Origin of the sequence: Collinsella sp. CLA-ER-H2 (assembly GCF_040092405.1) — a bacterium.
Classification (GTDB): Bacteria; Actinomycetota; Coriobacteriia; order Coriobacteriales; family Coriobacteriaceae; genus Collinsella.
In genome coordinates, this window is record NZ_JBBNLO010000019.1 from 1 (window position 1) to 50,469 (window position 50,469).

Below are 50,469 nucleotides of genomic sequence, written 5' to 3' on the forward strand. Positions count from 1 at the left end.
TCCAGCCCGAGGGGATGTAGGAATGCGATAGGAAAGTCATAGATGCGGGCGTGTTGGCTAAAATGGGTCGGCCGGGATTGGTCAATCTCGGCCGACTATATTTTGCTAAAATAATCCGACGCTAACAACGAGCTCCTGCGAACTCACTGGTTTACTCAGGTGCGCGTTCATGCCCGCCTCACGCGAAAGCCTGCGATCGTCGGCAAAGGCGTTGGCGCTCACGGCGATAATCGGCGTGGTCGCGGCATCCTCGCGATCGAGCGCTCGAATCCGACGCGTGGCCTCAAGGCCATCGATACCGGGCATCATGATATCCATCAACACCACGTCGTACTCGTGCGGCGCACTCGCGGCAAATATCTCGACGGCAGACTCACCATCCTTAGCATGCGTCACGACGGCACCGGCGCGGGCGAGCGTAAACTGCGCGATCTCGGCATTCAGATCGTTATCCTCTACGAGCAAAACGCGCAAGCCCTGGAGCGCATCGTCATCGCCCGCATCCGCGCGAACTGCCTGAGGAATCTCGGAGCGTTTGCATTTCTCGAACGGCAGACGGATGGTAAACGTCGTCCCCTGCCCCAAGACGCTCGTAAAGCTCATGGTTCCGCCCATAAGCTCGACCAACTGTTTTGCGATAGGCGCGCCCAGGCCAGTCCCCGATGAGGCGCCTTCCACCTGTTGCTCCTCGCGGCAAAACGGCTCGTAGAGGTGCTGTTGGAACTCCTCGCTCATGCCAATACCGTTATCGGCGATCGTGTATTCATAGACGGGGACGCCATTCGCTGGCTCCACCTCGCGGCACACCAGGCGAACATAGCCGCCCTGGCGGTTGTACTTGACGGCATTGCCGGCAATATTGAGCAACAAGCGCTTGAGGTGCGTCACGCTCACCCGTGCATAGGGATGATCAAGCGTCTGCTGGTCGCAGATAATTGTCACCAGACGCTCCTCGGCCTGGCGCTCCAGAATATCGCGCACTTCACAGTTGAGGGCCACCAAATTTATGGGCACGAGGTTCAGGTCGACCTGTCCGCTCTCCAGGCGACTCATATCGAGTGCCTCGTTGGCAAGGTCGAGCAGCAGTCCCGACGCCGTCCAGATTTTTGAGCGGCACTCAGTCTGCTTTTGCAGATCGTCCGCATTGGCGTCGCCAACCTCGACCATGCCGCGAATGCCGTTGATGGGCGTGCGCAGATCGTGGCTCATGCGACGCAGAAACTCCGTCTTTGCCGAGTTGGCAGACGAGGCCTCACGCGCCGCCTTTGCCAGCTTGTCGCCATAGTCGCGCTCCTGATGCAGCAAGTCCGTCAAACGTCGGCGATCAGCGCGGCGACGCACCGTCACAACAACGGCCATAACACCGCTGTAGAGCGCCAGCACGCCGGCAGCAACAGCCGCTACAACCTCAAAGTAACGCCGCGCCGAGGCATAGGTGTACACATAGAATTTGTGCGCTTTTCCAAATGTGCCCAAATACCACTCGCCGTCGGCGTTAACCAATCTGACCTTACCAGCCAGGCATCGATCCTTAATACCGTCGACAATGAAGACGTCCGTCGCAGGCAGATCGAATACGCCCAATACGGTGGGTTCAACGGCATTGGTCGCAACGACCTTGCCGTCGCTTTCGATCACGATATTGCCGCTATCGATGGTTTCATAGCCATCAAGCAAGCTTTGCAGTTTGAGTGTATTGCTTGCAACCGCCTTCGCGCTCTGATGCCTTACCGCGATAACGATGCCCTCGCCATCCTGCCGAGTCACGCAGCCAATGTCTGCGACCGAATCATCCGCAAGCGTGATGCGGGCGGTATAGGACTTAAGCGGATGAGTTGCCACCTCCAGCACGGGTGATTCTTTGAGATACGCAGCGAGCGACTCGTAGCCCACATCGCCCGTCGAGGACTCGGACACCAAATTGCCCGATGCGTCCGTCACGATCAGCGCGCTCACGTTGAACTGGTCGGCATATTGCTCCAGCATGGCACTATCCACCGAACCGTCGCGCTCCATATCGCGGGCAGCCTCTCCGGCGATCTCCATAACGCGAATCAGGTTTTTGGTCGTATAGGCGCTGTTGAATGCATCGTAGGAAAGGCTCTGCGTCGCCACGTAATCGACAACGTCGGCAAAGCGCTGCTCGGCTTGGGCCGTCATGTAACCGTAGCTCATCATGCCGGCAGCAACCGAGAGCGCTATCCCCAGCAGAGCGACAAGGAGCCATGCCCCTGCCGAACGATTGCCCCGCTCCTGAGCGGCGTGGTCGAGCGCATCGATCATGACAGGCCCTCCACATTCAAAAATGGTGAAGGGTCATCAAAGTACTTTGACACTAGGCGTTCCATGGTGCCATCGGCAAGCATTTCTTGGTAGGCATGAGTGAGCTTAACGTCGATGCCGCGCGTATCGTTGATATCGAAAGCGGTGCCCAAACCAACCTCTAGCAGCGGCTCATCCAAAATGCGATACGTTACGCCATAGTCTTTTTCGTAGGTGAGCAGCAAGGACTCATGCGCGGCGATGGCGTCGACCAGGCCCTCGACGAGCGCCGGGTTCAGGCATGAACGGTCCGAAAAGCAGTAGAGCTCCTTGATCTGCGGAACGTTTTCATTTGTGCGATTGAGCAAAATGCCCTCAGGCTTGGTGGTGGACTGAACCGCCACGATCTTATCCTCAAGATCGGCAAGCGTATAGATATCGCTCTCGGGATCGACCGCGACCACCTGGCGGCTCGCAAGGTACGGACCGGCCCAACGATACTCGTTTTCGCGACCCGTCATGCTAAAGCTGCCCATGACGCAATCGAGCTCGCCGCTCGCCAGTAGCTCGTTCTTCTTTTCCCAATCGATCAGCTGGTACTTTGGCTTGTAACCAATGCGGGCCAAAGCCTCGGTCAATATCTCGACATCCAGGCCAACGATATCGCCGTACTCGTCGGTATACACAAACGGTGGATAGAGGTCGCTGCCGACGTTGAGCGTCTTAAGGTTGTCGTCTTTGGCCTGCGAGGCGTCCAGGCCTTCTAATGCAGACGTCGAGGCCCTGCCATTCGACCCGGAACAGCCGGCTATCGCTACGACAAAGGCACACGCTACCGCAAGCGCAACAAACAACGATATGGCAACCGAGCGACGGGGTCTTTTCATCGAGCTCCAGACGATCCTGTTTACAGACTGAAATGGTTAAAGATAATAGCAAACGAAACCACGCGAGTGCCCAATGGTTACAGACGTTCTACCATGCGGGGCCTTCCAGCCGACTTGGCAGAAGGTCCCGCATGCAGCGCACGCCTACCGTGCATTAAAAACGTAGCGGTCCAGGCGGTCGCACGCTTCCCTCACGCGCGAAAGCGGCAGCGCCAGATTCACACGAATGTGGCAGGGCCCGTGGAACGGACGGCCATCTTGGTAGCCAACGCCCACGCGCGCCCCCTCGTCGAGCAACCACTGAATATCGCGGCCATGCTCGCGGCACCACTCGGTGCAGTCCAGAAACACCATGTACGTGCCCTGCGGACGCGAATAGGACACGCCCTCAAAATGCTCGTCCACGTAATTGCAGAAGTACTCGATATTGCCGGCAAGCACCTGGTTGAGCTCGTCCACCCACTCATAGCCCTGCGGCTGGTAGGCACCGATAAGCGCATGCATGGAGAGGACATTCATCTCGTTGTAGTGGGTCTTGTTGGACACGGCGCACACGCGGTCGCGCAGCGTCTCGTTATAGATGATGTGGTAGCTGCCGACCAGGCCCGCCAGGTTGAAAGTCTTGCTGGGCGCGTAGAGGGCAACCGTGCGCATGCGAGCATCCTCACTCACCGACTGCGTCGGGATGTGCTTGTGTCCCGGCAGGATGATATCGGACCAAATCTCGTCCGAGATCACCACGCAATCGTGCTGGCGATAAATGTCCATGGCGCGCTCGATCTCGTCGCGCTCCCATACGCGGCCGCAGGGATTGTGCGGCGAGCAGAACACCGCGGCATGAATGTGGTTTTGGGCGAGTTTGCACTCCATGTCCTCAAAGTCCATGCGCCACACGCCTTGGTCGTCGAGTTTAAGCGGGCTGTGGACAATACGATAGCCCGCGGCTTCGATGGACTTGGTAAAGCCGATGTAGGTGGGGCTGTGGACCAGCACCGCATCGCCCGGCTGAACATACGCACGCAGCGTCGACACAACACCGCCCAGCACGCCGTTTTCGTAGCCGATATGCTCGGGCGCCAGGCCCTCAACGCCGTTGCGACGGCTCTGCCATTCGATGATGCGGTCAAAGTACTCGGGACGCGGATTGAAGTAGCCGAACATAGGGTGCTGGGCGCGCTGGATGATGTACTCCTGGACCGTGGGCACCGTGGCGAAATTCATGTCGGCCACCCACATGGGAATGCGGTCGAAGCCCTCGTCGGGTGCGTTCGGAGCCATACCGGGGATCTCGCCCCAGGAGTCAACGGCGATGGAGTCCATGCCGTGGCGGTCGACAAGCGAGCTAAAGTCGTATTTCATGCTGAGCTCCCGTGCAAAGTAGGCTGTTCCGATAGGCGTTATTGTCCACCAGCGTGGGCGGTTTTGGCGCGGGGTTTGGCGATTAATTTGACGGGTGCAGACGAATGGCAGGTTAGCCCCGCGCGTCGTTGACGGCGACTACGGTTAGCTGGGTTTCATCAACCGTAAAAGATATGTCGAGCCCGGCGAAGGCCAGATGATAGACGCGGTTTGGCTCGTGCTTGCTGCCTGCGCGACGTGGATCTTGGCGAAGGACCTCGACCAAGCCGGGGAGCTTTGCAGGCGGGACCATATCCTGCAGTGCTTGCGGAAACTCGACGTCGAGCTCTTGCCACGGAGCATCCTCAATCCAGCCGCCGGTCGCATCCGGGTGGCAGTCCGCAAACGGAATGTAGGGCTTAATGTCGTAGATGGGCGTGCCGTCGCGCAAATCGGCCCCCAGCACATGGATGATGGGGCCATCGTCGGTGAGCTCGACGCGATCGAGCTTGACGCAGGTAAGCCCAATGGGATTAGGGCGAAACGGACTGCGCGTGGCAAACACGCCCACGCGCTCGGCTCCGCCCAGACGCGGCGGGCGCACGGTTTTCGACCATTTTGCGTTGGTGCCGGACCTGTCCTGCGTTTTAGCGTCGACGGCAATATCCTTAGCCGTGCCGCCGGGCGTTCCGTTTTCGAAGCGCCACAGCAGCCACAGGTGAGAGAAGGAGTCCAGGCCCTCAACCGCTGCATTGGAGGCAAATTCCGGCTCAAAAAAGATTCGTCCCTGCAGATGGGGCGCCAAAAAGCTGTTGCGCGGAATGCCGAACTTCTGCGGCAGGTCGGTATGTATGCGTGCGATAGGTTCCATGCCGGTCATTGTACGGCATGGAGGCGTGGGGCGTTGCGCGCAATTCTTCGCCGCGGTCCCCCGTCGTGCAACCAACGGTTGCTTGGAAGGGCGCCTGCCGCCGCGTATGCTTAAGCCATCAACCAGCAGAAAGGAGCCGCTATGGCCTTTGCAGAAAAGCTCATTGCTGTCCGTCGCGCCCATCACCTTACCCAAGAGCAGCTTGCCGCTAAGCTCTTCGTCACACGCCAGGCCATCAGCCGGTGGGAGCGCGGCGAGGTCACACCGGGCATCGACATGATGAAGCTCATCGCCGCCGTAACCGGAGAACCGCTGTCCCACCTGCTCGAAATGCCTGAGCACTATTGCCAGAGCTGCGGCATGATACTCACGCCCGACGACTGCGGCACCGATGCCACGGGCACCGCGACCGATCATTACTGCAAGTGGTGCTACGACCACGGCAAGTACACCTATGACACCACCATGGAGGCAATGATTGAGGATTGTGCCCCGCGCCTGGCACAAAACACCGGCATGTCGCTCGACGAAGCCGTCTCGCTCATGGGCGCCGTCCTGCCGCAACTGGAGCGCTGGCGCACCGTGCAGGAAAACGAGGCGCGCTACGGTGCCGAGGCGCGGGCGCGCTACGGCGATGAGGCTATCGATGCAGCAAACGAAGCGTTGCTGGACATGGACCCCGAGACATGGAACGACATGAAGGAACTTGAACGCGCTATTCTGGGCCAGCTCTCGATTGCCATGGGCATTGGCGACCCAGAGAGCAACGAGGCTCGTAAGCTTGTCGCGATGCATCGTCGCTGGATTGCTCTCAACTGGGGATGCGAGCCCCAAGACGAGGCGTACCTGGGCCTCGCCCACGGTTATCTTGCCGACCAGCGCTTTGTTGACTACTACGACAAGCCCTGCGCCACCGGAGCCACGGCGTTTCTGGTCCAGGCCATCGAGTCTTCGTTGACGCGCGCATAGACCGCGGCGGCTTTGGGTATTTCAATCAAAACCTCAACCGATTGGAGACCTATGGCTACTAATCACGAGCTCGCGCTGTACGTTATGACCGGCTGCCCGTATTGCTTAAAGGTCAAGCACTTTTTGGCCGATAACGGCGTGACCATTCCCGAGCGCAATATCTCGACCGATTCCGATGCCGAACAGATACTCATCGCCGTCGGCGGAAAACGCCAGGTTCCCTGCCTGTTCATCGACGGCAAACCACTCTACGAATCGAGCGACATCATCGCGTGGGTGCAGGAAAACCTGCTCTAGTACGCACGCTCTGTCCGTCCAGGGCCCCAACCCATACGACCCAAACATGTACACCAGCATCCAAAGTCGACATTTTTCGACATCTTTGGATGCTGGTGTACAGCTTTTGCGGGTAGTCATCGGGGACGTTCTTAAATGCCTAGTCGCTAAAGAACGTCCCCGATGTCTAACTAGCCGCGGAAGCGGGCTGCGGATGCGAGCGGTTGCTCGCGGAAGACGCGGTCGACGGCGGCGCGGTATTCGTCGACCTTCTTGGTCTTGCGCACGATCTTATGGACGGTGGCGGGATCGGCGAAAGCGCACTTGGCGTAGAACCACCACTCCTTCATGCGAAAGACCGCGTTGCCGCCAATCTCTTCTGCATAGGCCGCGAACAGCGTGTCATGGAAACGTTGCAGCTCGGCGACGGTGGCGGCAGGGCCGCCGTTTACCATGCGTGCCAGCGCAGGGTTTGCAAGCAGACCGCGGCCCAGCATTACATGGCGCGTGTCGGGATAGGCAGCAACCAGCGCATCCATGTCCTCGAGGTCAAAAATGTCGCCGTTATAGGCTACCGGGAACGGCGCCCGCTCAAGCGTCTCGCCATAATACTCTTTGCGCGGCGAGCCCGTATAGCGATCCTTTTGCACGCGCGGATGCACGATCAGCTCGGCAAGCGGCATACGACAGTAGAGATCGAGCACGCGCTCGTACTCAGCATCGCTCTCAAGCCCCAGCCTGGTCTTTACCGACACCGGCAGTGGTGAGCGCTCGCACACGTCGCTCAAAAACACCTCGAGCTCATCCAGGTTGCGCAAGAAACCCGAACCCTTGCCCTTGGCAACGACTGTTCCCGAGGGACATCCCAAGTTGAGGTTGACCTCGTGGTATCCCATGTCGGCGAGCACCTGTGCCGCCCACACAAACTCATCCGCGTTCTTGGACATCAGCTGAGGCACCACGTTAAGCCCCTGGTTATTGGCAGGATCGACCTCCTTAAACGCCTTGCCGCCAAAGCGATTGCCCACCCGCGGCGGCGGCAAAAACGGCGTGTAGTAGCAGTCGAGCGCACCAAAGCATTCTGCATGCACGCGGCGGAACACATGCCCGGTAATCCCCTCCATGGGGGCCAGCGATAGAATCATCAACATCAACTTTCAAATCAATGTGACAAAGGGACCGTCCCTTTGTCACATTTGTACATCATTCGAGTGTTTATTTTGGCACAGCGGCGCAGGCAATCCCATGCATGTTATTCGTCCTTGGGCAGCGGCTTCATGCTCCAAAAGATGACGTTCATAATGATGACAATCACCAGGACAACGCCATTGGCCACCCAAAAGCCCATGTTGAGCCCAAGCCACTCCATAGTCCCAAACAAATCGATCCAAATCTGAGCCCAGTTCATGTAAACGCTCCTCTCTACATCGAAGTCACTACAGCAGCTCGCCGTAACGCTTGACATAGGCCTTCTTAAGGCTCGTCGCCAGCGCCATGTACAGCAAGATGCACGGAATCAGGAACAAGAAGTACTCGATGGGCAGTGCTCCCAGACCCAGCGTGGGGCCAAGCGGGCTAAACGGGATCAGCGTGAGCAGTGCAATGCCGGTCATCGTGAGCAGCATCACCGGAGCCGAGGCACGACTCTGGATAAACGGCAACTTGGGCGTGCGAATCATATGGATAACCAAAGTCTGGCTCCACATGGATTCGACGAACCAACCAGCCTGGAACAGCGCGATGTAGGCCAGCTGCATCTGCTCCAGCGCGGCACCCGAGTAGACGCTCGCCAGCTCGTTGAACAGTACACCGTGGCTCACAAACAGGGGGCAGAAGACAAAGTACATAAAGATGTAGGTCATAAAGTCGAAGATGGAGCTGGTGGGCCCAATCCAGATCATGAACCTGCCGACACTCGAGGCATCCCAGGCACGTGGCACGCGCAGGAACTCCTCGTCCACGTTGTCCCAGGGAATCGCCAGGCAGCTGCAGTCATAAATCAAATTGAGCAAGATCAGCTGAATGCTCATCATGGGCAAGAACGGCAGCAGGGCAGACGCGGCAAGTACGCTGAACATGTTGCCGAAGTTGGAGCTCGCGGTCATCTTGATGTACTTGATCATGTTGGCGTAGGTCTTACGCCCCTCGACGATGCCCTCCTCGAGCACCATCAGATCCTTCTCGAGCAAGATGATGTCGGCGGACTCCTTAGCAACGTCGACGGCCGTGTCGACCGAGATGCCGATGTCAGACGACTTCATGGCTGAGGCGTCGTTGATACCGTCGCCCATATAGCCCACCACATGCCCGTTCGCACGCAGGACGGAAACGACGCGCGACTTTTGGTCGGGCGTGAGCTTGGCGAAGACCTGCACATCCTCGGCCCGGCGAGCGAGCTCGGCGTCATCCATGTCAGCGATGTCACTGCCGAGCAACATGTTGTTGACCTGCAGCCCCACCTGTTTGCAGATGGTACGCGTAACCTTCTCGTTGTCGCCAGTCAGGATCTTGGTGGCAACGCCGTGATTGCGCAGCGCCTCGATCGCATCGGCCGTCGACTCTTTGGGCGGATCCAAAAAGGCCAGGTAGCCGATTAGGACCATGTCGCGCTCATCCTCGGCGCTAAAGGCACCGGCGGGTGACGGGTTGGACTTTTGAGCAATCGCCAGCACACGGAAACCGTCGTCATTAAGGTCGGAAACTGTCGCCAGAATGCGCTCGCGCACCTCGTCGTCCAGCACATGAACGCCGCCGTCGATCTCGGCATGCGAGCACACCGACAGCATTTCCTCGACCGCGCCCTTGGTAACCATCTGGGTCTTGCCGCTGCGATCGCGCACCACCGTGGTGAGGCGACGGCGCGTAAAGTCGAACGGCACCTCATCGACCTTCACGTAGGCCTCGGAAAGATCGGTGAGACTCGGGTCGTTTTGCTCCTCTTCCTCCGTGCACTTGATGATCGCCAGATCCATCAGATTCTTGTAGCCCGTCTGGAAATAGCTGTTGAGGTAGGCGTGGCGCAAAACGCGCGAATCCTCCTGGCCGTCGATGTTCCAGTGATACTCCAGCACCACCTGGTCCTGCGTAAGCGTGCCGGTCTTGTCGGTGCACAGCACGTCCATCGCGCCAAAGTTTTGAATCGAGTTGAGGTTCTTAACGATCGTCTGCTTTTTACTCATGGCAACCGCGCCCTTGGCAAGGCACGTGGTAACGATCATGGGCAGCATCTCGGGCGTCAGACCCACGGCAATGCTGATGGCGAACAGGCCGGCATCGAGCCAATTGCCCTTCGTGACGCCGTTGATCAAAAAGACAAACGGAACCATTACCATCATAAAGCGGATGAGCACCCACGAGACGCTGTTGACGCCCTTGGAAAAGCTCGTCTCCGCAGCGTCGTCGGACAGGCTCGACGCCATGGAACCAAACAGGGTCTGCTCGCCCACGCTAAAGACGAGCGCCGTCGCGCTGCCCGATATCACGCTGCTGCCCATGAGGGCAATGTTCTCGAACGACGTGGCCGAATCGGACTCGGTGCAGGTCGTGGGGACCTTCTCGACCGGCTCGCTCTCGCCCGTCAGGCTGGCCTGGCCCACAAAGAGGTCCTTGGCCTCGATAATCCTCACGTCGGCGGGAATCATGTCACCGGCGGACAGATGCACGATGTCGCCGACCACCACGTCGTCGATGGGAATCTCGGTCCTGGGGACATCCTTGCGGGTGACCGTCACGGTGGTCGTGATCATGTCGAGCAGCTTTTCGGCCGCATTGCCGCTACGCGCTTCCTGGACATAGCGCAGCGTGCCCGAAAGAACCACCATCGTGGTGATGATAATCACCGTCAGCGGGTCAAAGTCCTCCGGCGTGTTGCCCATCATCGACAACGCCGGGAATATCATGTCCGTCGTTGCCGAGATAATGGCTAGGAAAAACAGGATTGCCGTAAAGGGATTGACGAATGCATCCGCGAGCTTGCGGACAAGCGACTTTTTCTTGCCGCGCGTGACCACGTTGCGTCCGTTATCGGCCTCGCTGTGCGCGACCTCGTCGCGGTCCAGACCACCCAGGTTCGAGCCCACCCAGGACATGGCGTCCATCAGCGGGATAGTTGCCGCATGCTGGATGCGGCCCTCTGCACGATGCCTGATCAGTTCGTTTTGCGCCTGGACTGCAGATGGCGTATGGCGCATATTCAGCTTCTTCAATTGCCTTGCTCCGTTCTGTCGATCGGATGCAGAGCCGTCTAGCCGCGACGCCCGCCATTAAGGTGGACCTGCGCCGGCAGACATCGCCCTGCTTTGCTGGTACTGTCACTGCCGCTCACGGTCCTCACCTTCCCTTCGCGTCTGCGACTGTCCTTAGAATAGAAAAGCCGCAAGACCGGGCACATGGCTGGTTTCTTGCGGCTTTCTTGCGATTTGGCAAGGATTGTCAGAGTGGCTTTTGGGGTCGATAGAAGCGGACGATTCAACGCGTTACTCGGCTATTTTATAGCCCACACCCCAAACAGTTAGCAGGTACCGGGGATTGTCGGGCTCGGGTTCAATCTTCTTTCGGATCTTGCGGACAAAGGCCATGATGTTACTGTCATCGAGCAGATATTCGTCTTGCCATACAGCGCGATAGATTTCCTCTTTGCTAAAGACTGTGCCCCGGTTGCTCGCCAAAAAGGCCAGGATATCGAATTCTTTGGGCGTGAGCGAAACGGGCGCGCCCGACACTTTAACGGTGCGCGAAGCCAGATCGATGGAAAGATCGCCGATAACGATGGGCTCCGCAGCGGCACTTGTCTGCGAGCCGGCAACTGTCAGTTCTATGGCGGTCAGCCCGCCCGATGCGATATCGGCAAACACGGGTGCAAGTTCGAGAGCGGCGGCGCTACCGGACGAGAACAGCGCGTTGCTGAGCTCGGCGGCCTCTGCCGGCGTAATCGCTATGTTGGTTCTGTTGGTACGCATAGAACCGCCCTAGAACAGACTGCTCGAGCGGGACAGGTAAACCCGCTTGATCGTCGAAACAACAACAAGATACAACACGCTCAGCAGTGCAACGATGCCCAGATACCACATGGGCAGCGTGACAAGGCCGAGCAGTTGCGCGGCAGGACTCAGCGCGAGAAGGGCCGAGGCGATAAGCATGGTGGCGACCATTATCACGAGCGGACGACACGGCCGGTCCCCGTCGCGAACGTTCCGCGCTCGCAAGACGAGGAGCACGAGCGATTCGGTCCAAGCGCACTCCAGTAACCATCCGGTCTGGAAGGTCGCGATAAAGGCCGCCTGGCCCGCAGCACTCAACGTGACAAAGGACCCACCGCACACCGCGGGGCAAACGCCCAGGAGTAAAATGGCAAACGTGATGATGTCAAACGCCGAACTCGCGAAGCCAAAGTGAAGCATAAAGCTGCCGAGGCCCTTGCCCGACCATGCCTTGGGACGGGCGATCTCCGCATCGTCGACGTTATCCCACGAGAGCGCCAGACAGGTGGCGTCATAGCACAGGTTGAGCAAAAGCAGCTGAGCGGCGGTTGCCGGCAAAAACGGCAGGAAGATACTCGAGGCGGCAACCGAGCAGATATTGCCAAAGTTGGAACTCGACGCGATGCGAATGTACTTGGAAGCGTTGGCGAACGAAGTCCTGCCTTCGCTGACGCCCTCGGCGACCACGCCCAGGTCGCGCTCGAGCAGTACCAGATCGGCAACCTTTTTGGATTCCGCTGCCGCCGAGTCCACAACGATGCCGACATCTGCCGACGTAAGCGCCGGCACATCGTTCACACCATCGCCGATATAGCCGACCGTATGGCCAGAGAGTCGAATGAGACTGACAACATGAGCCTTTTGCGCGGGCGTGAGCTCGGCAAACACACGAGTACGCCCCACGCGAACAAGCGCCTCGGACTCCTCCATGGCATCGAGCATGCTGCCGGTGATAACGCTATCGGCAGGAATGCCCAGGCGCGAACAGGTTGACCGGGCAACCGAAGCCGAGTCGCCGGTAAGCACGCGCACCTCAACGGAAAGGTCGGACAGCGCGCGCACGGCGGCGCGAGCGCTTGCCTTGGGCCGATCGAAAAAGCCCAAAAAGCCGCAGAGCACCAGGTCACCCCAGTCCGAAGACGTTGTGCTGTAGGCAACGGCGAGGACCTTGATGCCGTCGGCACGCATGTCCTCGGCAACCTCATAGGCGCTCTGGCGGCCCGCGGCGTCCATGGGGACGAGTTCCCCTTTAAAGTTGGCCCAGGCACAACGAGCGCAAACACTCTCGACCTCGCCCTTTACGATGGTCAAGTGATTGCCAGGGCGAGTCTGCAGCCCCAGGCAACCAAGCGCCCCAGGCATGGCATCGAGCTTAACACCCGAAGCCTTGGTGACGTGGTCGAAAGGATCAGATGCGTGCAGGGTAAATGCGCCTGCGAGGTCTTTGGCGGCGAGACGCAACTCGGGCGCGGCGCACGCGTCGGCAATGGCCCGGTTGAGCTGGTTGGCGGCCGCCCCCTGGCTCGTACTCTCCAAATACGCCAGGTTGAGCGTTTGCTCGCTTTCGTTGCCCAGGATATCGGTATAGTACTCGAGCACCGCGGCGTCCTCGGTGAGCGTGCCCGTCTTGTCCACGCACACCACGTCCATGGAGCCCAGTGATTCCATGGCGTCAACGTTTTTAACAATGACCTGTTTGTTCTTAAGGCGATGCGCGCTGCCCGAAAGGCACACGCTTGTGACGACTGGCAGCATCTCGGGGACCAGGCCAACGGCCGTGCCCAGGGCAAACAGCAGGGCCTGCGGCCAGTCGCCCAGCACAAAACCTCGAATCATAATGACAAACGGCAGCACGATGAGCATGCACCTCACCAGGGCGGCACAGATGCTCCTGGCACCAGCGCCAAACTGCGTGCCTAGCCGAGCGCGCCGCGGCGATGTGGGCGGCTCCTCGGCAACGCGAGCGTGAACGGTTGCCGAAGCCTTTCCGTCAATGATGGTCGTTCCAGCACGGACGGCCTCCCCTTCTCGCTTGACGGTCTGACCGCTCTCGCCCGTAAGCGACGATTCGGAGACAAGGATGTGGTCGCCCTTGGCAAGGACCGCATCGACCGGGCAGAGCATACCGGCATACAGGCGAATCACATCGCCAGGCACGAGCTGGTCGGAATCGACTTGAATCCAGCAAGCGTCGACACGTTTCCAAACGGCCGCATGGTTCGCCTTAAACATGTGCCGGTCGAAGCTGCGCTTGGCTTCGTTTTCGTAGAACAGGCGCACCAGGCCGCCGACCAGCCACATCAAAAACAGCACGGCAGGTGCGAACACTCCTGTCTGGCCTTGCGCCTGCGGTACGACGTCGACCAAAAAGGCCAAGCCGGCAAGTGCAAGCAGCAGCGACGAAAACGGATTAAAGAACGATTTTTTAATCATCGAAGCCTCTTTCTAGCATGGCTTCGATTGTATCCGAGGCGTATACCAGCATCCCCGCCCCAGACCTTGCGACTTCCTTGCTTTTACGCGTGACAAAGTTTTGCTATTGCTCACTTGCGCCGCACTTGGGATGCAGGGTAAACAGTGAAGGAGCTGCAGAGCAGGCCTACGCTCCAGTTGCCGCTCAAAAACGCCGTGACCACGTCGCAGATATCCTTGCTCGCGCTCATCTTGGTTGGGGACATCGGCCTTCTGCTCATTGCGGTGAGTATCTTGCTCTATGCTCTTATCCAACGCTAGCCCAGACTGACGCGCCCCGTGCGCTGCAACGACCGCCACGACACCAAGGACCGGCAATGGCTACACTTTCCGAACAAGAACGCAAGCGCATCCGGCGATACTGCATCTACCCCAAGATTGCCGGTGCGGCGCTTGCCATGGCATTCGTGCTGCCATTTTTGATCATTCCCTTCGAAATGATTGACGACATCGTCTTTCATCACGAAGGCTTCCAAGAGACGGGTATGATGACCGCCCTGGTGCTCACCGCCATCGAGCTCGTCATATTCTGCTACTGCACGCTCGCGCCACGCTTTGGTATGCGCGGCAAGCAGTGGAAGAAAATGCAGCGCCGACTCGTCGTCGAGCAGACCGAGAAAGACCGCTCGGCACAAATCGCAGGCGTTGTCGGTACGCAGGCCGCCGCGCGCTTACTCAAGAACAGCGACAACGAGACCGCACGCAATCTGGGCAGCGCGGCAGAAGTCGCCGCTGCCGTAGGCGCCGTTGCCACCGCAGCAGACGTGCTTACCGAGAGCTTCGCTAACGCAAAGGCCATGGCGGAGGCCTGCGGCTTGCCTATCCCCCGTGCAAAAAAGTGGATCATCGCGCTTGTGGCGCTACCCCTCGCAATCGTATGCGGTGCCTATATCCCGCAGCTGGCGCAGGGAAACACCGAGATGCAGGAGAACGCCGCGGCCGCGGCCGAGCAGATCGCCATCGCCCGCATGACGTTAGAGCCCGCATGCGAGTACGTGTCTGCCGATGACCCTTACGAGCGATATCAAGATTACGGCTATCACGTCCGCGGCTACTTGCACGACGGCGACTCCGATACCCAGAAGACCTATACGTACCTGGATTTCGACAACAAGGGAACGCTCAAGGAAGTGAGTTACGTAGCAGAAATCGACCCCGATGCGAGCCTTGAGGACAACCTCGCCCGCATCGAGCTCGACTTTGACGAGCTTTCCTCTGTCGTCCAAACCGCAGACGTCAAGACCGTGAGCCCCGAGCTCCTAGCACCGCAAAAGCTCCCCGAAGAGTTTAGGCAGGCTTTCTTGAACGGTTCGCTCTACGAGAGAATCTCCATCAGGACGAGCGACGACCCCGTCAAAGCGTATTACTCGTTTGACACGGATCCCGAGGACGAGTTTGACGAGTACACCCATCCAAGCATCCGTATCACGTTGATGGGTAAAACGAGCTAGGCGCAGGAGGGGGGCTGCCCCTTCCCCCATGCGGCAAAGGGACAGCCCCTTTGTCACATTATTCCGAGCGCAGAGCCTCTACGGGGTCTTTCTTAGACGCGCTGCGGGCCGGCAGCAAGCCAGCGACGACCGTCAGCACCACCGAGATCGCGATGAGCGCCAGCGCGTCCTGAACGGGCAGGCTCATCAGGTTGGGAACCTGCTTGGTCGCAAGCGCCCAGGCATTGACCGGGAGGCTCACGAGCACCACGACGGCGATGGCAAAAACGCCGGCGATAAGGCCCTCGATAAACGTCTCGGCGTTAAACACGTTGGCCACGTTGCGCTTCGATGCGCCAATCGCGCGCAGAATGCCAATCTCCTTTTTGCGCTCCAGCACGCTGATGTACGTGATGATGCCGATCATGATGGAGCTCACCACCAGGCTGATGCTTACGAATGCGATGAGCACCAAGCTGATGGTGTTCACGATGTCGGTCACCGAACCCATGATGATGCCCATGTAGTCGGTGTACGAAATTGCCCGATCATCGTGACCAGCGGCTTTGACCTGCTTGTTGTACGCATCGATGTGATCGAGTACGCGCTCCTTGGCCTCAAAGTCGCGCGGGAAAATCTTGACCGAGATGGGGTCCGCCTCGTCCGCATAACCCAACGAGGTCAGATTGTTGTCGTAGGTGAGCTTCGAAGCCTTGGCATAGCTCATCATGAGCGAACTCAGGTCCTCGGCGTCCATGTTGAAGTGGATGGCACGAGCAAAGGCGCTCGCATCCACGTGCATGGCGCTCGCCAGGTTGGCAAAACTCGAAGACATCTGCGTCGCCATCTGGTCCATAAGCCCCGCTGTGCCCGCCTTGAGTTGGGACGATACCGTCGACGCTATCTGCTCGCTGATTACCTTCATCACCTGATCCATAGCCTGCTGCAGATACGGAGCCAGCTGCTTTTGCACATAGTCGGTCATCGCCTGCTGCAGACGCTCTGCCAGGGCATCGCCGCCGAGCGCCTTGAGCTGAGCCAGGTATTGCTGGGCTGCGGCATCATTCTCAAGATACGTCGAGAATGCGGCGGCGAGCTTTGACGCGTCCTTAAGATCTTCGGGCGACAGCGCCTTAAACTGATCAGACTGCAAAAAGCCCTCAAACAGCTGATTGGCTAGTGTTCCCACCTGCTGCATTTGCTCGGGCGTGAGCTCAAGACCGTCAAAGATGCCCGAGAAATCTGGTGCCGGCGCTTTGGCCATGATGTCGCTGAAGTCGATGTCCTTGCCAACGCTCGAAAGGTCAATGTCCAGCCCGGATAAGTCGATACCGGAAAGGTCCATACCGCCGGCAGCGCCCGAAAGCGCAGACGTATCGAACGAGAACGCGCTCTTGAGCGCCGCCTCGTCCACACTGAACATGCTGCCCAGGTCCACGCCTTGTTTGGCCTCGCCTTGCAGCTCATCGAAAGACTTGCCCGTAAAGACATCCGTCTCGGGGTGGGCGAGTTGCTCCTGCACAATCTGCGAATTTGCGGCGCGCTCCATAAGCTGGCGAGTCAGCGCATGCGTGTAGGCAATGCCCGGGGACAACGCGCTCGCGTTGGCCGTCTCGTTGGGTCGTACCACGCCCACAATGTGCACGTCGATACCGTCGGCAACCTTGGCGGCCATAAAGTCGGCGTCGCCAGACATATCGGTCCACATGCCGGTCTCTTCGTTTTTGCGATACGCATCGGCCGGCGACAGCACCTTAAACGTCGTGGACAGCGCGTCGTCGTAGGTAAAGTCGGTGCCGGTCTCGGGCGTTTCGACCCCACCGTCAGCCGCCATGGCGCTGTTTACCAGATCATTGAGCTCATCGATATCCAGCGCACCGATGCTGTAGAGCGTGTAGTCGCCCACCGTGCCGCGGCTCGAAAGCACCATCACGGCTTCGTTAGCAGACGTAGGCCAATGCCCCGCCACGACGTCGTATTGGCTGTCGAGCAGGCTCTGGTCGTCAATCATCTCGTTAAAGACCGAGGTTCCCATGGATTCCATGCTCACCGTTGCCGCCGAGCTCGCGCCTCCGCTCATGGCCTCGGTCATGGCGTTGGGCACCAGCCGGACAGGCTTCTCATCGCCCTTACCCGCACGATAGACAACCGGCGATACACCGTAGCCGTACTGAATGGCGTTGACCTCTTTATCGATGCCGTCGCCACCGGCATCGAGCCATGCCTTAAAGCTCGTCATGTCGTTGGACTTAACGCTCGCAAACATATCCTTTACGGCCGTAACCACGGGAATTTTATCGGTTCCCTGAGCCCTGCCACCGGCACTGTCATCGGACGAATCCACGTTTTCAGGCGAGTCATCATCCGCGGCCCCCTGCCCGCCCATCATGGACGATAGATCGTAATCCTGCTTGGAAATGGTGAGTGGGTAGCTCGAAAGCGTATCCTCCTCGACCTTTTTGATGTAATTGTTCACGCCATTGGACAGCGCCAGAATCGCCGCGATACCGATAATGCCAATCGACCCCGCAAAGGCCGTCATGGCCGTACGGCCCTTCTTGGTCATAAGGTTGCGGGCAGAAAGCCCCAGCGCCGTCACAAAGCTCATCGAGGTTTTGCGCGTAGGCTTGGCCTCGCGGCGCGTGGCGTCAGCGACATCGAAGGGATCGGAATCGTCGGTGATCTTGCCGTCCGCCAGGTTGACAATGCGCGTGGCATATTGGTACGCCAGCTCGGGATTGTGCGTGACCATGACAACCAGGCGGTCGCGCGCCACGTCCTTGAGCAGATCCATGACCTGTACGGATGTCGTTGAGTCCAAAGCGCCGGTCGGCTCGTCTGCCAGCACGATCTCGGGATCGTTAATCAGGGCGCGGGCGATGGCCACGCGCTGCATCTGTCCGCCCGATAGCTGGCTCGGGCGCTTGTTAACGTGCTCGCCCAGGCCGACTTTCTCCAACGCCTCGCGCGCACGCTGGCGGCGCTCGGCATGCCCCACGCCCGTGAGCGTAAGCGCCAACTCCACGTTTTCCAAAATGGTCTGATGCGGAATGAGGTTATAGCTTTGGAAAACAAAGCCGATGCGGTTGTTGCGGTAGGCATCCCAATCGCGATCGTGAAAATCCTTAGTCGAAATACCGTCGATCAGCAGGTCGCCAGAATCGAAATGATCGAGCCCGCCGATAACGTTGAGCATCGTGGTTTTACCCGAACCCGAGGGACCCAGAATGGCCACGAACTCGTTATCGCGAAAAGACAGGCTTACGCTGTCGAGCGCCACCTGCGTAAACGACTGCGTAACGTATCTTTTGCAAATACCTTTGAGCTCCAACATGGACGGCAACCTCTCCCACGCGGGCGCACTCGCCCACTCTCCCCCGCCGTTCGTATTCGACGCGTTTGTCCTACTCTATCCCCATTTTTCACCGACACCAGTGAGGAATGTAGGGAACCGCGCCAAAAAACGAACGGGACGGCGCCCAAAAAAGAGGCCCCAAGTGGGGCCTCTATATGGTGGAGATTATCTTGAAAGGCAGCGGACTACTCCGCACAGCGGCGCACGATCCTCGCGATGCTTTACGTGTTTTTTACTGCTCGCTATTCGCAATCGCCTGGTCAATAAGCTTGTCGAGCGCTGCGCGCTGCTCGGCGGAGCTGATGGCTCCCACGATGGGCTCCCCTACGATGTTGCCATTCTGATCGATGACATACGTTGTCGGGAACGAGAACAAATTTGACGTGAACTTACCGGCCTCGCTATCCGACTTGAACCAGATGTTCTTATACGTCACGCCCTTCTTGCTCAGCACGTCCTTGGCATCTGCAATCTCGCCCTTGTTGCCATCGAGCGTAAAGGAATTGACGCCCACGACCTGGCCGCCCTTCTCGGCAAGCTCCTTATTCAGTTTCTCAAGATCGCCCAGCTCGCCCACGCACGGCTTGCAAGTGGTGAACCAGAAGTTCATGACGGTGACCTTGTTCTTAGCGAACAGCTCGTCGCTGCTCACGTCGTTGCCGTCCAGGTCCTTGCCCGTAAAGCTGGGGAACTTCGTCGCCTCGCTCGAAGCATTGGCACCAGCCGTCATGCCAGCGGTCGAAGCGTCGACGCTCTCGCCTGCACTCGGCGTGCTTCCACAGCCGGGGAACTCCTTCTCCAGGCTCTCGAGCTTGTCCTCGATCTCCTTGATCTGCTGTGTACCGGCCTTGAGTGTCTTAAGCTCATCCGCCGTGAACTCATCCTTGGCGCCGTCGATGGTCTTGAGCAGAAAATCGCCGTAATTGCTGCCGTCCTCAATCATTGCCGAGTCTTTATTTGCTGCATTGAATACCTTTTCCCACAGCGCGTTATCACTCGAAAAGATCTCGTTCTCCTTCTGCATGAGCTTCGCATACAGCTCGGCGGCCTCGTCGGCATTGGCCGGCTTCTGCGCAGTGAGTTCTGCGATCTTAGGATTGGAGCTCGCAGATTCGCTCGCATTGCCACCGGGCGCCGAACATGCCACAAGACACAAGGCCAATACCGGCACCATAAACAGGGCCGCAATCTTAGAAAGCTTCATAGTCATTCCTCCGTTTTGTCGAAGCTTGTTTACTTTTTATCAGCGGTCAAGGGAAGCTTTTCCGCCGACACATCCAGGCCATAGCGATAGCTGATGGCATCGACGGGACAGGCCCCGATGCACTTTCCGCACCGGATACATTCGGCATGATTGGGCGCCCGGACCACATCAACGTCCATCTGACAAACCTTTGAGCACTTGCCGCACGAGACACATTTGCATGCGTCAACCCGAATCCCCAGTAGGGACACCCTATTCATAAGCGCATAGAATGCACCGAGTGGACAAATCCATTTGCAGAAGGGGCGGTAGAACAAAACACTCAGCACTACCACGGCAATGAGAACGGCAAGTTTCCAAGTAAAGAGATGTCCCAACGCAGATCGAATGCCGGCGTTGGCAATGGCCAGTGGAATGGCGCCCTCGAGTACGCCCTGCGGACAGATGTACTTACAAAAGAACGGGTCGCCCATGCCCACGTCGTTAACCACCAAGACGGGCAGCAGCACCACGGCAAACAGCAGCACGACGTACTTGATGTACGTGAGCGGCTTGAGCTTTTTCGTGGAGAACTTTTTGCCGGGAATCTTATGAAGCAGCTCCTGCAGCCAGCCAAACGGGCATAGAAAGCCGCATACAAAGCGTCCCAGCAGCACGCCGAGCAAAATGAGCGTACCGGTGACGTAGTAAGAAAAGTTGAACTTGGATGAACCCACCACCGACTGGAACGACCCGATGGGGCACGCACCCGATGCCGCGGGGCACGAATAGCAATTAAGTCCAGGTACGCAGACTGTTTTTCCCGCGCCCTGATAGATGCCGCCTTTGGCAAAGTTTGGCAGGTGAATATTGGTGACCAGCGTCGCCGCCGCCTGAATGAATCCGCGAAATCGGGCCAAAACATGCGACGCAGTGTTTTCTCTTTTATCCAATTCCGATACACTCCAAGCACAGCCTAATCGCTTTGGCCAGCACGGCATCCGCCTCGCCACGCATAACGCCAAAGCACACCATGGCAATTCCGACGATCAACAAAGCGACCTGTACCACGGGTTTTACCGCTTTGAACAACACGACCACTCCTTTCGTTACGCGACCATTGGACCATATCGGCTATAAAATCCGTGTTAAGCGCGATTTGAAATGTGCAAGGAGACTGTTATGCGTATTTTGATCGTCGAGGACGAGCGGGCGCTGTGTGACGCAATCGCGCGCAGCTTGCGAAACTTGGCGTACAGCGTCGACTGCTGTCACGACGGACAGGAGGCGCTCGACCTACTGGACGTTGAGGCCTTCGACCTCGTGGTACTCGACCTCAACCTTCCCCGCATCGACGGCATGACCGTACTCAGGGAACTTAGGAAAACTGACTGCGAGACTAAGGTACTGATTCTGTCCGCACGTGGCGAAGTATCAGATAAAGTCGCCGGACTCGATGCCGGCGCCAACGATTACCTCACCAAGCCGTTTCATCTGGACGAGCTTGCGGCAAGGATTCGCAGCCTTACCCTCAGACGCTTTACACAAAGCGACATAGTATTAACCTGCGGAAAGCTCCGCTTTGACACCAAGGCGCGCATCGCTTCCGTGGACAGTGAGGCTTTATCTCTTACGCGCAAGGAAACGGGAATCTTGGAATACCTGATGCTTAATCAGGGGCGTCCGGTAAGTCAAGAGGAGCTTATCGAGCACGTTTGGGATAGCAGCGTGAACAGCTTTAGCAACGCAACCCGCGTTCATATTTCGTCGCTCCGAAAAAAGTTGCGCAGCGCTTTGGGATACGACCCGATTCGCAATCGGATTGGAGAGGGCTACGTTATGGAGGATAGCGAATGAAAAGGCTTTCCCTGCAATGGCGCATAACGATTATGACGGCACTGCTCACGTGTGCAGCATGCGTGCTGACAAACTGCCTGGTCGGCTATACGGGCATGCGCTACATGGATGCCATCGGCAGTAACATCTCGGCCTTTAACGCAACCGGCGAAGATTCGCCCCAGGCGTTCGACCCAACGAAAGCGACCCCCGATGACAAGGTCACGATCGTCGTAAACGACGCACAAGAGTCTTTTGGCACGACAACCTGGTACATCACGGCTGGAGTCACACTCCTTGGCGGCGCGCTGGCATACTTTGCGAGCGGCCGTGCACTCAAACCGCTACGGGCTTTTGCAGCCCAGGTTGAGCGTGTGCAGCCTGACAACCTAAGCGAAATCAGACTCAGTGAAGATGTGCCCACCGAGCTACAGCGATGCAGCGCCTCTTTCAACGACATGATCGCCCGTCTTGGCGAAGGGTTCTCTGCGCAGCGTCAGTTTACCGGCAACGCCGCACACGAGCTGCGCACCCCGCTCGCCCTTATGCAAGCACAGATTGAACTATTCATCTCCGAGCGCTCCGGTCTGCAACCCGAAACAGCCGAGCTGCTCGGCCTGCTACAAGAACAAACCGAGCGCATGTCTCGAATGACCAAGATATTGCTCGAGATGAGTGAGCTCCGCAGCGTTCCTTGCGAGGACGCTGTTGAACTTGGTCCCTTGTCCGAAGAGGTCCTCACCGACCTTGCGCCGCTTGCCGAGAATAAGGACGTAACCCTCGATTGCGCCGGAGACGCTTTGACAATCGGAAGTGATACGCTCCTCTATCGGCTGGTGTTTAATCTGGTCGAAAACGCCATCCGTTACAGCCGCTCCGGCTCGACTGTCAACGTCTCCATCAGCGGCAGCGACAGCCACGTGCTCCTGCGAGTCAAAGATGAGGGCCCGGGAATACCCAAGCAGTACCGAGAGAGCATCTTCCAGCCGTTCTTTCGTCTAGACAAATCCCGCAGCAGAGCATACGGCGGCGCAGGACTCGGGCTAGCGCTTGTTTGGGAGATTGCAGCGCTTCACGGTGGCACGGTAGAGGTCGAAACAAGTTCCGAGAACGGAACCACCATGCTCGTAAGCCTTCCAAAACGATCCGCAGCGTTAACCGAACAGTAAAACGAAAGGGGTCCCGAGCAACAAGAGTACAATTGCTGCTAGTGTTGCCAGCTGTTGGGAGATGGAAGATGGACTGCGATGGCTACCCATGCGTTCCCATGCCGTTGATGTGCACCGCCTTTGTGCCGGGGCAGATTGACGCTGCGGTTGCAGGCATTTCCGACCCCGATTCACGCGCCATCGCCACGGCAGAAGCGCTGTACTTTCGCGGACAGGCCGCACTCGCCGCCAAGACAGCACGCCCCTATCTTGACGCCACCGACCCCGCACTGCGCTATTCCGCATGCTTTATCTGCGGATATGCCAGTCTGTCGCTCAACCGTATCGCCGATGCCCGCCGTTGCCTTGCTGGCATCCTCGATACGCCGGCCGACGAGGAATCACCCGCCGTCCACGCCACGCATATCCTGTTCGCCTCGGCCGCGAGCGTCCTGCTGCACTTGCCTTCCCCGTATTCTGCCGAAGAGTTTTATCCGCTTGCGGCGCATCTGCCCGAAGGCCTGCGCCTGTTCGCCAGCTACGTGATGGCGCATGCCCTGTACCTGCGCGGCGAATATGGCCGCAGTCTGGGCATGGCGGAAAACGCCCTGATCATGAAACAGGGAAGCTATCCCATCTCGGAACTGTTCCTGCACCTGGCAGCTTCCATGGCCTGCATGAGTCTCAAAGACGTCGACGCCGCAAGAACGCATTTCGGAGCTGCTTGGAACATTGCGCGTCCCGACGGCCTTATCGAGCTCATCGGCGAGCACCACGGCCTTTTACAGGGGCTCATCGAGGCGTGCCTAAAAACGCAATACCCCGACGACTTCGCACGCATCATCGAGATCACGTACCGCTTCAGCTACGGCTGGCGGCGCATCCACAACCCCGATTCGGGCGAGGACGTTGCCGACGATTTAACGACCACAGAGTTCACCATGGCCATGCTCGCCTGCCGCGGATGGACCAACGCTGAAATCGCACGCCATATGGGAGTATCGCCGGGCACCGTCAAAAACCGCCTATCCGGCGTATACGCAAAGCTTGGCATCGGCACACGCGCCGAGCTGGTCGCGCACATGTTGCGTTAGCGACCGGGCTGCCAAGCGCATCGAACGCGTTCCGGAACCCGGCGCTTCGCTCGATCAATTTGGACATTTTGACCCTTGAACGGCACTACCGCCACGAAGCGTCTTCTCGCAAAATTGGATTATTTCCACCGATATTTGCGGGATGGGAGCCCAAGATGCTTGATCGCCGTTCGTTACTTGTTGCTGGAGCGTCCTCGCTGGCGAGCATTATGTTGCCTCGTGTGCCGGGAAGCGAAAATGCCTTCCTGCTGCCGTTCGCGCCCACCGCGGCCTATGCCGACGAAGAAGACCCCTTCAAGGTGCTCGTTCTCTCGCGCACCATGTTTGGTGTGGTCGTGGTCGACGTCGCCAACAAGAATACGCCCATCGCAGGTGCCCAGGTCACGCTCACATCGCGCTATGCCGTAGGCAAGCAGCTCACCGCCACGACCGATGACGAAGGCACGGCCATCTTTGAGGTCGCCCCTCTTTCGGAAGGCTACGTGGACGAGGCAACGCTCCTTGACGCGTACGACTTTAACGGCGGCATCTCCATTAGCATGGCGGGCTACCGTGATGTCGAGATTCCCCTTGCGCGTATCCAGGGCGGCACCGCCATAACCACGCCCACGCGTCCGCTTTCCGACGGCGAGCCGTACTTCCGCCAGCTCACATTCGACGAATGGGACATCCAGTACGCTGAAGCCACGTTCATGGCATTGCCGAAGGACGACACGGCAAACGAGCAGCCCGATACGCACGCATTTACCGTGCAGGCTCATCTGCCGCAGGGCGGGCAGGCAACATTGCATATCAATAAAGTGATGCCCGCTGCGGGCAGCTCAACCGAAACCGTCACGCAGATTGGTCAGATCAAGGCCAGCGCATCGGGCGCGGATAATCTGGCGACGTTCACACTCGAAGACAAGTTTCTCGACGCGGCATCGGGCCTTCTGGAGGAAGGGTGCAAGCTGCGCTTTGTCCTCGACTATCAGGGCAAAACCTACACGCTCTCATCCCCCATGGCCGTTGTCACCGCGCCGGCCGCAAAGGCGGAATCGGGCTCGACCACTATCGTCCCCACTACCATGGACCAAGAGGTCACTCCGTTTGATTTCCCCGCGGCGTTTCCCGGCATCGGCGGCAATAAGTTCACGTGCTGGATACCCACATTTCCGATCCTCTTCGATTTCTCGTTTGCTGGATACGTGCTGTTTGGCGGAGGATACAAACCAGCCGGCTATATGAACGATTCGGGCAATCCGGATCCGGAGTACTGGAAGAAGTCACCGCGCGAGTCGGGCGCCAAGCAGGCAAACCGCTACCTCGACGAAATGGAAGGGAAGTGGAATCAGTACAAAAGTATGAGTGCCGGTTCGGGCACCGATCCAAGAAACACCAAGCTCCTTCGCCACCATTGCACGCCGCTGTTCACGATGGATATCGCCACACAGCTGTACGGCTCGCTCGCCTACGATTGGGTGGGCAAAACCTGGGGTAACAACAACGACCCCGCATACGGCAATATTAAGGCCCTCTTCCAGGTAAGAACTGACCTCAATTGGACCGAGCAGTTTACCCTAGGACCGGTGCCATTTTTCCTAAACGTCAACCCTTGGGTGCTGGCGAAGCTGGCGCTCGCTGTGGGTGCCCACACGCACGGCAGCGGCGCGGCGTTTTTCAAGAACATTTCGCTCGACTATTCAAACACGTCGGGCTCGTTCACCATCCAGATCGGGCTTGCCGTCACCTTTGGCGCCGGCGTTGCAGGCGTCGCTTCGTCTGCCGTGCGCGGCGCCGCATCCCTCACGCTGTTCATTGGGTACGAGAAGGCAGATGGACACCAGCTTCCGCGGCTGCGCGTAGGTGCAGACGTCGATGTCGATGTGATACTCCAGTTCGTAATGTTCAAGTGGACCACCAAGGCTTGGTCGGGGTCGTGGCCCACACTCATCGATTCGTGGAATATGTCGGTGAACAATGGCGACCAGTATGTGCTCCAACGCTCTGAGCTGGCATTGGGTGGAGATACGCCTTATACGCTGGATGCCTGCTTCGGCTCGGCCGGCAACGCCGAGGCAGGTGGTGTGCCGCAGTTTATCGCATCGGCCACCATCGTCACCAACGCCGAGCTGCTCGCACGCGCCGAGGTTAAGGCCGCTGCCGTAAACGCCGCGCCTGTCGTGCGCGATTGGGATCAAGCGGTCACGCGCATTGAGCTCGAGACGAACGCGGAGAGCGACGACACGGGACAGGTCGAACATTTCGTCCACGCGCTGATGGAGAACGACGAAAATGCCGCACCGATGTATAAGTACACCTACATCGGGCAGGCAACGAACGCCGTTGCGGACCCCAACGCCAATTCTGCTGGCGTGTCGGAGGACGAGCGTGGCGGCATCAAGCCCTCGAGCGACGATGTGCTGTTTACCGGCGTGCTCAGCGAAGCTCACATGAAGCTGGCAATGATTGCCGGCGTAGAATGCCTGTTCCGTATCGCCTCGGTGCGCTACGGCGACAATGGCCGCTCGCGCCTGGTGGTGCACACAAAGGCAAACGGCACGTGGTCCGCTCCCACGCCCGTGGACTTCCCCCTTGGGTTTGGCGAGGGCGACGTGGGGCGCGACGGCATATTCGATTACGACTTCGACGTGGTGGAATATACAGACGGGAGGGAAAACCAGGACGCCTACGTGCTGCTGGTCTCGGGCGAGCGCCCCGCCGGCGACAACACCCTTTTCGATACGGCGAGCACATCCGGCATACTGTCCGTTGTGCGCCTGCGCATAAGCAACGACGGAGTTCGCGTGATATCGCACACGTCGTGGCGCAGCATCTCGCGCGGCCGCCTTCAGGAGGATGGCTACCATTGCCTGCAGTGCCCGCGCATCACGGTAGGCAAGACGCTGGTCGACGGGCGCCTGTCGGGTGCCTACCTCCACCGCCGCGGAGCCACCGCAGAAAAGGCGCTCGGCAGCGAGGCTGAGGTTGCGCTGGAATGCTTTACCCTGTGGTCGGATGATTTGGGCGACAGCCTGACGTTCCGCCAAGTTCTTCGCTTTCCGCAAGCACCGTCGAGCATCGAGCTGGGCGAGCCCGAGAATATCAACGGCAAAATGGTGGTGCCCGTTGCGTACGAGACCGCAGACGGTTGCGGCTGCGCATCGTACGCCGTGATCGGCCAGTCCATTGCGGGCTGGGGCGTTATGCCACCAGACGCCACGGTACCCCATGCGGTGCCGTGGCCACAACATTCGGGCTTTTTGGCCACCGTCAACGAGCAGCTGCAGCATATTACTTGGACGCGAGGCGCATCGGCATTTGCAACGCAGCCCGTGGGTGCCGCAGGCTGTGGCCCGGCATCGTTTAGCGTAAGCAACAACGGCAGGTGCGCGCTCTATGTAGAGAACACCGATGGCAAGGTGGGGCAAACCTACGACGAAGAAGGCAACCCGGTAGCAGTGATGGGCAAGCACTTCCGCATCTTCGCCAGCACCTTGGCAGGCGATCTGTTCACGGAGCCGTTCGTGATGTGCGAACTGGACCATCCCGTCGATCAGATAACGACATTTTTGACGTCGGGAGGCATGCTCTCCGCGCTCGCCACGCACATTGTGAGCGCGGAGAAGAGCGAGGCAGAGCTGCACGGCATCGAAGTGCCCTTGGTGGCGTGTGCCACTCCGACGGGCGCGGTCGCTACCTCGGGCGCGGTGGTGCCCGGAGCAGCAGGCGAATCCTTCATGGTCACGGTGCGAAACGACGGCAACACTTTGCTGACTGCCGGCACGATCGATCTGTACCGAGAGGGCTCCAGCCAACCGTTCTCCAGCGCATCCATCGGATTCGGAGCGAACGCACGCACGGCATCGATCTACGATCCGGAGCTTGCCGAAGATGCTTCGGCCAACGACATGGCACACGTGAAGTACGCGCCCGAGACGCTGGGCACACGTTTTGCAACGCACCCGCTGGTAGCCGACAACGGCAACGCCATGCTGGCACCGGGTCGCACGGCACAGTTCCGCATGAGCTTCGCCATCCCCGAGAGCTGGAGCGACGAAGTGGGCAAACGCGTAACGCTGTATGCGAAGGCGCGTAATCTGGTGGCGCTCGATCCCGTAACGCTCGAGGAGATCCGACCGGGCGCAAACTCGGCGCTGGGTGCCGTTCTGCACGAACTTCATGTGCCCGACGCGGCATGCGAACGCTCAGAAGTGCAGGTCGGCGTATGCGACAGCGCGGATACGACAGGACTTCACGACGCCCCGATGACAGCAGACGGCGATGGTGGCTCGAGTGGCAGCGGTACTGACGAGGGCGGCGGCTCCGGCGGAAGCAGCTCCGGCAGCGGCAAGGACCACGGCAATAACAAGCGCTCCGGAAAAGCGGGCGCGCTTGCGGGCACGGGCGATGTCAACGCTCCCCTTACGGCAGCCGCTGCAGCACTCGCCGCGGCAGGCGCGGGCCTCATCGCCTACAGCGCCCGCCGCACGGCGCTCGAAAAAGACACCGCCAATGAGGTCAATTCGGATAGGCCTCGCTAGCTCCTAGTTACATGTCATTATGGAAATCATGTTCGTCATTGCGCGCACGATGCCCCACTGCACCCGAAACCGCGCGAGGCATTGGCCCTGCTCATCGAGCACCAAAAAGGGCTGGCCCCGATAACTCGGAGCCAGCCCTGAGTCGCCTGACCTAAGAATCGCGGCGTTACTTGAGCTTCAGTGCCTCCATCATGGGCACGGCGGCATCCCAGTCGATCTTCCAGCCAATCGACACGCGGACGGTCTCGCCCGTCGCGGGAGCCGTCGCAAACAGTGTATGGCCGTTGTCGGGACCGGTAAAGCGCAGCCACGTTATGCCGTTGTACTCGACCTGGTCGGTTGTTGTCTCCTTGCCTTCGTAGACCTGCTCTAGGCTTGCAATCTCTTCCTCCGGCGAGCGCGGGAAGATGCTGATGTTCAGGCGTCCTCCAGTCTCGTCGTGGAAGAAGTTTGCCTTTTCGCGCTCTTCGTCGGACGAATCCAGCGTGTACCCATCGGCGGCCTCGATGCTGTACGATGCGCAGTCGATGCCCGTTAAATCTGCCTTCTCGCCAGAATCGGCCACGCCGCCGGCTGCCTTGAACTCCTTGGTCTCGCATCCCGTGGTGTCAAAGTGCATGGCCTCATGATTCTTGGCGGGGGCGTAAGCGTCTACGAACTCGACAGTGATGGGCCCGTAGTACGCCGTCTTGGGCGCCCAGAAATACACGTACTCAACGGTCTCGCCCGGGCCGATATCTGGCCTCTTGGAAAGATCGATGCCCTCGTGAAGCTCATCGGGAGCCTCACTTGCAACGTAGTCGAGCACGGCCGACTTGCCGGAAGTAAACAACGGGTCGCCTGCCTCAAGATCGCCCTGGGCAGCATGCACGTTAAAGGAACTGAACGTCCTGTTCTTTGTGTTGTTGTTGGTAATCTTGATGTGCAGGTAAAAGCCGTCCTGCTTCTTGGCATCACCGCGATAGAACGTACCGTGAGCCACCGACTCATAGGTAATGCCTGCCACCTCGACCGTCTGCGACTCATAGGCCTTGGGCTTCTCGGCCTTCTCCTGCACAGGTGCGCTCCCGCCCGAGCCACTCGGCGCATTACCGCCGCAGCCGGCCACCGTACATGCCAGCACGGCCGAAAGCGTCACGGTGGGAATTCCTAACAGCAGCTTCTTCGTCATGGGCTTCATCATCCTCACCGCTCCTTTCGGCTTGCAGCTCATCCGTTGCCCGAGTCCCAAGTCGACCCCGTGGCATCGGCTTCCACTATGAGCGTATGACGAAACACGACGCCGGCGAAGTGACCCACGGCCCAAATAACGACCCGCCAGCGTTCCTTATGGGCCAAAAGGACTCGCACACGCACGCCCGTGGCCCATAAAACGAGACGCTTGTCCCAATGTTCGATTCGGAACAACAATCCGCACGACACGTTTTACCCGTTAATCCGAACGATTGTTCGATGGATTTCGTGTTAGGTGGAATCGCCCACGGCCTGGGCTATGCTACCTTGACTATCTATATGACTTAAACGCAGCAAAAGGAGCACCGAGAGAGCGAGTATGGCAAAAAACACCGCAAACTATGGTAACGACAGTATCCGCCAGCTCAAGGACGAGGAGCGTGTACGCCTGCGCCCCGCCGTCATCTTCGGCTCGGACGGACTCGACGGTTGCGCGCATGCCGCCTTCGAGATCCTGTCCAACGCCGTTGACGAGGCGCGCCAGGGCTACGGCAAGCTCATCACCCTTATCGCCTTTCGCGATGGCTCCATTCAGGTAGAGGACAATGGCCGTGGCTGCCCGCTCGACTGGAACCCTTCCGAGAAGCGCTTTAACTGGGAGCTCGTCTTTTGCGAGCTCTACGCCGGCGGCAAGTACAACAACAACCAGGGCGGCGACTACGACTTCTCGCTCGGTACCAACGGCCTGGGTTCGTGCGCGACCCAGTATGCCTCCGAGTACATGGACGTCACCGTCTGGCGCGACGGCAACAAGTACTCCCTGCACTTTAAAAAGGGCAAGGTCGTCGGCGCCAAAAAGAAGGCACTCGAGATTGAGCCCAGCGACGAGGAACGCACCGGCACCACCATCAAGTGGCGTCCCGATCTTGAGGTCTTTACCTCGATCAGCATTCCCCACGAGTGGTATCGCGAGACCATGCGCCGCCAGGCCGTGGTCAACGCCAACGTGACCTTCCGCCTGCGCATCGAGGGCGACGATGGCGAGTTTTCCGAAGAGGACTTTTGCTATCCCAAGGGCATCGAGGACTACGTACTCGAAAAGGTCGGTACCGACTATCTCACCGAGCCCTTCTTTATCGAGGCTGACCGTCGCGGTCGCGATCGCGAGGACCTGCCCGACTACAACGTCAAAATTACCGCGTGCATGTGCTTCTCGCGCACCTTCATGATGCAGGAGTACTACCACAACTCATCGTGGCTCGAGAACGGCGGCTCGCCCGAGAAGGCTGCCCGCAGCGCCCTCACCAGCGCCATCGATGCTTACATTAAGCAACAGGGCAAGTACAACAAAAACGAGAGCGGCATTAAGTGGCAAGACGTCCAGGACTGTCTGGTGCTGGTAACCAACTGCTTCTCCACCCAGACGTCCTACGAAAACCAGACCAAGAAGGCCATCAATAACCGCTTTATCCAACAGGCCATGACGGCCTTCTTTAAGGAGCGCCTCTCGACCTACTTGATCGAGAACAAAGACGCCGCCAACAAGATCATGGAGCAGGTGCTCATCAACAAGCGCTCGCGCGAGAACGCCGAGAAGACGCGTCAGAGCATCAAAACCAACCTGCAGCAGAAGACCGACATGGCCAACCGCGTGCAGAAGTTCATCGACTGCCGCTCCAAGGACAAGAGCCGCCGCGAGATCTACATCGTAGAGGGCGACTCGGCAGCAGGCGCCATTCGCACCTCGCGCGATGCCGAGTTCCAGGGCGTTATGCCCGTCCGCGGCAAGATCCTCAACTGCCTGAAGGAGGACTACCCGCGCATCTTTAAGTCCGACATCATCATGGACCTCATGCGCGTGCTGGGCTGCGGCGTGGAGATCAAGGACAAGCGGATCAAGAACCTTGGTGCCTTTGACCTGGACAACCTTAACTGGAACAAGGTCATCATTTGTACGGACGCCGACGTCGACGGTTACCACATCCGCACGCTCGTGCTCACCATGCTTTACCGCCTGGTTCCCACACTTATCGACGAAGGCTACGTGTATATCGCCGAGTCGCCGCTCTACGAGATCAACTGCAAAGAAAAGACCTACTTTGCCTACACCGAACTCGAGAAGAACGGCATCCTCAAAGAGATCGGCGACCAAAAGTGCTCCATCAACCGCTCCAAGGGTCTTGGTGAAAACGATCCGGACATGATGTGGCTCACCACCATGAACCCCGAGACGCGCCGTCTGATCAAGGTGGAGCCCGAGGACGTCACCAAGATGGAAACCATGTTCAACCTGTTGCTGGGCAACGACGAGGCAGGCCGCAAGCGCCATATCTCCGAACACGGCAAGGAATACCTGGACCAGCTGGACCTGCAATAGCAGCAAATCGATAACGACGGCCCATAAGAACTTCAAGAGGAAATCGTGGCAAAGAAGAAGACGAAGAACCAGCCAAAGAAAAAGCAGGTCAACGCCGAGAACGTCATCGGCCTGCACTCCGAGGTCACCGACCAGCCGATCACGCAGACGCTCGAGGTCAACTACATGCCCTACGCCATGAGCGTCAACGTCTCGCGTGCGTTCCCCGAGATCGACGGCTTTAAGCCCTCGCACCGCAAGCTGCTCTACACCATGTACAAGATGGGTCTGCTCAAGGGCGAGCGCCAGAAGAGCGCCAACATCGTGGGCCAGACCATGAAGCTCAACCCGCACGGCGATGCCGCGATCTACGAGACGATGGTGCGTCTAGCCACCGGTAACGAGGCACTGCTCGCGCCGTTCGTTGAGTCGAAGGGCAACTTTGGCAAGTACTATTCGGGCGATCTGAGCTACGCCGCCTCGCGTTATACCGAGGCCAAGCTCTCCCCCATCAGCGCCGAGATCTTCAAGGACATCGACAAGGACCCGGTCGACTTCGTCGACAGCTACGACGGCGCCATGAAGGAACCGCGCCTGCTGCCCACCACGTTCCCCAACATCCTCGTCTCGGCCAATAAGGGCATCGGCGTCGCCATGGCGTCCGACATCTGTGGCTTCAACCTCAACGAGGTCTGCACCGCCACGATGCACTACCTCAAGGATCCCGACTGCGACCTGCTTGAGTATATGCCCATGCCCGACTTCTCGACCGGCGGCGAGATCATCTACCGCCGCGAGGAGATGGAAAAGATTATCGAGACCGGCCTTGGCAGCTTCCAGATCCGCTCCCGCTGGCGCTGGATTCCCGAAGAGCGCATCATCGAGGTCTACGAGATCCCCTACACCACCAAGACCGATGTCATCATCGAGCGCATCGTCAAGCTCTCCAAAGAGGGCAAGGTCAAGGAGATCGCTGACATCCGCGACGAGACCGACCTCTCGGGCCTGCGCATCGCCATCGACCTTAAGCGCGGCGTCGACCCCGACAAGCTCATGGCCAAGCTCTATCGCTCGACCACGCTGCAGGATTCGTTCTCATGCAACTTCAACGTGCTCGTCGATGGTTATCCTCGCGTTATGGGCGTGCGCCAGATCTTGCACGAGTGGGTCAAGTGGCGTATTGAGTCCACGCGTCGCCGCATTAACTTTGACCTGGGCAAAAAGTCCGAGCGCCTGCACCTGCTGCACGGCCTCGAGGCGATCTTGCTCGACATCGACAAGGCCATCGCCATCATCCGTGGCACCAAGCTCGAAGCCGAGGTCGTGCCCAACCTTATGAAGGGTTTCGACATCGACGAGACCCAGGCCGAGTTTGTTGCCGAGCTTAAGCTCCGCAATATCAACGAGGAATACATCCTCAACCGCACCAAGGACATTGCCAAGCTTGAGGGCGAGATTGCCGAGCTTGAGGAGACCCTCTCCAGCGAGGAGAACATCAAGAAGGTCATCAGCGACGAGCTGGCCGCAGTCAACAAGAAGTACGTGATGCCGCGCCGCACGGGCAGGATCGAGCCCCATGAGGTTATCGAGGTAAGCTTGGAGCCCGAGGTCGAGGAGTACCCGGTCACCATCATGCTCTCGCGCGATGGCTACCTTAAGAAGATGACGGACCGCGTGCTCAAGAAGGCGACCACGCTCAAGTACAAGGACGGCGACAAACCCTTTATCGAGTTCCCGTCCTCCAATACGCATGAGCTGCTCGTGTTTACCAACAAGAGCCAGGTTTATAAGTGCAAAGTCGCGGCGTTTGAGGATACCAAGTCGGCACAGCTGGGCTCGTACCTGCCCACCGACCTCGAGATGGAACCCGACGAGAGTGTGATCTGGGTCATCGACCCCGAGGACTACAAGGCCGACGTGCTGTTTGTCTTTGAGAACGGTCGTGTGGTGCGCGTCGCACTTGCCGGATACGTTACCAAGACCAACCGCAAGCGCCTCAAGAACGCCATCTACGGCGGCAGCAAACTGCTGTATGCTCAGGTACTCAAGGAGGACCGCGACATCGCGCTGGTCTCGAGCGACTACCGCCTGATGAACTTCAACACGTCGCTGCTCAAGACCAAGACGACCACCAACACGCAGGGCGTCCAGGCCTTTACGGCCAAGAAGGGCCGCTCGGTCACCACCGTCGGCACGACCGAGGAGATCCTTGGCGCCGGTGTCTCGGCCGAAAAGTTCACCGCACAGAGCCTCCCCTCTGCCGGTGCCCTCATGAAGGAAAACGACATGCCGAGCTTGTTTGACTAAAACAACGGCGGCCAAACCGTCATGAGCTCGCAAAACGACGAGGCCCGGAACGCAGTAGCACTGCGTCCGGGCCTCGTCGTTTCTCATCGCGGGCATTTTTCCGCGTTTAAAGTTAGCAGCAACCGGCCCTCGCCTGCCCTTAGGCAAGCCTACGAGCAAGCTCGCGCACCTCTTCCAGCTTGGGTGACGAGGCCATGCTGTCGCGCTCGGTCATGCCGCTGATAGTGACGATGCCCTGGTCGTCCCACTTGCAGTAAGCGCAAGTGGCCTTGTACATAGCAATCGCCGCGTCATAGACCCCATCGCTATGGCTGTCGAGGAGCAGAGCCGTCTTGGCAAACGGAAATCCCGTAGCACCGAAGGCATACAGGCGATCGATGGCGATCTTCTCCTGCGCGGTGATGTCAAACCAGTAGATGGGCGAGGCGAAAACGACCATGTCGGCCTCTTTGAGCGACTCGATCACACCGGCCATCCCGTCCTTCTGCACGCATTCACCCTTATGGGCAAAGCAGTACTGGCACCCCAGGCAGCCGCCGATCTTCTTGCTGGCAACACGAATGACTTCCACCGTATGACCGCTCTCACGCGCAGTCTCTGCAAATGCGTCGACCATGGTGTCGGTATTGGCACCTTTGCGAGGGCTGCCGCTCAGTACAACGATATTCATAGCCTTCTCCCTCCTTCGTACCGCAGGCGCGCGGCACGCAGCTTGTTTTAACCAAAACAGATGGAGCTATTCAATCGCTTGCGAATCAAATATTTTGTTCAAGCGTTCCAGGCACAATCTCATTGGCCGATTGCTCCTCCGCCGGCTTGATTCAAATTTACGTGATCACATCCGAAAAAACCAATCCGCATTTGCGCGGCCAAGCAGCCCGCCTAGATTTCCATGCCCATTCGTCGCGCCTGCTCCAGTGCAGGGTGCCCGGCGATTTCGCCCACGCCGCTCACGCCGCCGGCGAAAACCGTTCCGGCGAGCGCGCGACGGGGGAAACAGTCAACCCAGCCTCGTACGGCTTTCTCCGTTCCCTCGAAGGTCGAGCGCCCGCCCTCCGCCGCCGCTGCCAATAGATACACCTCGGTAAATGCATAATCGGAGCCGAAGAGCGGGTTGGCGCGGTCCAGCATGGTCTTGAGCTGCCCGCAGACGCTGTAGTAGACGGGCGTTGCGACACCAGAACATCGGCGTCGTGCATCTTGGCGGCAATTTCCACGGCATCGTCTTGGATGACGCAGCGCCCCAGCTTTAGGCAGGCAAGGCAGCCCCTGCCGAAGCCCAGCTGCTTTTCGCGCAGGAGCACGGTCTCCACGCTGTGGCCCGCCTCCCGCGCGCCGTTGGCGAAGGCGTCCGCCAGCGTCTCGGAATTGCCATTCTTTCGCGGACTCGAAGAAACCACCAAAACCTTTTTGCCCATGACGGAGCACCCCTTGCACTCCCTATTTGCATTGACGAAAATGACGGTATTACCTAAACCTGACTTTAGGTCAAGCTTCAACTTGAAAATGAATGGAGGATGCGCGTGTACACAATCGGACAGGTGGCGGAGATGTTCGGTTTGCCCACCTCAACACTGCGGTATTACGACAAACAGGGGCTGTTCCCGGAATTGAAGCGGGCGTCCGGTATTCGCCAATTCGGCGATACGGAACTCGAGGCGCTTCGGGTCATCGAATGCCTGAAGAAGGCGGGGATGGAGATCAAGGACATCCGGCTGTTCATGGAATGGTGCGCGGAGGGCCCATCGACTTATCCCAAACGCAAGGCCATGTTCGAGGAGCGGAAGGTCCACATGGAGTCGGAGATCGCGAACATGAACCGCGCGCTGGATATGCTGAAGTTCAAATGCTGGTACTACGAGCAGCTGAATCAGGGCAACGACGAGGCTGAGCTGAAGGCGCTCATTCCCGACGGCTTGCCAGAAGAAATCAAAGAGGCCTACGAAAACGCACACGCTTGATAATGCCGCTCGAGGTCCAGCAGGTCGATGTAGACGTTGTTGGAGGACGAGTCCTTCCGCGCAACGGAGGCGGAGAACGCCTTCATGAGCTCGGACTTGCCGGAGCGGCGCATCCCCGTGATCACCTTGATGTCCCGGGTGCCCTCAAGCGCCCAAAGCCGCTACAGGTACGTGTTGCGGTCTACCCAGGCCATCATCCGCTCCTTCCGGTTTCGAAACTCGAATTCTTTTAAAGTTTCGAAACCGGGAAGGCAATATCTCGGTGACCAGCACGACTTTGCCCTGCTTGAGCAGTTTGTCGATGGTCTGCTCGATTTCCCTGGCTATATACACAACGCCTCCCGTCTTTCCGATGGGAGGCGTTATTTCACTTGCTTTTATTGTGGTCAAATTTAGGAATGCAATTCCTAAATTTCTCTATTCCTACTCAATAGGCAAATACGCACGCACGTACCTATGGTAACCGGCCGAATCGAACGTTCGCGCCAGCAGCAAGCCATGAAGGGGCCCTGCTATCGTGTAGCCATCATCTACAGCGCATTTCACGAAGCCGGAAAAGAGGTCGGCCCCAAACCCGCCGCGGTCACCGGCGTCGAGCACCGTCGAGAGCGTCCGCGACGGTGCAAGCTCCACAACGCCCTCGCGCCCGCATTCCTCACCCAGTTCCCTATACGCCTCGAGCCGCATGGCCGACCCCCAAAAATACCGCCGTTCGCCGGCCACGGGAAACCAGAAGTAGGGCTTCATAAGCGCGGCGTTTCGGTTTGCGAAGGCGACGGCGTCGGTGCATATATCCGCAGGCAAACGATGCTCCTCGCGCTCTACGACGTAGATGCAGCCCGCAAAGTCGCGCTCCTCCACAACGCCCAGGTCGCTCTCGCTGGAACGCAGTTCCTCCATAAAGCGGCTGTGCTCGCTCAGGGCGAGCTCACGCCGACGCAGGTCGTGGCGCATCTCTTCCTCGCGTCGGGCAAGCTGGCTCTCGATATCCCCCGGCGTGCGCGCCGTGAGCAGCTCCTGCACCTCCGCTAGCGAGAAACCCATGGCCTGATAGTACTTGCAGTCCCACAGCAGGTTCATCTGCCAGTCGTCGTAGTAGCGGTACCCATTGCCTGGATCGATCTCGGGCTGGATGATCCCGCGTTTCTCATACAGGCGCAGCGCGTCGCGGGTGAAGCCCAGCTTTTGGCGAATGTCTTTTTGCGTGTACCGCATGGATTATCTCCCCAAACCGCTTGACCTGGGTGTTGCCCCCACCTTGACCATTAATCACATAGTACATGGGCGCAGTATGCGCGCGCCACGATTTCTTGGAGGTAGTAATGAAGCTCGACACTCTGTTCTCTCCCATGAAAATCGGATCTTGCGAGATCCCGAACAGGCTTGTCGTCCCCGCCATGGTCACCAACTACTGCAACCTCGAGGGCACCATCACCGAGCGTTACCTTCGCTACATGGAGGAGAAGGCCCGCGGAGGCTGGGGCCTGCTCATCACCGAGGACTACTGCGTCCAGGAGAACCGTAAGGGCTACACGCGCATCCCCGGCCTGTGGAACGACGGCCAGATCGAGGGCAACAAGGACCTGACCGCCGCCGTTCACGCCCACGGCTCCAAGATCTTCTGCCAGATGTACCACCCCGGTCGCCAGGTCATGCCCCAGTCGACCTTTGGCCTCGACCTCGTCGCGCCCAGCGCCACCACCTGCCCCGCATGCCAGGGCCCCGCTCGCGACATGACCATCGACGAGATCGCCACCCTCGTGGACGACTTCGGCTCGGCCGCCGGCCGCGCCAAGGAGGCCGGCTTCGACGGCATCGAGCTGCACTGCGCCCACGGCTACTTGCTGGCCGAGTTCCTCTCCCCCGCCATCAACCGTCGCGTCGACCAATACGGCGGCTGTTTTGCGAACCGCGTGCGCATCGTGGACGAGATCATCGTTTCTATGCGCGAGCGCGTGGGGGAGGACTTCCCCATCATCGTCCGCGTCTCCAGCGATGATCTCGTTCCCGGCGGCCGCACCATCGCCGAGACCCTGCAGCTATGCCGCCACCTGGAGGAGGTCGGCTTCGACGCCATCAACTGCTCAAACGGCATGTACGCCAGCAAGCCCACCGACCAGGTCATCGCCCCCATGTTCACCCCGCACGCCGTCAACATGGACCGCTGCGCCCTCATCAAGCAGGTCGTGAACATCCCCGTCATCCTCTCCAACCGCGTTAACGACCCTGAGATGGCCGACACCCTGCTCGCCATGGGCACCGCCGACTTCGTCGCCATGGGCCGCGGATCGCTCGCCGACCCCCACATGCCCAACAAGGCAAAGGCTGGCAAGACCTGCACCATCAGGCAGTGCATCGGCTGTCTGCAGGGCTGCGAGTTCCCGCTCTACATCGACTCCGAGGTAACCTGCTTGGTCAACCCCCGCGTCGGTCGTGAGTACGAGGACGCCATGGACAAGGTCGAGACCGCCAAGAAGGTCATGGTCATCGGCGCCGGCCCCGCGGGCCTTCAGGCTGCCGAGGCTGCAGCGAAGCGCGGCCACGACGTCACCGTGTACGAGGCCCAGGATCAGCTGGGCGGTCAGTTCCGCTCCGCAGCCTTCCCCGTCGGCAAGGGTGAGCTGTCCATGTACATCAGCAGCCTGCGCGCCAGCCTCGAGGAGCTCGATGTCAACGTCAACCTTGGCCAGGAGGTAGATGAGGACCTCATCACCGCCAATAAACCCGACGCCATCGTGATCGCCACCGGCGCCAAGCCCCTCACCCCTCCCATCCCCGGCATCGAGAACGCCGTTTTCGCCGAGGACGTCCTGCTTGGCAAGGCGATCGTCAACCCCGGCCCCGTCGTCGTTTGCGGCGGCGGCGAGGTAGGCGCCGAGACGGCCGACTTCATCGCCCAGCACCGCGACGACGTCACCGTGCTCGAGATGCGCGGCGAGCTGTGCCTGGACATGATGCCCATCACCAAGGGCGCGTTCATGGAAATGATGGCCAATTCCGGCGTCAAGTCCCACGTCAACGCAACCGTCAAGTGCATCGAGAGCGGTGTAGAGGTCGATACCGACATCGCAAGTTGGAGCGGCGAAGCGGGCGCCGGTAGCCAGAACGCAACGGGCTTCGCCGTCGTCTATACCGATGCCCAGGGCATCGAGCACAAGCTCCCCGCGGCGACGGTCGTCTCGGCATTCGGCTACAAGGCTTACAACCCGCTCGAGGAGATCGCACGCAAGCACTGCGACAACGTGCAGGTAGTCGGCTGCGCCGTCAAGGCCGGTAACGCCGTCGTCGCCTCGCGCGAGGGTTACGAGGCGGGCCTGGCCATCTAGGGGCCAGATCCATTAACTTAGGTCCCCACTTCCTTACGAGAAGCAAGAACAACAAGGGAGGCAATCGTGCACACGATTGCCTCCCTTTCGTTTTTGGTGTCCGTAACTAACGTATGCACACCACCCGCAAACCTTTACAGCCCGCACTCAACCACCTGCGGCTGACCGGGAATACGGGAATAATTGAGCCGTTATCCCGGGTGGGAATGGGCTCGCTAATCAACCACGACGCTGCCGTTCTGCGTCACCGTCACGGTCATGCCGTCAGCTACGTAGCTCAAAAACTCCTCGCCCAGGCAGTCGATCACCGGCATGGGCGTGGCGTCGCCCAGCCACACGTCTTGCAGGATGGCGCCAGCAGCGGCCAGCGAGTCTATCTCCTCGCTAAACAGCAGGCACGCGGGCTGCCTGTCCATGGCCACGGCGCAGTACAGTACCAGGCCACCGGTGGTCGAACCTATGGTCGCGGGCAGGCACAGTGCCTTGCCGCGCATCTTCTTGCCGTACAGGTCGGGGTTGTTCTGGTCGCCACAGGTCGACTCCTTGTCGCCAAACTGCAACGCTTTCTGAAACGACGCGAGCGTGTTGAGCCCGCCGTAGCTCACGAGTGCCGTCGCGCTTACGGTCCCGGGCACCACCACACGCCCCGTAAACGTCTTTGTCATCATCGCGCTCCCTTCGTGAGGATGTCCAGAATCTCGTCGTCGGTGTAATAGCGCGCGCTCGAATACGTGCGCAGCTTGTTTGAGTTCGTGATCACGGGCATCTTCGCGCTCAGCGGGTTGTTCATATACATGAGCGGGCAGATGCTCGACACCACCACGCCCGCCGCATCCAGCACGCGCGCAGCCGGCGTGGCCGCAAAGCGCTTCGCCACCGCGGGTGCCGCCGTAAACACACACGGCACGCTCACGCGCGTGCGGCCGGCCTCGGCCAGTCCCTGCGCTATGCGCTCGCTCCACTGCTCGAGCTGCTCCATACTCATATGCGGGCACCCCATAAAGCACAGTTTGGGCTTGGCGTCCGCGTTCTTCCACACCACCGGGTAGCTCGCGCGCACGCGCTCAAGCTCGGCGTCGTCGATCACATACACCTGCGCACCCTCGCGCACGAGCGTGCGGCCCTGCTCTCGCGCCTCAGGCGTCAGCCCCTCCACGTGGTACAGGCCCACCGAGCCGTTCGACGCGCACGCCGCACCCATGTCCTTCAGGTACGCCTTCGCGCTGCCATCGAGCTCATCGCCCAGCCACGCGTCCAGCCCTGTGATGTAAGGCACGTCGGCCATCACGCGCATGCCGATGGCCGAACCCAAAAGCTGCGCCTCGGGCCTTCGCTCGCAGCGCACCTCGACCACCCAGTCGGCGCGTCTGCCGTCGTCGGTCAGCAGCCCAAACCGTGGCACGAACCCGCACACCGACCCCATCAAATCGATGATGCCCGAGTTGCGGTTGCATCGCGCGCCCAGCACCGAGTTCGCATACACCACGGCAGACGACTCCGACCAGCTCAGCACATCGCCCATCGCGGGCACGTTGCCCACCTCGTCCATGTAGCACGTGCATGTGAACGCGTCGTCGCCCATCAGCCCCAACTCGCGCAACTGCCCCTCGTAAAAATCCTGCTTGCTGTACATGAAGTGCTTAAAGATGATCTTCTGCAAAAAGCTCGCCGGCGCGTTGTCATCCAACGGCCTGGGGTCTACCGAGAAACCCATCTGGCTCACGGCCCCTTCGTCTATGAGCTTGCCCATCAGCTCGTACACCGGCCCCAGCGCCTTGAGCCCAAAGCTCGTCACAAGGTGGTTGTACTTGCTCGTCACGCTCACCATCTCGTCGGCACCGTACAGGTCGCCGTAGCGCACGAGCGTCTCGAGCACCTTCGCCATCGTCTCGCCGCGCTCGCCGGCGAGCATCGCCTCTTGTTCGGCGGTCAGTTTCATAGCTTTCCCCCTTCTTCTTACAGCGTCATCGCCACGTCGTACGCGCGCCAGATCACGCTGCGCAGATTGCCCACGCCGTTGCAGTCGCCCACCAGGCGAACGCCACGGCCCGATCTCGCAAGCGGCGCAGGCGTGTACCCCGTGGCCGTCACCACGGCGTCGGCTTCGATGTCAAACGTCGTACCGTCCGCGTGCCTGCAGCTCACGCGCAGGCCAGCGTCCCCGGTGCGCGCGATGCCGACAAGCGTGGTCTCAAGATGCACAGGCACCTGCTTCCAGGCGAACCACTCGCGCAGGTACGAGCTGTTGGCCAGGCATACGCCCTTCTGCGCCACCAGGTCGTCGGCCATCTCGACAATCTCGACGTCGCGCCCCTCGAGCGCGGCGTCGTAGGCCACCTCACAGCCGGTCAGGCCGCCGCCCACCACCACAACGCGCTGCGCCGCGGGCGGATTCTCCAGGTAGTCGCACGCCTCACGCGCCAGCTCTATGCCGGGGACGGGCAGCGTGCGCGGGGTCGAGCCCGTCGCAACCACCACAGGGCCGTCGAGCTCGGTAATGTCGCGCACCTCGTCACCCAGGCGCACGTCCACGTTAAGCTGTACCATCTGCCGCTCATACCAGGCAAGCAAGTCACGCATCTTATCCTTGTAGCTTGCCCGCGCGGCAGCGACGAACACGCCGCCCAGGCGCTCGCCGCGCTCGTGAATCACCGGACGATGGCCTCGCAACGCCAGCACACGGGCGCACTCCATGCCGCCGATGCCGCCGCCCACGATGTGGATCGTCTTGGGCGACGAGGTCGGCTTGATGTAGTGGCGCGACGCCTGCATGGTCTCGGCGTTCACGGCACAACGCGCCAGATGCAAAGAATCCATAAGGTCCTGGTCGTTGGCCACACCCTTGTAGTGGCACATGTTAAAGCAGCCGTTATGGCACAGGATGCACGGGCGGATATCGGCCTCTCGACCCGCTTTAAGCTTCGACACCCAAGCAGGATCGGCCAAGAACGGCCGAGCGAAGCCTGCGGCGTCGATACGTTTCTCGGCGATGGCCGCGGCGGCGTCGGCGGGCTCCATGCGTCCGGCGCATACGACGGGCACGTCGATGTGCCGGCGCAGCTCGGCCACGTCGTCTAGGTTGCAGTTCTTGGGCATGTAGATAGGCGGGTGGGCCCAGTACCAGGCGTCATAGGTACCGTTATCGCAGTTGAACATGTCGCAGGCTGCGTCGGCCAGGTAGCGCGCAGCCTCGATGGACTCGGCCATGTCGCGGCCGGCCTCTACGAACTGCTCGCCAGGAAGTGCGCCTTGACGCAGCCCCTTCGTCTTGGATTCGACGCTGTAGCGGATGGACACGGGAAAGTCGTCGCCGCAGGCACGCTTGATGGCACGTACGATCTCGGCCGCGAAACGATACCGGTTCTCCAGGCTGCCGCCGTACTCATCGGTGCGCTTGTTCACGTATTTCAGGGCGAACTGGTCGAGCAGATAGCCCTCATGGACGGCGTGCACCTCGACACCGTCGACACCTGCCTCCTTGAGCAGACGCGACGACTCGGCGAACGACTCGATGATCTGGTCGATCTCGGGCTTGGTGATCTCACGCGACGGCACCTTGTCCGACCAGCGGTTGGGCGAGGCGCTCGGCGCGGCGCAGATGCGCTCGAGGTCCATGACGGGCTTGGCAGCGGCGCGCAGGACCGGGTTCGTGTAGAGCGCCTCCATGAGCGGACTGATGGTGAACGATCGGCCGAAGCCTGCCGTGAGCTGCACGAACAGCTTGGCGCCGGTTGCATGGAACACAGGCATCCACACCGCTAGGTCGCGGTATATCTTCTTGTTCTTGTGTAACCATTGGCCGAACATCGGGTTGTACACCGGCTGGCATCCGGGCAGCACCAGGCCGGCATCGTGCTTGGCCACCTCGAGGAGGAACTCGGCTCCTGCACGGTCGAAATGGTTCTTTTCCATCCAACCGAACAGGTCGGTGCCACCCATCGACGTCATGACGATGCGGTTCTTGATAGCGAGAGAACCTATGGTCCAAGGCTCAAAGAGAGGCGCGAGGGTATCGTTCACGGGTGCTCCTTACAGCTTGTAGGCGATCCAGGCGCTTGCGTCGTCAAAGTTCTCGTTGGGGACCCAGTACATCACGCGGTCGGTGAGGTTGTACACGACGCTGTGAACGGTGATGGTGTTGGCGTCGTCGTTGTTCCAGCTACGACGACCCACGGCGGCGAGCACATCCATAGCCGCAGACTCGTCGGCCACGATGCCGTCGGTCGCGGACAGGCGCGTGTAGAGTTCGTTGTAGCGGTCGAGGCCTTTCTTGGCATCGTCGGAGGCGTAGTAGTTGGGCTCGAGCACGAAGTTCGTGACCCACTGGTAGTCCGCCGCAGCCTCGACCTCGCCGAACGCGGCATCGTCGTCGTTGTAGGTCACACGCAGCTCACGGGCGGAACCGTCGGTGTCGGTGTCGTCGTCTGCGGCAACCCACTCGAAGATGGCGCTGCGGCCGGATGCGTCGGCCACCATGTAGTGGTAGCTCGTGCCTGCCGAGTCATGCATGTCGTAAGACTGGGCGATCTCGACGGCCTCGTCCAGATCGTCGGCGTAATCGAGCACGAGACGAAGGAAGGTGGTGGTGGTCATGTCGGGTTTATCGGTATCTTGGTTCGTGGCCGTGACCTCGCCCTCGGGACCCTGGTAGGTCATGTAGACGCCACAGCTCACGCCGGCGTCGTTCATGCCGTCGAGCGGCGCGTAGACGGCAGCCAGGCAGGTGAGGCGGTCCTTGAGGCCGTCGACCTCGGACTCGGCGTCCATGCCCAGCAGGCCCAGGTCGACCGTGGAGACCGTGGCGTGGCGGTCGCCCGAGGCGGAAGTGTGCACGATGGCGGCGTGCGTGGTGTGCATATCGTAGTTGCGGGCGAACAGCGCGTCGCCGGCGGCCGTGGAGGCGGTGAACGACGAGCAGCCGATCTGGGGCGTGGGCATGGAGATGTCGACGACACCCTTCGTGATGTTGCCGATGACGAAGTCGATGAGCTCGGCGTCGCTCGAAACGCCGCCCTGCTCGACGAACTTGTCGATGTAGTAGTCGCCGGCCATGGTCATCTCGTAGACGTTAGCATCACCGTGGCTTGCGTTGCGCTCGCGGATCTTGTGGAAGCTGGCCACGGAGGCGATCTCGTCTTTCCAGGTGAAGCCGATGGTGCCCACGAGGGCCACAATGACAAGCACCAGGACGATGACGATTTTCTTTACGGTCTTCTTCATGTACACGTTCTCCTTTCATTCAGCACACTGTGTGCTGAGATGGGCAAAAGAAGCGGCGATAGGTATGGGACCTACCGCCGAAAAGATGGTGGCAAACGGGTGCGCCGGGTGCAGCCCTTAAGCCCTCATGCCCGAAAGCATGAGGTCGAAGCCGTAGCGGAAGCGCGCCAGCGCCTCGTTCTCGGGAATGCCGCGGCCGAGCGCATCGGCGTTGAACCCGCGGATAAAGCACCAGATGGCATACGAGGACTGCGCCTCGTCTAGGTCGGCACGCACCACGCCGAGCTGTTTGCCCTGCGTGATAAGCGCACGAATCTCGCGATCCCACCAGGCGAAGTTTTCTTCCCCCGCCGAGTCGGCCTCGAACACGAACTGGTTGAAGTTCTGCTTGGCGACGTAGGACAGGTGCAGCGTGCGCGCAGCGATGTGATGCACGTGTTCGAAGAAGTCACCCTCGCCGTCATACGGTGCGCACAGGCTTTCGCGCATCTTGCCGGCGATGTCGCGATACACGATATCGAGCACCTCGTCGATATTGGCGAAGCGGTTGTAGAACACGCGGTTCGTGATGTGCAGGTCCTTGAGGACATCGCGCACGGTAAGACTCGCGTAGCCGCGCTCGCACGCGAGGCGTCGCACGCTCGCGACGATCTCATCCGACGTGCCGTCCACGATGCGTGTGGGTTTATTGGCGTCCATGACCCTCCTCACGAAGTCACCTATCAATCGTTCAGCACACAGTGTGCTGGGTCATAATGACTGGATAGCGCAACCGTGTCAACGCGCTTCGCATGATGCACAAAACCTGTTGCAATAACCGCCCGCGCAAAAGGGTCGACATGAACCTCATGGCCCGGCGGCCTCGCGTGCCGCTCACGAACCCCTACCTGATCTCGCTCAGCAAGCAGGAGCAGCTCTGCCCCCGCCGCGGCCACAAGACCCACTTCGCCCGGACGCTCAACCCGGACGCCGTCTACGAGGTCTGCGACGATTGCGGATATTTCTTTACGCTGGTCGCCCCCGAGTGGGCGTGGGTCAAGGATGCGCCTAAGCCCGTGGGCAAGCCTAAGTCCTCGCCCCGCTTCATCGCGATCGAGGGCGGGCTGGTCTAGGCTGAAGCCTGCTGCCGCGAATCTGCACTCTGCGCCTCTCTCCTTCCGGAGACGCAGGAGAATGCATGGCTTCCGTTCGATTTGACCGATGCAGCATTGGGTTATTTTTTCGAGACGAAAGAAACCGCCTGCCTCACGGAAATCCCGTTTCGGGCTTAAACCCAATTGCCCGGGTTCCCGATTGCGTACAGGGGAATGTTCCGCATCCAGCCCTGGTCACGGAATCCCGACATGCTGAACCTGCGGGGGCTCATGCCCTCGTAGCGCCCATTGAAGGCGCGCAGGCTCTTCGCGCGCAGGTTCTCCTCGGCCTTCACTTCGATGGGGTACACGCCGGACCCGGCCTGCACGAGGAAGTCAATCTCGCCGCTGGAGTTCTCGGCCGACCAGTAAAAGGGCACGAGGCCGCAGTCCGACACGAGCTGCTGGCAGACGTACTGCTCGGTGAGGGCCCCCTTGAATTCCGTGAAAATGCTGCTGCCGTCTACCAACGCAGCCGGGCTCAGCCCGCTCATTGCCCCCAGAAGCCCTATGTCCAACATGAACACCTTGAAGGCGTTTTGGTCCCGGTAGGCCTTCAGCGGCATGCCTGGTTTGCTCACGCGCGGCACTTTGACGATGAGGCCGGCTTGCTCAAGCCATCGCAGGCTCTCCTCGAAATCCGCTGCTCGAGCGCCTTTGCGAACGTGGCCGAATACGAACTTCTTGTTCTCCTTTGAAAGGTGCTTGGGGATGGAGTCCCACGCGAGCATAGTCCGCGCCAGCAGGTTTGCGGGCACGTGCTTGGCGAAATCGCTCATGTAATCGACAAGGATCTGGTCCTGCACCTCTCGCGCGTCGCGCACGTCTGCCGTGTCGATGTAGGCGTTCACGGCTTCCGGCATCCCCCCTACGATGTAGTAGGTGCGCAGAAGCTCCTTGAGCTTGTCCGAGAAGGTGTTCATCATCGCAAGGTCGCCCTTTTCGATCAGCTCGGCGTAACGTCCGTTTCCCGTTGCGCCGAGGAATTCGGTGAAGCTCAGCGGGAAGAGGTTCACCGAATTGACCTTGCCGACGGGGAATCCGGTCCCATGCGTTGCGGAGATGCCCAGAAGGGAGCCGGCTGCGGCCACATGGTATTCTTGGGCGTCCTCGCAGAAGTACTTGAGCGACGTGATGGCAGCGGGACAGGACTGGATCTCGTCCAGGACAACGAGCGTTCTGCCCGGATCGATGTCCATGTCGAGGTGCAGCGAGAGCGAGGAGACGATTCTTCGGGGATCGAGGTCGGGTTCGAAGAACCGGCGAGCCCGCTCATCCTTGTCAAGGCTCACATAGGCGATGCTTTCGAAATGCAGCTTCCCGAACTCTTTGAGGATCCAGGTTTTGCCGACCTGGCGCGCGCCGTTGACGATGAGGGGCTTGCGGCGTTCGCTTCCCTTCCACTCGACCAGCTTATCCATCAGCTTTCTCTGCATGGGGAACCTCCATCAACAAATTACGCCCTTATTATCGTGCAAAAACACAATAATAAGGGCGTAATAATGATAACTGATGCAAAAATCAGGCGGAACTACTCCCACTCTTTCACGCTCGTTTGTTGCGGCGCCATTCCAATTGGGTCTAGTTTGGTTGTCGGTTTTGTCCACCTTGCCGCCGAATCCCTCCGTGTGTCCTCGCGTAGGCGTTTGGGACAAACCCTGGGACAAATCCGTGAACTATTTCGAAACCGCAAGCCCACAGTTTCATTTTTGTCCGGGGACAAAATCGGGTTGGTTTTGAGGCCCTAAAACGTCCGATATGAACACCAAAACAGCCGACTATCCTCTTCGACACCCGTTTGGCAAAGTGAATCGTAGCCAGCGGCTTTAACGTCTTGCATTTCCGCAGGTCATGAGGGATGCACAAGAGCGATGACTGAAAGAATCGTCGCGGGTGGCTTTGTTTTCGCCCTTATGAGCCGGCTCTAAGCGCCTTAGGAACCGAGCGGGAAATCCGAGCTAGAGAATCCCAATCGTCGCCTTATTTCAGGCTGATTGCAACCGGCTGTTCGCCTTCCCACGCCAATGGCGTGCAGACATCTTCGATATTCTCGCTCGTTATGGCAAAAATCGCGTCTCCAGGGCTTGCCTTTTTCGATTTGGCGTATTGCTCTTCAGATCATCGTGGTGTGCTCGTAGCCGCGCCCCACGAGGAGCCGCTCGGCAACGTCGAGAATCCTCTCGACCGCCTCCTCCGGGCACTTATTGCGTGCCACGGGCACCTCCATCCTTGTTATCGCGATAAACATACCATGAGTGGCGTACGGGTCGAAAAGGGCTGGCGACAAAAGAGCCCAACGGCCGTTACGGCTTCGTTAGAAACGCGCCCCACCATGGATGGTGAACCCGAAAGGTAAGGCGCGCGGACACGGTGACTCGGCCCGCGCGCCCGGAAGAGAAAGGACGAACCCATGGGTTACATGCTCGAGACGCGCGGGCTCACCAAGCGCTTCGGCCGCGGCGACCAGGCGCAGGACGCCGTGGCCGACGTGAGCCTTCATATCCGCGAGGGCGAGGTGTACGGGCTGCTCGGTCCCAACGGCGCCGGCAAGTCGACAACGCTCAAGATGATCTGCGGGATGCTGCGGCCGACGGCCGGGGAGATCATCTTTGCCGGGCACGCCTGGCGCCGCGAGGACCTCTACGCAATCGGCAGCCTCATCGAGGAGGCGCCGCTCTACCCCAACCTCACCGCGCGCGAGAACCTGCGCGTGCGCACCACGCTGCTGGGCCTTCCCGAGAGCCGCATAGATGAGGTGCTCGCCGCCGTGGACCTCGCGGACACCGGGAAGAAGCGCGCCGGGCGCTTCTCGATGGGCATGCGGCAGCGCCTGGGGCTCGCGCTGGCGCTGATCGCCCGGCCACGCCTGCTCGTGCTCGACGAGCCCACCAACGGCCTCGATCCCATCGGCATCGAGGAGCTGCGCGACCAGATCCGCGGCTTCGCGGCGGCGGGCACGACGGTGATCGTCTCGAGCCACATCCTCTCCGAGGTGCAGCAGATGGCGGACACCATCGGCATCATCTGCGGAGGGCGCCTCGCCTACGAGGATGCGCTTCGGCCCGGGCAGGACCTCGAGGAACTCTTCATGAGCTTCTGCCGGGAAGGGCGACGAGCACGCGGGGAGGTGGCGGCATGACGGGCGAGAAAGGCGGCCTGCTCGCGGGCCTGCGCGCCGAGGCCCTGAAGTCGCGCCACGCGGCACCGGTTCGCCTGGCCGTGCTCATGGCGCTGCCGATGCCGCTGCTCGGCGCGATGCCCTACCGGGGCGTGCAGATCTTCAGCGCGTGGAACTACTGGTACGCGCTCTTCCTGCCCGTGTCTCTCTCGCTCGTGGTGGCGTGCGTCGCGCGGGCGGACGCTCGCACGCGGATGCGGGGGCTTCTGGGCCTGGGCTTCCCGCTCGGGCGCGCCTGGTGGGCCAAGGCGCTCTGGTGCCTCGCGCTCTGCACGCTCTCGAACCTCGTGGTCTTCGGCATCTACCTCGCGGGCTCGGCGTTCTCCTCGCAGGGCCTCACGGCCGCGGGCACGCTCACGATGCTCCTCTGCGCGCTCGCCAACACGGTGACCGCGGCGTGGATGATCCCCGCAGGGCTCTTCCTCACGGCGCGGCTCGGCATGCTCGCGGGCATCTTCTGCCCGCTCGCCGCACAGCTCGTGGGTGGTTTCGCCTGGTCGCTGATACCGCTGCCGCAGCTCTTTCCGCCGTCGGCGAGCATGGTCATCCCCACGAGCTTCATCCCCGTGCTGCCGAGCGGCGAGCCACTCGCGGCGGACATGGCGCTCGGCGGGGCGCTCGCGGCGGACGGCATGCTCACACTGGCGGGCCTTGCGGTCTGCGCGCTCGCGTTCGCCGCGCTCACGGCGGCGGGCGCGGCCTGGTTCGCGCGCTCCGAGGAGAGGTGATGGCCGTGACACGACTCTCCGACCCGACGCCGCGCATGACTCTCCCGCGGGCCCTGCTCTCCGAGGCCCTGCGCCTGGCGCGCTCCCCGCTCACGGCGGCGCACCTCGTCTGCGGCACAGCCGGTCTTGCCTGCGGCGAGTACTTCTCTGTAACCCGATGGGACCCGGCGCTGGGCGCGGACGCCTACGCCCAGTTCCTCGGCGCCCTCATGCCGCTCATGTCCGCCATCGTCTGCGGGCTCGCCGTGGACGAGGAGCGCGCCGCCGGGCGCCTCGCCAACCTCACGGCGGTCCCCTCGCGCGGGCGCGCCGTCGCGGCGAAGCTGCTCGCCCTTGACCATTGCGGCCCGACCGCCTTCGGTGCGGTGCTCACGCTTAAGGCGTAAAGGCCGCAGGCGAGCGTTCTTCAGCCTGACATCTCGACGTAGCCCCCAGCCATGGTGATGGGGGATAGATTAAAACGT

General features: G+C 60.0%; 39 protein-coding genes. 15 read left to right on the forward strand and 24 right to left on the reverse strand.

The features are described 5' to 3' along the window. Positions 1 to 105 precede the first annotated feature (105 nt). From AAAX59_RS06605 to AAAX59_RS06620, 4 genes are all read right to left on the reverse strand, one after another. Positions 106 to 2,283, reverse strand: a complete 2,178-nt coding sequence (locus AAAX59_RS06605; RefSeq protein WP_349071200.1) for a response regulator — start codon at positions 2,281 to 2,283, stop codon at positions 106 to 108. Beyond that, positions 2,280 to 3,149 carry a transporter substrate-binding domain-containing protein gene (locus AAAX59_RS06610; protein WP_349071202.1) on the reverse strand — a complete coding sequence of 290 codons (870 nt, stop codon included), beginning with the start codon at positions 3,147 to 3,149 and terminating at the stop codon, positions 2,280 to 2,282. The genes AAAX59_RS06605 and AAAX59_RS06610 overlap by 4 nt, the downstream gene beginning before the upstream one ends. Positions 3,150 to 3,293: 144 nt before the next feature. Beyond that, positions 3,294 to 4,508 carry an aminotransferase class I/II-fold pyridoxal phosphate-dependent enzyme gene (locus tag AAAX59_RS06615; RefSeq protein WP_349071204.1) on the reverse strand — a complete coding sequence of 405 codons (1,215 nt, stop codon included), beginning with the start codon at positions 4,506 to 4,508 and terminating at the stop codon, positions 3,294 to 3,296. Positions 4,509 to 4,620: 112 nt separating this feature from the next. Then, a complete protein-coding gene (locus tag AAAX59_RS06620) occupies positions 4,621 to 5,358 on the reverse strand; it encodes a TrmO family methyltransferase (protein ID WP_349071205.1) in 738 nt (245 codons plus the stop codon). 141 nt (positions 5,359 to 5,499) lie between these two features. Between AAAX59_RS06620 and AAAX59_RS06625 the strand changes: the two genes are divergently transcribed. Beyond that, a complete protein-coding gene (locus AAAX59_RS06625) occupies positions 5,500 to 6,327 on the forward strand; it encodes a TipAS antibiotic-recognition domain-containing protein (protein WP_195363812.1) in 828 nt (275 codons plus the stop codon). A gap of 51 nt (positions 6,328 to 6,378) precedes the next feature. Next, complete coding sequence (locus AAAX59_RS06630; protein ID WP_349071207.1) at positions 6,379 to 6,624, forward strand: glutaredoxin; 246 nt, start codon at positions 6,379 to 6,381, stop codon at positions 6,622 to 6,624. 170 nt (positions 6,625 to 6,794) lie between these two features. On the opposite strand, the gene AAAX59_RS06635 is transcribed toward AAAX59_RS06630, so the two are convergent. From AAAX59_RS06635 to AAAX59_RS06655, 5 genes are all read right to left on the reverse strand, one after another. After that, a complete protein-coding gene (locus AAAX59_RS06635; protein WP_349071209.1) occupies positions 6,795 to 7,748 on the reverse strand; it encodes a tRNA-dihydrouridine synthase family protein in 954 nt (317 codons plus the stop codon). A gap of 107 nt (positions 7,749 to 7,855) precedes the next feature. After that, on the reverse strand, positions 7,856 to 8,011 hold the full coding sequence (locus AAAX59_RS06640) for a conjugal transfer protein (RefSeq protein ID WP_349071210.1): 156 nt from the start codon (positions 8,009 to 8,011) through the stop codon (positions 7,856 to 7,858). Between the two features lie 28 nt (positions 8,012 to 8,039). Beyond that, positions 8,040 to 10,808, reverse strand: coding sequence for a magnesium-translocating P-type ATPase (gene mgtA, locus AAAX59_RS06645; RefSeq protein WP_349071211.1), 2,769 nt, complete (start codon positions 10,806 to 10,808; stop codon positions 8,040 to 8,042). 270 nt (positions 10,809 to 11,078) lie between these two features. Then, positions 11,079 to 11,561, reverse strand: coding sequence for a winged helix-turn-helix domain-containing protein (locus AAAX59_RS06650; protein ID WP_217750930.1), 483 nt, complete (start codon positions 11,559 to 11,561; stop codon positions 11,079 to 11,081). 9 nt (positions 11,562 to 11,570) lie between these two features. Then, on the reverse strand, positions 11,571 to 14,015 hold the full coding sequence (locus tag AAAX59_RS06655) for an HAD-IC family P-type ATPase (protein ID WP_349071213.1): 2,445 nt from the start codon (positions 14,013 to 14,015) through the stop codon (positions 11,571 to 11,573). A 356-nt stretch (positions 14,016 to 14,371) separates the two neighbouring features. Between AAAX59_RS06655 and AAAX59_RS06660 the strand changes: the two genes are divergently transcribed. Beyond that, on the forward strand, positions 14,372 to 15,505 hold the full coding sequence (locus tag AAAX59_RS06660) for a hypothetical protein (protein WP_349071214.1): 1,134 nt from the start codon (positions 14,372 to 14,374) through the stop codon (positions 15,503 to 15,505). Between the two features lie 58 nt (positions 15,506 to 15,563). On the opposite strand, the gene AAAX59_RS06665 is transcribed toward AAAX59_RS06660, so the two are convergent. From AAAX59_RS06665 to AAAX59_RS06680, 4 genes are all read right to left on the reverse strand, one after another. Beyond that, a complete protein-coding gene (locus AAAX59_RS06665) occupies positions 15,564 to 18,818 on the reverse strand; it encodes an ABC transporter ATP-binding protein/permease (protein ID WP_349071215.1) in 3,255 nt (1,084 codons plus the stop codon). 253 nt (positions 18,819 to 19,071) lie between these two features. Beyond that, positions 19,072 to 20,043 (reverse strand): TlpA disulfide reductase family protein, encoded by a 972-nt coding sequence (locus AAAX59_RS06670; protein ID WP_349071216.1) that lies wholly within the window; start codon positions 20,041 to 20,043, stop codon positions 19,072 to 19,074. Positions 20,044 to 20,072: 29 nt separating this feature from the next. Continuing rightward, complete coding sequence (locus tag AAAX59_RS06675; protein ID WP_254881775.1) at positions 20,073 to 20,975, reverse strand: 4Fe-4S binding protein; 903 nt, start codon at positions 20,973 to 20,975, stop codon at positions 20,073 to 20,075. After that, complete coding sequence (locus tag AAAX59_RS06680) at positions 20,968 to 21,114, reverse strand: CD1871A family CXXC motif-containing protein (protein WP_040219972.1); 147 nt, start codon at positions 21,112 to 21,114, stop codon at positions 20,968 to 20,970. Before AAAX59_RS06680 ends, AAAX59_RS06675 begins: the two co-directional genes overlap by 8 nt. A 90-nt stretch (positions 21,115 to 21,204) precedes the next feature. Here AAAX59_RS06680 and AAAX59_RS06685 point away from each other — a divergent pair, with 90 nt between their 5' ends. The 4 genes from AAAX59_RS06685 to AAAX59_RS06700 all read left to right on the forward strand — a co-directional run bounded on the left by AAAX59_RS06685 (position 21,205) and on the right by AAAX59_RS06700 (position 28,623). Further along, positions 21,205 to 21,879 carry a response regulator transcription factor gene (locus AAAX59_RS06685; protein WP_343006660.1) on the forward strand — a complete coding sequence of 225 codons (675 nt, stop codon included), beginning with the start codon at positions 21,205 to 21,207 and terminating at the stop codon, positions 21,877 to 21,879. Next, positions 21,876 to 23,027: an ATP-binding protein gene (locus AAAX59_RS06690; protein ID WP_349071217.1), complete on the forward strand. Its 1,152-nt coding sequence runs from the start codon at positions 21,876 to 21,878 to the stop codon at positions 23,025 to 23,027. Before AAAX59_RS06685 ends, AAAX59_RS06690 begins: the two co-directional genes overlap by 4 nt. A 68-nt stretch (positions 23,028 to 23,095) precedes the next feature. Then, a complete protein-coding gene (locus tag AAAX59_RS06695) occupies positions 23,096 to 24,100 on the forward strand; it encodes a LuxR C-terminal-related transcriptional regulator (RefSeq protein ID WP_316369233.1) in 1,005 nt (334 codons plus the stop codon). Between the two features lie 155 nt (positions 24,101 to 24,255). Then, the gene (locus tag AAAX59_RS06700; RefSeq protein WP_349071218.1) at positions 24,256 to 28,623 is read left to right on the forward strand and encodes a hypothetical protein; all 4,368 of its coding nucleotides are present in this window, start codon (positions 24,256 to 24,258) and stop codon (positions 28,621 to 28,623) included. Positions 28,624 to 28,789: 166 nt separating this feature from the next. Here the strand turns inward: AAAX59_RS06700 and AAAX59_RS06705 are convergent, their stop codons facing one another. Further along, entirely contained in the window at positions 28,790 to 29,806 is a 1,017-nt protein-coding gene (locus AAAX59_RS06705; RefSeq protein WP_349071219.1) for a hypothetical protein, read from the reverse strand. 369 nt (positions 29,807 to 30,175) lie between these two features. Between AAAX59_RS06705 and AAAX59_RS06710 the strand changes: the two genes are divergently transcribed. Together AAAX59_RS06710 and AAAX59_RS06715 are read left to right on the forward strand one after the other, a co-directional pair. Further along, a complete protein-coding gene (locus AAAX59_RS06710) occupies positions 30,176 to 32,173 on the forward strand; it encodes a toprim domain-containing protein (protein ID WP_349071220.1) in 1,998 nt (665 codons plus the stop codon). 45 nt (positions 32,174 to 32,218) lie between these two features. Continuing rightward, entirely contained in the window at positions 32,219 to 34,459 is a 2,241-nt protein-coding gene (locus AAAX59_RS06715; protein WP_349071221.1) for a DNA gyrase subunit A, read from the forward strand. A 139-nt stretch (positions 34,460 to 34,598) separates the two neighbouring features. Here the strand turns inward: AAAX59_RS06715 and AAAX59_RS06720 are convergent, their stop codons facing one another. Together AAAX59_RS06720 and AAAX59_RS06725 are read right to left on the reverse strand one after the other, a co-directional pair. Then, positions 34,599 to 35,129 carry a flavodoxin family protein gene (locus AAAX59_RS06720; protein WP_271730292.1) on the reverse strand — a complete coding sequence of 177 codons (531 nt, stop codon included), beginning with the start codon at positions 35,127 to 35,129 and terminating at the stop codon, positions 34,599 to 34,601. A gap of 212 nt (positions 35,130 to 35,341) precedes the next feature. Then, positions 35,342 to 35,590: a hypothetical protein gene (locus AAAX59_RS06725; protein WP_271730293.1), complete on the reverse strand. Its 249-nt coding sequence runs from the start codon at positions 35,588 to 35,590 to the stop codon at positions 35,342 to 35,344. A 392-nt stretch (positions 35,591 to 35,982) separates the two neighbouring features. On the opposite strand from AAAX59_RS06725, the gene AAAX59_RS06730 reads away from it, so the two are divergent. After that, positions 35,983 to 36,420: a MerR family transcriptional regulator gene (locus AAAX59_RS06730; RefSeq protein WP_349071222.1), complete on the forward strand. Its 438-nt coding sequence runs from the start codon at positions 35,983 to 35,985 to the stop codon at positions 36,418 to 36,420. On the opposite strand, the gene AAAX59_RS06735 is transcribed toward AAAX59_RS06730, so the two are convergent. Both AAAX59_RS06735 and AAAX59_RS06740 read right to left on the reverse strand, forming a co-directional pair. Next, positions 36,399 to 36,545: a hypothetical protein gene (locus AAAX59_RS06735; protein WP_271730295.1), complete on the reverse strand. Its 147-nt coding sequence runs from the start codon at positions 36,543 to 36,545 to the stop codon at positions 36,399 to 36,401. The two genes, AAAX59_RS06730 and AAAX59_RS06735, sit on opposite strands and share 22 nt — an antisense overlap. Positions 36,546 to 36,843: 298 nt before the next feature. After that, a complete protein-coding gene (locus AAAX59_RS06740) occupies positions 36,844 to 37,635 on the reverse strand; it encodes a MerR family transcriptional regulator (protein WP_271730296.1) in 792 nt (263 codons plus the stop codon). A gap of 107 nt (positions 37,636 to 37,742) precedes the next feature. Here AAAX59_RS06740 and AAAX59_RS06745 point away from each other — a divergent pair, with 107 nt between their 5' ends. Continuing rightward, a complete protein-coding gene (locus AAAX59_RS06745) occupies positions 37,743 to 39,746 on the forward strand; it encodes an FAD-dependent oxidoreductase (RefSeq protein ID WP_349071223.1) in 2,004 nt (667 codons plus the stop codon). Positions 39,747 to 39,961: 215 nt separating this feature from the next. Here AAAX59_RS06745 and AAAX59_RS06750 read toward each other — a convergent pair whose 3' ends face one another. From AAAX59_RS06750 to AAAX59_RS06770, 5 genes are all read right to left on the reverse strand, one after another. Next, complete coding sequence (locus AAAX59_RS06750) at positions 39,962 to 40,414, reverse strand: DUF126 domain-containing protein (protein ID WP_271756228.1); 453 nt, start codon at positions 40,412 to 40,414, stop codon at positions 39,962 to 39,964. Beyond that, positions 40,411 to 41,685: an aconitase X gene (locus AAAX59_RS06755; protein ID WP_349071224.1), complete on the reverse strand. Its 1,275-nt coding sequence runs from the start codon at positions 41,683 to 41,685 to the stop codon at positions 40,411 to 40,413. Before AAAX59_RS06755 ends, AAAX59_RS06750 begins: the two co-directional genes overlap by 4 nt. Positions 41,686 to 41,702: 17 nt before the next feature. Beyond that, the gene (locus AAAX59_RS06760) at positions 41,703 to 43,766 is read right to left on the reverse strand and encodes an FAD-dependent oxidoreductase (protein ID WP_349071225.1); all 2,064 of its coding nucleotides are present in this window, start codon (positions 43,764 to 43,766) and stop codon (positions 41,703 to 41,705) included. 9 nt (positions 43,767 to 43,775) lie between these two features. Next, positions 43,776 to 44,966 (reverse strand): carcinine hydrolase/isopenicillin-N N-acyltransferase family protein, encoded by a 1,191-nt coding sequence (locus AAAX59_RS06765; protein WP_349071226.1) that lies wholly within the window; start codon positions 44,964 to 44,966, stop codon positions 43,776 to 43,778. 117 nt (positions 44,967 to 45,083) lie between these two features. Continuing rightward, on the reverse strand, positions 45,084 to 45,665 hold the full coding sequence (locus AAAX59_RS06770) for a TetR/AcrR family transcriptional regulator (protein ID WP_271730302.1): 582 nt from the start codon (positions 45,663 to 45,665) through the stop codon (positions 45,084 to 45,086). Positions 45,666 to 45,805: 140 nt separating this feature from the next. On the opposite strand from AAAX59_RS06770, the gene AAAX59_RS06775 reads away from it, so the two are divergent. Further along, positions 45,806 to 46,078, forward strand: coding sequence for a hypothetical protein (locus tag AAAX59_RS06775; protein WP_271737312.1), 273 nt, complete (start codon positions 45,806 to 45,808; stop codon positions 46,076 to 46,078). Between the two features lie 155 nt (positions 46,079 to 46,233). On the opposite strand, the gene AAAX59_RS06780 is transcribed toward AAAX59_RS06775, so the two are convergent. Beyond that, the gene (locus tag AAAX59_RS06780; protein ID WP_271730304.1) at positions 46,234 to 47,535 is read right to left on the reverse strand and encodes an AAA family ATPase; all 1,302 of its coding nucleotides are present in this window, start codon (positions 47,533 to 47,535) and stop codon (positions 46,234 to 46,236) included. A gap of 974 nt (positions 47,536 to 48,509) precedes the next feature. Here AAAX59_RS06780 and AAAX59_RS06785 point away from each other — a divergent pair. The 3 genes from AAAX59_RS06785 to AAAX59_RS06795 are packed head-to-tail and all read left to right on the forward strand — an operon-like array spanning position 48,510 to position 50,391. Beyond that, positions 48,510 to 49,238, forward strand: a complete 729-nt coding sequence (locus tag AAAX59_RS06785; RefSeq protein ID WP_349071227.1) for a lantibiotic protection ABC transporter ATP-binding protein — start codon at positions 48,510 to 48,512, stop codon at positions 49,236 to 49,238. After that, positions 49,235 to 50,005: a hypothetical protein gene (locus tag AAAX59_RS06790; protein ID WP_349071228.1), complete on the forward strand. Its 771-nt coding sequence runs from the start codon at positions 49,235 to 49,237 to the stop codon at positions 50,003 to 50,005. The genes AAAX59_RS06785 and AAAX59_RS06790 overlap by 4 nt, the downstream gene beginning before the upstream one ends. 35 nt (positions 50,006 to 50,040) lie before the next feature. After that, positions 50,041 to 50,391 carry a hypothetical protein gene (locus AAAX59_RS06795; RefSeq protein ID WP_349071229.1) on the forward strand — a complete coding sequence of 117 codons (351 nt, stop codon included), beginning with the start codon at positions 50,041 to 50,043 and terminating at the stop codon, positions 50,389 to 50,391. The last annotated feature ends 78 nt before the right edge of the window (positions 50,392 to 50,469 follow it).

What these genes read in the sequence shown, in the direction of transcription:
- AAAX59_RS06605 (WP_349071200.1), bottom strand. Translation starts at nt 2,283, where the DNA reads ATGATCGATGCGCTCGACCACGCCGCTCAGGAGCGGGGCAATCGTTCG.
- AAAX59_RS06610 (WP_349071202.1), bottom strand. Translation starts at nt 3,149, where the DNA reads ATGAAAAGACCCCGTCGCTCGGTTGCCATATCGTTGTTTGTTGCGCTT.
- AAAX59_RS06615 (WP_349071204.1), bottom strand. Translation starts at nt 4,508, where the DNA reads ATGAAATACGACTTTAGCTCGCTTGTCGACCGCCACGGCATGGACTCC.
- AAAX59_RS06620 (WP_349071205.1), bottom strand. Translation starts at nt 5,358, where the DNA reads ATGGAACCTATCGCACGCATACATACCGACCTGCCGCAGAAGTTCGGC.
- AAAX59_RS06625 (WP_195363812.1), top strand. Translation starts at nt 5,500, where the DNA reads ATGGCCTTTGCAGAAAAGCTCATTGCTGTCCGTCGCGCCCATCACCTT.
- AAAX59_RS06630 (WP_349071207.1), top strand. Translation starts at nt 6,379, where the DNA reads ATGGCTACTAATCACGAGCTCGCGCTGTACGTTATGACCGGCTGCCCG.
- AAAX59_RS06635 (WP_349071209.1), bottom strand. Translation starts at nt 7,748, where the DNA reads ATGATTCTATCGCTGGCCCCCATGGAGGGGATTACCGGGCATGTGTTC.
- AAAX59_RS06640 (WP_349071210.1), bottom strand. Translation starts at nt 8,011, where the DNA reads ATGAACTGGGCTCAGATTTGGATCGATTTGTTTGGGACTATGGAGTGG.
- AAAX59_RS06650 (WP_217750930.1), bottom strand. Translation starts at nt 11,561, where the DNA reads ATGCGTACCAACAGAACCAACATAGCGATTACGCCGGCAGAGGCCGCC.
- AAAX59_RS06655 (WP_349071213.1), bottom strand. Translation starts at nt 14,015, where the DNA reads ATGATTAAAAAATCGTTCTTTAATCCGTTTTCGTCGCTGCTGCTTGCA.
- AAAX59_RS06660 (WP_349071214.1), top strand. Translation starts at nt 14,372, where the DNA reads ATGGCTACACTTTCCGAACAAGAACGCAAGCGCATCCGGCGATACTGC.
- AAAX59_RS06665 (WP_349071215.1), bottom strand. Translation starts at nt 18,818, where the DNA reads ATGTTGGAGCTCAAAGGTATTTGCAAAAGATACGTTACGCAGTCGTTT.
- AAAX59_RS06670 (WP_349071216.1), bottom strand. Translation starts at nt 20,043, where the DNA reads ATGAAGCTTTCTAAGATTGCGGCCCTGTTTATGGTGCCGGTATTGGCC.
- AAAX59_RS06685 (WP_343006660.1), top strand. Translation starts at nt 21,205, where the DNA reads ATGCGTATTTTGATCGTCGAGGACGAGCGGGCGCTGTGTGACGCAATC.
- AAAX59_RS06690 (WP_349071217.1), top strand. Translation starts at nt 21,876, where the DNA reads ATGAAAAGGCTTTCCCTGCAATGGCGCATAACGATTATGACGGCACTG.
- AAAX59_RS06695 (WP_316369233.1), top strand. Translation starts at nt 23,096, where the DNA reads ATGGACTGCGATGGCTACCCATGCGTTCCCATGCCGTTGATGTGCACC.
- AAAX59_RS06700 (WP_349071218.1), top strand. Translation starts at nt 24,256, where the DNA reads ATGCTTGATCGCCGTTCGTTACTTGTTGCTGGAGCGTCCTCGCTGGCG.
- AAAX59_RS06705 (WP_349071219.1), bottom strand. Translation starts at nt 29,806, where the DNA reads ATGATGAAGCCCATGACGAAGAAGCTGCTGTTAGGAATTCCCACCGTG.
- AAAX59_RS06710 (WP_349071220.1), top strand. Translation starts at nt 30,176, where the DNA reads ATGGCAAAAAACACCGCAAACTATGGTAACGACAGTATCCGCCAGCTC.
- AAAX59_RS06720 (WP_271730292.1), bottom strand. Translation starts at nt 35,129, where the DNA reads ATGAATATCGTTGTACTGAGCGGCAGCCCTCGCAAAGGTGCCAATACC.
- AAAX59_RS06725 (WP_271730293.1), bottom strand. Translation starts at nt 35,590, where the DNA reads ATGCTGGACCGCGCCAACCCGCTCTTCGGCTCCGATTATGCATTTACC.
- AAAX59_RS06740 (WP_271730296.1), bottom strand. Translation starts at nt 37,635, where the DNA reads ATGCGGTACACGCAAAAAGACATTCGCCAAAAGCTGGGCTTCACCCGC.
- AAAX59_RS06745 (WP_349071223.1), top strand. Translation starts at nt 37,743, where the DNA reads ATGAAGCTCGACACTCTGTTCTCTCCCATGAAAATCGGATCTTGCGAG.
- AAAX59_RS06750 (WP_271756228.1), bottom strand. Translation starts at nt 40,414, where the DNA reads ATGATGACAAAGACGTTTACGGGGCGTGTGGTGGTGCCCGGGACCGTA.
- AAAX59_RS06755 (WP_349071224.1), bottom strand. Translation starts at nt 41,685, where the DNA reads ATGAAACTGACCGCCGAACAAGAGGCGATGCTCGCCGGCGAGCGCGGC.
- AAAX59_RS06765 (WP_349071226.1), bottom strand. Translation starts at nt 44,966, where the DNA reads ATGAAGAAGACCGTAAAGAAAATCGTCATCGTCCTGGTGCTTGTCATT.
- AAAX59_RS06770 (WP_271730302.1), bottom strand. Translation starts at nt 45,665, where the DNA reads ATGGACGCCAATAAACCCACACGCATCGTGGACGGCACGTCGGATGAG.
- AAAX59_RS06775 (WP_271737312.1), top strand. Translation starts at nt 45,806, where the DNA reads ATGAACCTCATGGCCCGGCGGCCTCGCGTGCCGCTCACGAACCCCTAC.
- AAAX59_RS06780 (WP_271730304.1), bottom strand. Translation starts at nt 47,535, where the DNA reads ATGCAGAGAAAGCTGATGGATAAGCTGGTCGAGTGGAAGGGAAGCGAA.
- AAAX59_RS06785 (WP_349071227.1), top strand. Translation starts at nt 48,510, where the DNA reads ATGGGTTACATGCTCGAGACGCGCGGGCTCACCAAGCGCTTCGGCCGC.
- AAAX59_RS06790 (WP_349071228.1), top strand. Translation starts at nt 49,235, where the DNA reads ATGACGGGCGAGAAAGGCGGCCTGCTCGCGGGCCTGCGCGCCGAGGCC.
- AAAX59_RS06795 (WP_349071229.1), top strand. Translation starts at nt 50,041, where the DNA reads ATGACTCTCCCGCGGGCCCTGCTCTCCGAGGCCCTGCGCCTGGCGCGC.